This window comes from Nonomuraea sp. NPDC001699, from assembly GCF_053596455.1.
In genome coordinates this window covers 1-54,763 of the sequence record NZ_JBSFGF010000039.1, presented here as the reverse complement: position 1 = coordinate 54,763, position 54,763 = coordinate 1, and the positions used below count along the sequence as shown (strand labels likewise).

Genomic DNA, 54,763 nt, shown 5'->3' with positions numbered 1-54,763 from the left:
CCCGCTCAGACCGACAGATCCCGTTGAAGACCCGAGGTCAGTCAGAGGTTGGGTCAGGACTGGCGGGAGGTGCTCACCTACATCATCTCTGTCAGCGGTTGTCGCCGCCGAGGCCCGCCTTGCGGAGGGCTTCGGCCATCGCGCCCATGGGAGCCGGACGGTCCTGGCGGCGCTGGCCGCCGCGCTGACCGTCGCCGCGGCCCTGACCACGACCGCCGTCGCCACGACCACCCTGACCGCGGCCGCCGTCGCGGCCGCCGTCACGACCACCGTCACGACCGCTGTCACCGCGAGCGCCGTCGCCCCGGCCACCGTCGCGGGCGCCGCCGTTGCGGCCGCCTTCGCCACGGGGGGCGGAGCCGTCACGGTTGCCGTTGCGACCGCCGCCGTCGCCGTTGCGGGCGCCCTCCGGGCGGGTGCCGGACTTGCGGGGCGGGCGGCCCTCCGCGGACGGCTGGGTGACGTCGTCCTCCAGGCGGAGGGTCAGGGAGATGCGCTTGCGCGGGATGTCGACGTCGAGCACCTTGACCCGGACGATGTCGCCGGGCTTGACCACGTCGCGCGGGTCCTTGACGAAGGTGCGGGACAGGGCCGACACGTGCGCCAGACCGTCCTGGTGGACGCCGATGTCGATGAACGCGCCGAAGGCGGCCACGTTGGTGACCACGCCCTCCAGGATCATCCCCGCCACCAGGTCGGAGATCTTCTCCACGCCCTCCTTGAAGGCGGCCGTCTTGAACGCCGGACGCGGGTCGCGACCCGGCTTCTCCAGCTCGCGCAGGATGTCGGTGACGGTCGGCAGGCCGAAGGTGTCGTCGATGAAGTCCTGCGGCCGGATCGTGTGCAGGGCCGAGGTGTTGCCGATCAGCGACTTGAGGTCGGTCTGGACCGAGCTCAGGATGCGCCGGACCACCGGGTACGCCTCGGGGTGCACGCTGGAGGCGTCGAGCGGGTCGTCGCCGTCCGGGATGCGCAGGAAGCCGGCGCACTGCTCGAACGCCTTGGGCCCGAGCCGCGAGACCTCCTTCAGCGCCGTGCGGGTACGGAACGGCCCGTTGGCGTCGCGGTGGCGCACGATGCCCTCGGCCAGCGTCGCGCCGATGCCCGACACCCGCGTGAGCAGGGGCGCGGATGCCGTGTTGACGTCGACCCCGACCGCGTTGACGCAGTCTTCGACGACGGCGTCGAGCGAGCGGGAGAGCTTGGACTCGGCCAGGTCGTGCTGGTACTGGCCGACGCCGATCGACTTGGGGTCGATCTTGACCAGCTCGGCCAGCGGGTCCTGGAGCCGGCGGGCGATGGAGACCGCGCCGCGCAGCGACACGTCGAGGTCGGGCAGCTCCTGGGAGGCGTAGGCCGAGGCCGAGTAGACCGAGGCGCCCGCCTCCGACACCACGATCTTGGTGATCGACGGCATGAGCTTGACCAGGTCGCCGGCCAGCTTGTCGGTCTCGCGCGAGGCGGTGCCGTTGCCGATGGCGATGAGCTCGACGCCGTGCTTCTGGGCCAGCGCGCCGAGCACGGCCAGCGACTGGTCCCACTGGCGCTTGGGCTCGTGGGGGTAGATGGTGGCGGTCTCGACGACCTTGCCCGTGGCGTCGACCACAGCCACCTTCACGCCGGTGCGCAGGCCGGGGTCGAGGCCCATGGTCGCGCGGGTGCCGGCCGGGGCGGCGAGCAGCAGGTCGCGCAGGTTGGCGGCGAAGACCCGCACGGCCTCCTCCTCGGCCGCCTGCCACAGGCGCATCCGCAGGTCGATGCCGAGATGCACGAGGATGCGGGTGCGCCAGGCCCAGCGCACGGTCTCGGCCAGCCACGCGTCGGCCGGACGCCCCTTGTCGGAGATGCCGAACCGGGCGCCGATGCGCAGCTCGTAGTCGGCGGTCTCGCCGGGCTCCAGCACGACGTTGAGGACCTCCTCCTTCTCGCCCCTGAACATCGCCAGGACGCGGTGGGAGGGCAGCTTGGTGAACGGCTCGGTGAACTCGAAGTAGTCGGAGAACTTCGCCCCCGCCTCCTGCTTGCCCTCGCGCACCTTCGACACCAGCCGGCCGCGGCTCCACAGCCGCTCGCGCAGGTCGCCGATGAGGTCGGCGTCTTCGGCGAACCGCTCGATCAGGATCGCCCTGGCCCCTTCGAGGGCCGCGCCGGCGTCGGCCACGCCCTCGGTGACGAACTCCGCGGCGACCGTGGCCGGGTGGAGCGTGGGGTCGCCGAGCAGCTTCTCGGCCAGCGGCTCAAGGCCCAGCTCGCGGGCGATCTGCGCCTTGGTGCGCCGCTTGGGCTTGTAGGGCAGGTAGATGTCTTCGAGCCTGGCCTTGGTCTCGGCCGCCATGATCTGCGCGCGCAGGTCGTCGTCGAGCTTGCCCTGAGACTCGATCGACTCCAGGATCGCCGCCCGGCGCTCGTCGAGCTCGCGAAGGTAGCGCAGCCGTTCTTCGAGCGTGCGGAGCTGCGCGTCGTCGAGGGCGCCGGTGACCTCCTTGCGGTAGCGCGCGATGAACGGCACGGTGGCGCCGCCGTCGAGCAGATCGACCGCCGCCTGCACCTGCCCGTCGCGCACGTCGAGCTCTGCCGCGATCCGCTGGTGTATAGAGAGCACTTGCCTGCCTTTCGATGGTCCCGCCGGTCAATTGTGCAGGACTACGCCGTCCTTCATGACCAGAGTGCGCCGAGGGTGAACGACCACGGCCTCTCCGGGGCCGCTCGCGGGCACCACGACGAGGTCGGCCCGGTCGCCCGGAGCCAGGCCGTAGTCGGGCAGCCCGAGGGCCCGCGCGCCGCCCACGGTGGCCGCCTCCAGAGCGAGCTCGATGTCCTCGTCGCGGCGGAACGCGCTGCGGTAGGCGAGGTGCATCGCGCGCTCCAGCATGTCGCCCGAGCCGTAGGGGCCCCACAGGTCGCGGACGCCGTCGTGGCCGCAGGCGACGGTGACGCCCGCGGCGCGCAGCTTCTTGACCGGCGGCACCGGGTAGCTGTAGACGGCGGCGGTGGCGACGGCCACGCCCGCGTCGAGGAAGCCCTGGATCAGGCGGTCCTGGGCGGCGTCGCCGAGCTCGCCCAGCGCGTACGCGTGGCTGACCGTCACCCGGCCGCCGAGCCCCAGCGCCTTGGTGCGCTCGATGATCAGCTCCAGCTCCCAGCCGCCCAGCGAGCCTCCGTCGTGGAGGTGGATGTCGATGTGCGCGCCGAACCGGTCGGCCAGGCCGAAGATCAGGTCGAGGTGGCGCACCGGATCGCGGTCGACGCCGGCCGGATCGAGGCCGCCGACCGCCTCGACGCCGCTTCTGAGCGCCTCGGCCAGCAGGTCGGCGGTGCCGGGGTTGGTGAGCACGCCGTGTTGCGGGAAGGCGACCTGCCGCACGTCGACGGGGGAGCGGGCGGCGGCCTCGCGCACGGCCTCCACGCCCCGCAGGCCCACGGACGGGTCGATGTCGGTGTGGGTGCGCACGTGGGTGGTGCCGGCCTCGCTCATCCGGGCCAGCAGCGCGCCGGCGCGCTCGGCGCTCGGTACGCCCAGCTCGGCGCGGCGGCCCAGGTCGTTGGCGATGCGGCCGGCCAGCGAGTCGTCGGCGGAGTGAGGGATCCAGGGGCCGCCGTGGAGCGTCTTGTCGAGGTGGCAATGGGCGTCGACGAGACCGGGCAGGACGAGCTGGCCGGTGACGTCGAGGACGAGGGCGCCGGGCGCGTCGAGGGACGCGCCCACCTGGTGGATGCGGCCGTCGCGGACGAGCAGGTCGGCGGGGAACGCGAGCCCCCAGGGCCGCCCGCCGCGGATCAGCACGTCGGTCATGGCAAGCACCCTAGAGGGCGGCACCGACGATTTCCGTGCCCCCGGACGCGAGGGTTGTGAGTCGCCCCGGACCGCGGGCACGGCCTAGTCGGGACGGGTGGCGAAGAGTTCGAGGTGGTGGCAGGAACGGCAGCGGTAGGCGTCGATCTCCCACTTGGGACGGCCCATCAGCCGGGCCCCGCCCAGGATCCCGCGCCGCAAGGCCCCTTCGACCCAGCGGGCGTACCCCCGGGAGTGCTCACCCTGGTCCGCGACGAACCCGGGTTCGAGGCCCTCCTCGCCGCAGTGCGTGCACCGTAAGTTGTCCATGCCACAGAGCCTAGATCTCCGCGAGGTGCGCCACGTTGGCCACGTCGGCCGGATCGGTGCTGGGCCGGCCGCCGAACCAGGCGTCGAGGATCTCGCCGAGCACGACGTCGGAGGTCAGGCGGAGGCTGAGGGCCAGCACGTTGGCGTCGTTCCACTTGCGCGCCCCGTCGGCGGTGTAGGCGTCGACGCAGAGCGCGGCGCGCACGCCCGGCACCTTGTTGGCGGCGATCGAGGCGCCCGTGCCCGTCCAGCAGCAGACCACCGCCTGGTCGGCCCGGCCCTCGGCGACGTCTCTGGCGGCCAGTTCGCAGGCCCAGGCCCAGTCGTCGCGTTCGCCGTCGTCGAGTGCGCCGTGGGTCAGCACCTCGTGACCCCGCCCGCGCAGCTCGGACACCACGCGCCCGGCCACTCCGTCGTCGCTGTCCGCCGCCACCGAGATCCGCATGGGTTCATCTCTACCAGCAACGCGGTGGCGGGTGCGGGGATCGAACCCGCCTGGAGCGGCTTATGAAACCGCCGGGCACACCAGCGCCCCCACCCGCCTGGAACGACACTGTTGGCGAATTGATCAAAGACTGGCTACCAGGGAATCCGCTCACCCTCCGGGCCGGCATCGGACCTCACCCCGGCTGCGACGCCACGGCTCCGCAGCCGGGTGTGCAGAAACTCCATCTCCGCCAATGTCCCGACCACGCCGGCGTGAGTGAGCTCGTCGGCGAGTTCACGAGCCTGGGGAAGTGACACCTCCCAGACCTCCCGCAGAACCTTCAAGACCGAGACCAGGTTCGGCACCGGACCGACCACACGCAGTCGGCTTGGGCCATGCGCCGCCAGCAGGGCACTGCGGACATCTTCCGGCGGCTTGCCTGAATCCGGGTGCTCCCACCAGCCAGCACCGCAGGACGCGCAGGATGCCTCGGCATCCCACCACAGCTGCCCGCAGTCGATGAACTGGTTCACCTGGCGGACCAGGGTGCCCCCGCAACCATCACAACGCGATTCGATCTTTGCTGTCTGCCCAATCATCCCGACACCAACGCTCCCCACGCCGCCACGAGCCGACGGGCCCGGTAACTTAACGTCACACCGTACAGATCGCTAACTGAGGCCAGAGATTTCATTCAGCTGGAGCCAGGACCGTTCGAGACAAAGGCTTCTTTGTTGATCTTCTCGAAGGTTGGTCGTTGGTGTCGCTACGCCGAGTCGAGTCCGAGCTGATCCCCAGTGCCACCGCAGAGGTCGCACGGGCCGCGTTCCCCAAGGGGAGCCTGGCGATCAGGATCCGTGACGAGCTGGGAGTGCTGTTCGCGGATGAGGACTTCGCCGAGGCGTTCTCGACTCGCGGGCAGCCTGCCCTGTCGCCGGCACGGCTCGCACTGGTGTCGATCCTGCAGTTCACCGAGAACCTGTCCGGCCGGAAGGCAGCCGAGGCGGCGCGGGCCCGGATCGACTGGAAGTACGCGCTCGGCCTGGAGCTGACCGATCCCGGGTTTGACCACTCGGTACTGTGCGAGTTCCGCCTCCGGCTGATCGACAATGGGATGGAACAGCGGGTTTTCGATGCCGTTCTGGAACGCGCCCGCGAAGCTGGGCTGGTCCGCAGCGGCGGCCGGCAGCGGACCGATTCCACTCATGTTCTAGCCGCCATCCGGTCGATGAACCGGCTGGAGAAGGTGCACGAAACGTTGCGGGCGGCGCTGAACGCGCTGGCCGTGGTGGCACCCGACTGGCTGGTCACGGTCGCTCAGCCAGAGTGGTGGGATCGCTACGACGCCCGCACCGAAGAGTTCCGGATGCCTAAGCAGACGGCGGCCAAGGTCGAACTCGCCAACCAGATCGGAGTGGACGGAATTCGGCTGCTGCTCGCCGTCTATTCCGAGTTGGCCCCGCCGTGGCTCCGAGAGGTCCCTGCCGTGGAGATGCTGCGGCGGATCTGGATTCAGGAGTTCCGCGACGAGGATGGACAGGTCCGCTGGCGCACCTCTCAGGAGCAGCCGGCCTCGTCCGCGCGTCTGATCTCCCCCTACGACGAGGACGCGCGCGTCGGCGTCAAGCGCGATACCCAGTGGGACGGCTTCAAGGTTTACCTCACCGAGACCTGCGATGACGGCGCACCTCATGTGATTACCCACGTCACAACGACTCCGGCGCCTGGCAACGACTTCGGCGTCCTGTCCCTCGTTCACAAGGGGTTAGCCGAGCGGAGGCTGCTGCCGGTCGAGCACCTGGTCGACACCGGGTACATGAGCGCGGCCATGGTGGTGGCGGCCAAACCCGACCACAACGTAGAGATGATCGGGCCGATGATGCCCAGCACCGCCTGGCAGAAGTCGGCTGAAGGGACCATCCCCGTCAGCGCCTTCACCATCGACTGGGACAACGAGAAGATCACCTGTCCGCAAGGCAAAATCAGCAAGCGATGGGCCTATGAGCTGGACGAAAGCGGCACAGAGATCATCAGGGTCCAGTTCGCCCGGAAAGACTGCACGCCGTGTCCCGTCCGGCCACAATGCACCCGGGCCAGCATTCCCCGCCGCCGGATCACTCTGCGAACCCGAGAGCAATACGAGGTGCTCCAGCAGGCTCGCATCAACAAGGACAGCCCTGAATGGAGGGCTCGCTACCAGGCCCGCCAGGGCATCGAGGGCACCATCGCTCAAGCCGTCAACGGGTTCAGGGCCAGGGGGTCCCGATATCGCGGGACCGCCAAGACCCATCTTCAGCACCTGCTCACCGCCGCGGCGATGAACCTGACGCGGATCGACGCGTGGCTGATGGGCGTGCCCCTCGCTCCGACGAGGACCTCACACTTCGCAGCGCTAGCTGCCTGAGGGCGGCGCCGCTCAGACCATGCGTCGTAGCGCGGTCTCCACGGCATCGACCAGCGGATCGCCTTCGGTCCGCGGGTGTCTGGCCAGGCCGAGTTCGATGTCCGGCAGGCCGGGCAGGGCGTCCGCGTCGTGGCACGCCATGGCCGGTTCGAGATTGCCGGGCAGCACCGCCGTAACGCCGAGCCCGGCCCGCACCGCGGCGAGCACACCGACGAGACTGTTGCTCTCGAACGCCACCCGCCAGCGGCGGTCGGCACCTTCCAGCCCTTCCAGCACGGACGCACGCCATGTGCACGGGCCCGAGAACAGCACCACGGGTAGCGGATCGGCAGCCAAGTCCACACCCTGGCCGACCGCCCAGACCAGCGGTCGGCGCACCGTCCAGCGCGGCCGGCCGGGAACGTCCGCCGCCTCGTCGAGCACGAGTTGGACGCGTCCCGCGTCGTACGCCTCTCGCCTCGCGTCGCCGGAGAGGCTGAGCACCTCAAGCGTCGCGCCTGGATGCAGCCGGGCGAGGTCGGCGAGGGCCTGCGGAAGCTGGGACACGGCGAGGTCTTCGAGCAACCCGACGCCGCAGTGGCCGGTCAGTGCGCGGCCGGTTTCAGTGAGTGCCTGCGTGGAGAGCGAGAGGATGCGCTCGGCGTATGGCAGAAGTTCGTCACCCGCGCGGGTCGGCGAGACGCCGGTCGTGGACCGGAGGAGCAGGGGGCTACCGACGGTGTTCTCAAGCTTGCGCAACTGCTGGCTGAGCGCGGGCTGGCTCTGCCCTAGCGCGCTTGCGGCGCGGCTGATGCTGCCCGCCCGCACAGCGGTGACGAACGACCGCAGCAGCACGATCTCCAGATCTCTTGCCATAAGAATCCATTATATCGGCCCCAATCATATGGCTACTTCCTATCACCAGATGATCGGAGCTAGCGTCACGCCGGTGACTCGATACCGACAGGTGCTCGCCGTGCCCGGGATGGCATCGCTGCTGGGCGTCTCGCTGCTCGCCCGCACCGCGATCACGGCCTCCGGGATGGCGTTGACGATGTACGTCGCTCTGGGCCTGGACATGAGCTACGCGGCAGCGGGAGGAGCCGCGGCGGCCATGACCGCCGGTCTGGCGCTGGGCGGTCCGCTGCTGGGCCGCATGATCGACCGGCGGGGCGCGCGTATCGTGCTGCTGATCACCGTCGTGGTTCAGGTCGCGTGTTGGCTGAGCATGGCGGCACTGCCGTACACGACCCTGCTGGCCGCCGCTTTCGTAGCAGGTCTGCTGATGGTGCCGGCCCCGATGGTGACCAGGCAGGCGATCGCCGCGATGACGAAGGCGGGACAGCGCCGGGCCGCCTTCGCGCTGGAAGCGGTACAGGGCGAGCTGTCCTACGTGGTGGGCCCGCCGATCGTGATCCTCTGCGCGGCACAACTGCCCTCCGGCGTGGTGGCCTGGGGCGTCGGCGCTGCGATCGTGGCGGGCGGAGCGGGGATCGCCCTGCTCAACCCCCCGCTGCGGGCCGAGGGCGAGGCGCCGGCCGACCCAGCCGACCGCCCGCGTCGCCGGGAGTGGCTGGGCCCGAGAATGATCGCGGTGCTGGTGATGGCGTTCGGCACCACGATCGTGCTCAACGGTACCGACCTGGCCATCGTGGCCACTCTCAAGGAAGCCGGCCAGGTTTCCTGGGCCGCCGTCGTGGTGGCCGTGTACGGCGCGGCCTCCATCGCCGGCGGGCTTCTGTACGGCGCGCTCCCGCGACCGCTGCCCACCTGGCTGCTGCTCGGCCTGCTCGGGCTGGTGACCATTCCCGCCGGACTGGCCCACGACTGGCGCTGGTTGTGTGTGGCAGGCTGCGGCGCGGGGCTGCTTGCCGCACCGACTCTTTCCGCGTTGTCCGACGCCGTGAGCCGGCTCGCACCCGCGAGCGTGCGCGGTGAGGCGACAGGCTTGCAGTCCTCGGCGCTGGGCGCGGGCTTCGCCCTCGGCGTCCCGATCGTCGGCGGGGCGATCGACACGTCCGGACCGGCAGGCGGCTTCGCGGCGGCCGGCCTAGCAGGCCTCGCCGCCGCGCTGATGGGATGGCTGCTGTCCCGGCGTCCACCCGTCCGAACGCGGTCGGTGCGCAGCGATCCCAGCTTCATCGGGGCCTCGGACGCGCGATGATCTGCCTGCCGTCCAGTGGCTGAGCCTTCTCAGGCCTTGTTCGGCGTTGTACGCCTCCACAACATGGCCCTCACGGGATAACCCCAACCCCATACGGGACAACCTCTAGGCACGAAACCCGGATTCGCCAACAGTGTCCCTGGAACGGGCCGGGGGCCGCCGATCTCAACGGCGGGAACCCCCGGACGGGTGCGGGACGCGCATTCGCCGGATGACCATGGCACGAGCATGCCGCCGGCCGGCCGGCCCCGCAACGCGTTTTTCAGGTGTACCGGGCGCGCATGCGCTCGCAGAAGTCGTCAGACAGCTTCGTCATCAGCCTGGACAGCTCTTCCCGCTCCGACTCCGGCCAGTCGGCCAGCGCCTCCTCGAACCAGCCGGTGGTGATCCGGCGGCACCTGCCGGCCACCTCGGCCCCCTCCTCGGTGAGCGCGATGCGCCAGGCCCGCCGGTCGTCGGGGTCGCGTACGCGCTCGACCAGCCCGCGCTGCTCCAGAGCGGCGACGTGCCTGGTCACGTGCGGGCTCTCCACCTGCAGGCCCTCGGCGATCATGCCGATCCTGCGCGGCTCGCCCGCGTCCAGCAGGTAGACGATGATCTGCACGTCGGGCCGGTCGAGCCGGATGCCGGCGGCCTCGGTGAGCCACTCGTGGGCCTTGGCGCGGTTGAGCGTGATGACCAGCCGGCGGAAGGCCGACACCGTCTTGTTGAGATCTTCGCCCATCTGTTTGCTTACCTAACTTACGTATGTATCATCGTTGCTCGGTTACTTACCTAAGTTATCTAAAGGAGCCGACATGGCGACAGTCGTCGCATCCGCGGCGCGTGAGACGTCGATGCGCAACCCCTGGCCCACGGTGGTCTCACTGGCGTTCGCGGCCTCCATAGCCGCCCTCCAGAACACCGCGGTGGTCCCGTTGCTTCCCGTGCTGCAGCGCGAGCTGCACGCCTCACTCTCGGCCGTGAGCTGGACGCTCACCATCAGCCTGCTGGTCGCCGCGGTCTCCACGCCGCTGCTGTCGCGCTTCGGCGACATGTACGGCCGGCGCCGGATGATCCTCGGCGCCCTGGCCCTGCTGGTGGTGGGTTCGGTCATGGCGGCGCTGGCCACGTCGCTGGCCTGGCTGATCGTCGCCCGCATCCTCCAGGGAGCAGTGTCCGCGCTGGTCCCGCTGTCGATCGGAGTGGTCCGCGACCTGCTTCCCCGGCAGCAGCTCGCGACCGGCATCGGCGTGCTGAGCGCGACGATGGGGTTCGGCAGCGGCGGCGGCATGATCCTGGCCGGGCTGGCCGCCGGCGACTACCACCTGGTGTTCTGGATCACCGGCGGGATCTCCCTGGTGGCCCTCGTGATCCTGGCCTTCCTCGTGCGTGACGTGGCGCCGGCCGGCAAGGGCCGTCCGGATCTCGCCGGGGCCGCGCTGCTGACCGCCTGGCTGGTCGCGCTGCTGCTGGCGATCAGCGAGGGCGGCTCGTGGGGCTGGACGTCGCCCGGCGTGCTCGGCCTGTTCGCCGCGGCCGCCGCGCTGGCCGTGGTGTGGGTGCTGGTCGAGCGCAGGGTGGCCGAGCCGCTGGTCGAGATGTCGATGCTGGTGCAAAGGGGCACGATCGGCGCGACGGTCTCCTCGATGCTGCTCGGGTTCTCGTTCTTCACGCTGCTGACCGGCATGTCGCAGTTCGCCCAGGTGCCGAAGGCGACCGGCTACGGCTTCGGCGCCTCCACCCTGCAGGTCGGCTTCTTCCTGCTGCCGAGCACCCTGTTCATGCTGGTCATCTCGCTGTTCGCGGGGCGGCTCATGCGCCGGTTCGCCGCCTCGTACATGGTGGCGGCGGGCGCGGGGGTGACCGGGCTCTCGGGGGCGTGGCTGGCGTTCGAGCACGGCAGCCCGGCCACCCTGTACGTGGCCTCCTCCCTCATGGGCGTCGGCCTCGGCGTCGGCTACGCCGCGCTGGGCACGATGGCCGTCGAGCACGTCGAGCCGTCCAGGACCGCGCTGGCCGCGGGCGTGAACGCGCTGGTGCGCATCGTCGGCGGCAGTGTGGCGGGCGCGGCCATCGCCGCGACCCTGGCCGCGCGGCCCGGCGTCCTGGGCTTCCAGTGGGTGTTCGGCACCGCCGCGGTGGCCGGGCTGGTCGCGGCGGCCTTCGCCACGGTCTACGGGAAGCTGAACAGCCGGGCCGTCACAGCGCCTTCAGCCCACTGATCACTTCCAGCAGCACCTTGGCGTCCGGCGCGGGCGGCGGCAGCTCGACCTGGACGAGCTGCCGCGCGTGCAGGTCGCCGACCAGCACCCTGACCACGCCGATGGGCAGGTTCAGCTCGGCGGCCACGTCCACCAGCCGGGTGGGCTTGGTGCACTTCTGCATGATGATCAGGTGCTCGGGCCCGAGCCCCACCGGAGGCGTCAGCCCGCCGGCGGTGACGATGACCGCGATGAGGTCGATGGCCTCGCTCGCGGGCACCGTACGGCCCCTGGTCAGCAGGTAGGCCGGGACGATCGGACCGGCGTCCTCGTCCAGCCAGCGCTCGTCACTCACTTGGCACCACCCGCATCACAGGACGGGCGGGCTCCTTCACGTCGGCCTCCGGTTCCGGGTCGGCCACGTGCTCAGCCGGGATCAACACGATCGCGGTGGTCCCTCCATATGGTGAACCGCGTAGCGTCACGCGGATGTCATGCCTGGCGGCCAGGCGGGAGACGACGAAAAGCCCCAGCTTGTCGCTGTCGGCCAGGTCGAACTCGGGTGGGCTGGCCAGCCGCTCGTTGAGTTCGGCCAGCTCCTGGGTGCTCAGTCCCAGCCCGCGGTCCTCGACCTCGAAGGCGAAGCCGCGGGCCGTCTCCTCGCCGCGCACGATGACCTGCGTGTGCGGGGGCGAGTAGACGGTCGCGTTCTCGATGAGCTCGGCGACCAGGTGGATCACGTCGCCGACCACCGGTCCGGCCAGGCGCTGGCCGGACATCGGCTCGACGGTGACCCTGCGGTAGTCCTCCACCTCGGCCGTCGCGCCGCGGGCCACGTCGAGCAGCGGCACGGGCTTGCTCCAGCCGCGGCCCGGGGTGGCGCCCGACAGGATGATCAGGCCCTCGGCGTGGCGGCGCATGCGGGTGGTCAGGTGGTCGAGGCGGAACAGGTCGTCCAGGGCCTCAGGGTCGGTGGCGCGGTGCTGCATGTCCTCCAGCTGGATGCGCTGGCGGTGCAGCAGGGCCTGGGAACGCCTGGCGAGGTTGCGGAAGACGTGCCCGACGCCCTCGCTGAGCTGCGCCTGGCCGATCGCGGCCTCGACGGCGGTCTGCTGGACGGTGGAGAAGGCCTGGCCGACGTCGCCGATCTCGACCGTGCTGGTCGCCACCGACAACTCCGGCATCTCCACGCGCTCGCCCTTGCGCAGCTTGGCCACCACGTGCGGCAGCCGCTCCTGGGCGACCTCCAGCGCGGCGAGCCTGAGCGCGCCCAGCTCCTTCGACAGCCGGTTGCCCATCCGCAGCGAGAACACGATCGACACGATGACCAGCAGGAAACACGTGCCGGCCAGGATGAACGCCCGCGACAGCACCTGGTCGGCCACCGGGTCGGCGCGCGAGTTGAGCAGCGTGCTGGCCCGCATGAGCGACTCCGCGTACGTCTTGGAGATCGACTCGGTCGTGCTCAGCCAGCCGCGCGGCGGCGTGGCGCCGGCGATGATCCGGTCCTCCATCAGCCGCATGCGCTGGTAGGCGGGGGAGGTGACGAGGGAGACCTGGGTGTCGCGCAGGCTCGGGTCCAGCTCGCCGAGCCCCTGGTCGATCAGGAAGCGCCGGTTGCCGACGATCTGGGTGAACTGCCGGCGTTCGGACGGCGTGACGGGCCCGAGCGCGATGGCCTGCTCCCTGGTCAGCAGCTCCTTGGCATAGCCCAGCTCGATGATCACACGGGACTGCTCGTAGATCGGGATGTCGTTGATGAGCGCGACGCGCCGGTGCAGGCCGTAGAGGGAGTCGACCACGGTGTTGTACGCCTCGCCGACGAGCAGACGGTCGGAATGGCCGTCGTCGATCTCACTGCGGATCGCGTCGATCCTGCCGAGCTGCGTGTACACCGCGTCCACCTGCGTACGGATCTCTTCCGATCGGTCCTTGGAGCTGCTGGAGAGCTTTCTGAACTCGTCCCTGGCGGCGTCGGTGCGGGTGCGCTGGTCGGCCACGTCCTTCGGGGAGGCGGCCCGGCGCAGCAGCTTGGCCGAGGAGAGACGCTCGTGCTGGAGCTCGCTGATCAACTTGTACGCCGGATGGCGGAGGTTCGTCCAGAGTGTCTTGTACTGACGCAGCTCCAGGCTCTCGCCGGCGGTGACGGCGGTGATGACGCCCCACAGCACGACCATGGAGGTCAGGGGCACGAGTAGTAGTCCGATGATCTTCATGCGGATCGTCCGGCTACGACCCATGGCACCTCACTCCGGTCGGTCCCCTGCTGGCAACCCCGGACGGGACAAGCCCAGAGGATAGCAATTCGATCACCCAATTGCCCAATTTTTCTGGACTTTTGGACATGTGTCCGTGATCTTGCAGTAGGTTTCCCCCAAATCGGTTACAGAGGAGAGATGCGTTGCGCCGTCGTCTCGTAGCGGCCGCCGCGCTGGCACTCCTGTCGGCCTGCTCGGCCCCGGCGGAGATCCCCCGGCCCCCCGCCGCAGAGTCCGTCTTCGTGTACGCGCAGAACCTGGACGTCATCTCCGACTGGGACCCGGCGACCTCCGACTCCAACGAGCTCATCGCCTTCCAGAACGTCTACGAGACCCTGACCCTCTGGAACCCCTTCACCAAGAAGTCGGCCCCCCGCCTGGCCACCTCCTGGCGCTCGACCCCCGACGGCCGCACCTGGACGTTCACGCTGCGCCAGGGCGCGACCTTCCACACCGGCAGGCCGGTGGACGCGGCGGCGGTCAAGGCGTCGATCGAGCGCACGATGAAGGCCCGCGCGGGCGCGTCCTACATCTGGGACGCCGTCTCCTCCATCAGGGCCGTGGACGCGAGCACGGTCACCTTCGCCCTGAAGTACGCCGTGCCGCTGGACCTGGTGGCCTCCTCCGGGTACGCGGCCTACATCTACGACACGCAGGCGGCGCCCGACCTGCGCTCATGGCTCGGCGCGGGCCGGGACGCGGGGTCGGGGCCGTACACGGTGGCGGCCTGGCGTCCGGGCCAGGAGGACGAGCTGACGCTGAAGGCGTACCCCAAATACTGGGGCGGATGGGACAAGCCGCACTACAGCGCGGTCAAGTACCGCGTCGTGCCCGACCCCGACCGCGCGTGGCGGATGCTGGCGCGCGGCGAGGTGAGCTTCGTGGACCGGCTCAGCCCCCGGCTGTTCGCCAGGGCCGCGGTCACGCCGGGGGTGCGCACCAGCGAGCGGGACTCGTACCAGACGGCCATGCTGCTGTTCAACACCGCGGCCGGGCCCATGAAGGACGTGCGGGTGCGCCGCGCGGTGCAGAAGGCCGTCGACTACCGCGGCCTGGTCAGGGCGCTCAGGGGAGCGGTCGCGCCGGCCAGCGGCATCGTCCCCGAGGGGCTGACCGGCCACGTCGCGGGCCGCGAGCGCCGGCAGGACCTGGCGGGCGCCGCGCGGCTGCTGGGCCGCGCCGGGTACGGGCCCGCCGGCCGGCCGCTGCGGCTGCGGCTGACCTACGCCCAGGGCGACCACGACCAGCGGCTGCTGGCCACCAGCCTGGCGGCGGAGCTGAAGCCGCTCAACGTCACGCTCGACGCCCGCGCCCTGTCCTGGAACGCCCAGTGGCAGCAGGGCAGGAAACGTGAGCAGGACATCTTCCTCATGTACTGGTGGCCCGAGTACGCCGACGGCTACTCATGGTTCGGCAACGTCTTCCGCAGCGCCGACCCGCCCGTGTTCAACCTCGCCTACCTGCGCGACAGGACCCTGGACGAGCTGCTCGAAGGGCTGCCCGAGCTGAGCGTGACCGACAAGGAGGCGGCGCGGGCGGCGTATGAGCAGGCCACCGGACGCGTGCTCGACGTGCGGGCCGCCGCGGCGCTGCCCTGGGTGGTGCGGTACCAGCGGGCCTACCTGGGCGGTGTGCAGGGCTACGACGACAACCCGGCCTACCCCGACGTGGTGTTCGCCTACGAGCTGCGCCCCTCCGGCTGAACCGCCTCCGCCGAGGACGCCTCGACGCGCTCGCGCAGCCGCGTCCTGATCTCCTCGGGCGTGTACGCCCGCCGCCGTCGCTCGGCGCGCGCGATCACCACCCCTGTCGCCGCGACTCCCGCGATTCCCGCCAGACCGAGCATCTTCCACCAGCGCATGTGCCTAGGCTAGCGATGTGCTGACTCTCGACGAGGCCGTCAAGGTGACCAGGACCGGCGATCTGTGGATCTTCCGCGGGAGGTCCGTGCCCGACCGGGCCATCCAGACCATGACCAACAGCCCGGTCAACCACGTGGGCATGGCGATCGTGATCGAGGACCTGCCGCCCATGATGTGGCACGCCGAGCTGGGCAAGTCGCTGCTCGACCTGTGGGACGGCACCCACCACCGCGGCGTCCAGCTGCACGACCTGCGCGACGCGGTCACCGTCTGGGCCGACCGCTACGGGCAGCGTCCGTGGCTGCGCCAGCTCGAACCGCAGGCCACCCCCGAGATGGAGGACGCGGCGCTGCGCACGGTCGCCCGGCTCGACGGCACCCCGTTCCCGTCCACGGCCCGGCTGGCCGCCCGCTGGGCCAGGGGCCGGGTCCCGCGCCGCGCCAGGAACGACCGCACGCTGGAGAGCGCGTACTGCGCGGAGGTCGTGGCCGTCACCTACGAGGCGATGGGCCTGCTGCCCGGCGGACGCCGTCCCAACTGGTACGACCCCGGCAGGTTCTGGAGCGGCGACGACCTGGAGCTGCTGACCGGCCGCCGCCTCGGCCACGAGATCACCGTGGGAGTGGCGCGTACGCGGGCCTGACCACGGCCAGCGGGACCGTCACCGCGATCAGCGCGGCCACCAGCACGAACCCCAGCCGGTAGCCGGTATGCCCGAGCACCAGCCCGAACCCCGTCGCGCCCACGCCCATCCCGGCGTCGTAGGCCAGGTTCCACAGGGCGCTGACCCGGGCCGCCGGGCCGCGCCGGAGCATCAGCGTCAGCGTCGCGTTCTGCAGCACCCCGAAGCCCGCGCCGAACAGCGCCATCCCGGCCACGACCGGTACCGGCGCGTCCGTCCACGCCTGGAGCGCGGTGCCCGTGGCGGCGGCGAGCAGGCCCGGCACGAGCAGCGTGGCCGGGCCGTGGCGGTCGCCGAACCGGCCCGCCCACCAGCGGGCCGTCGGCGTGGCCAGCGACTGGGCGAGCAGGGCCGCCGAGGCCAGTCCGGGCGAGCCCGCCAGCGGCAGGAACGTCACCAGCACGCCGACGGCGAACGTGACCGAGGCGAAGACCAGCATCGGCGCGGCCAGCCCGCCCGTCCGCCCGCCCTGACCGGCGGTGACCGGCCGGGCGGCGGGCAGGCCGGTCACCGCCGCGAGCCCGGCCAGCGGCAGCAGCCCGCCGACCACCAGGACGGGCGCGAACCCGAGCGCGTCGGCCGCCCACAGGCCCAGCGGCAGACCGGCGACCGAGGGCACCCCGACGGCCAGGCCGTACAGGCCCAGCCCTTCGCCGCGGCGCTCGGCGGGCACCAGGTCGGCGGTGAGCGCGGTGCCGGCGACCACGAGCACGCCGAGGCCCGCGCCGCGCAGCAGCGACACGGCCAGCACCACGGGCAGGTCCGCCGACAGCGGGAGCAGCAGGGCGGGCAGGCCGAGCAGGAGCAGGCCGAGCGCCAGCGCCACCCGGTAGCCGTGCCGGGACAGCAGCCAGGGCACGGCCAGCTCGGCGAGGACCGTGGACGCCATCATCGCGCCGGTGGCCAGGCCCGCGCCGGTCGCGCCGGAGCCGCCGGTCGCGGCATAGAGGGGGACGGCGGAGAACAACAGGAAGAAGCCGAGCATCCCGGACACCGAGGCGGCCATCATCAGACCTAACGAACGCGTCATCACGCCCTCGACGATGACAAATCCCGCCTTGGACGGGATCGGGCATGATGCGTAGCCGCCTCTTCATAATGAGGAGGTGTTCGTGGGACGTGAGGCCGAGCTGACCCGGCTGGCCGCCGCGTGGGCCCGTACCCCGGGTGCGGTGCTGGTCGTGGGCGAGGCGGGGATCGGCAAGTCCAGGCTGGTCGAGCGGTTCGCCGGTGGGGTGGACGCGCTGGTGGCCGAGGGCGGGGCCGATCCGGGCGGGCCGGCGTACGCGCCGTTCGTGCCCGTGCTGCGCCGCCTGGTCAGGGAGTACGGCGCCGGGCTCGTGCCGGGCGGCGGGCGCAAGGGGCTGGCGTGCCTGCTGCCCGAGCTGGGGGAGCTGGACGACACGCCCGACCTGGGCCGGGCCCGGCTGTTCGAGGAGGTGCTGCTGCTGGTCGAGCGGGCCACCGAGCGCCGTCCCCTGCTGATCCTGCTCGAGGATCTGCACTGGGCCGACCAGGCCGCCCGCGACCTGCTGGCGTACCTGCTGCGCAACCTGACGCGGCCCGGCGTGATGGTCGTCGTGACCTCGCGTGAGCCGCTGCGGCTGCCCGGCGCCGAGGTGGTCAGGGTGCCACCGCTCGGCCGGGACGAGGTGGCCCGCCTGCTCGGCCGCGACGACGTGGACACGATCGTGGCGCGCAGCGAGGGCAACCCGCTGTTCGCCGAGGCGCTGGCCGAGGCGGGCGACACGACCCCGGCCTCGCTGCGCGAGCTGCTGCTCGCCGGGGCCGAGAAGCTGCCGGGCCCCGGCCTCGACGTGCTGCGGATCGCCGCCGTGGCCGGGCGCAGGACGCCCCACGAGGTGCTGCGCCAGGTCGCCGGGCTCGACGACCTGGCGCTCGACGAGGCGCTGCGGCCGGTCGTACGGGCGCGGCTGCTGCTCGTGGACGGCGACGACTACGTCTTCCGGCACGCGCTCATCCGCGAGGCCGTCTACGACGACCTGCTCCCCGGCGAACGCCGCCGCCTGCACGCCCGCTGCGCCCCCGCCCAGCCCGAGCTGGCCGCCGACCACTGGCACGCTGCCGGGGACGGCCCGCGCGCCTTCGAGGCGGCCTGGCGGGCCCGCAGATGGGACCTGGTGCTGAAACTGTGGGCGTACGCGGACGGCCAGGACCACGCCGAAGTGCTGGAGAACGCCGCCAGGGACGCCCTGCGCGACGGCGACGCCCACCGCGCCGAGGACCTGGCCACCAGGGCGCTCGCCGAGGTCGTCGACCCGCTGCGCGCGGCCCACCTGCTGGAGCTGCGCGTCGCCGTCCGCGACCTGCACGGCGAGGAGGGCCTGGACGACCTGCGCGAGGCCGTACGCCTGGCCCCCCGCGAGTCCAGGCTGCTCGGCGCCCTGGCGTGCACGCTGGCCTGGCACGGTCAGGACGAAGAGGCCCGCGTCCGCGCCGAGGAGGCGTACGAGCTGGGCGACACCAGGTCCCTGACCACCCTGGCCGCGCTCGCGGCGCTCGACGGCGACCTCGGCACCGCCTCCGCCCTGTACGCCCGCGCCCGGGTCGGCGCGCCCGACGACGACACGCTGCTCGTGTCGTACGCCGGCGAGGCCGACGCGCTGGAGGCCGCCGGCGAGCACGCCAGGGCCGAGGCGGTCGCGCGGCGCGGCATCGCCGAGGCCGCCCGCCTGGGCCTGGCCCGCTCGCGCGGCGCCCATCTGGCAGCGAACCTGGCCGAACCGCTCGCCTCGCTGGGCCGCTGGCGGGAGGCCCGCGAGGTGGCCGCTCCCGCGCTCGCGCTCGACCCGCCGCCGATCCACCGCGCCTGGATCCTGCTGGTGCTCGGCACGGTCGCGGTGCGGGAGGGCTCGGCGTCCGCGGCCGACGCGCTGCTCGCGCAGGCCAGGCCGCTCATGCGCGGGCGGTCGCGCGGCTACGACTCCTGCCTGGAGCCCGACCTGCTCGAACTCCGCCTCGCCGAGGCCGGGGGAGACCTGGACCGGGCGCGGCGGCTGGTCGACCACGTGCTGTCGGAGCACGACCTCACCCGCAGCCGCCGCTACGCCTGGCCGCTGCTGGCCCTCGCGGCCCGCATCGGACGGGTGCGCGCCGCGCCGCCCGGCCTGTCCACCGTCGGGCGGGTGCAGGAGGCGTACCGGGCCACGTTCGAGGCCGAGCTCGGCGGCTCGTGGACGGACGCGGTGGCCGCCTGGCGGGCCGTCGCGCAGCCGTACGGGCTGGGGCAGGCGCTGGTCAGGGCGGCCGAGCAGGACCCGGCGCGGGCCCGCGAGCCGCTGCGCGAGGCCCTGGCCATCGCCGCCGCGCTCGGCGCGGAGCCCCTGCGCCGGCAGGCGGAGGCGGCGGCGGCCACCACGCGGGTGGCCCTGTCCGCGACGCCGGGGTTGTCGGCCCGCGAGCTGGAGGTGCTCGGCCTGGTCTCCGAGGGCCTGAGCAACCGGCAGATCGCCGAGCGGCTGTTCATCTCGGCCAGGACGTCCGGCGTGCACGTGTCGAACATCATGGCCAAGCTCGGCGCCGCCTCCCGCGTCGAGGCCGCCGCGCTGGCCCGCCGGACCGGCCTGATATGAACCCTGATATGAACTCTGAATGACCACCGTGAACGTCGCCCTCGTCGGCGTGGGCAACTGCGTGTCGTCCCTGGTGCAGGGCGTCGAGTACTACCGCGACGGCGAGGCCCCCGGCCTGCTCAACCCCGTGTGCGCCGGATACGCCGTCTCCGACGTGCGCTTCACCGCCGCCTTCGACGTCGGCCGCGCCAAGCTCGGCCTGGACCTGTCGCAGGCCATCTGGGCGCCGCCGAACAACTCGCGCCGCTTCGCCGACGTGCCCCACCTGGACGTGCCGGTGCGCGAGGGCGTCCTGGCCGACGGCGTGGGCGAGGGCTCGGCCGAGCTGGTCGAGCCGACCGGCGGCGCCACGGTCGCCGACGTGGCCGCCCACCTGCGCGAGACCGGCTCCCAGGTCGTGGTGAACTTCCTGCCCACCGGCGCCCAGCGCGCCACCGAGCTGTACGCCGAGGCCGCGATCGAGGCCGGCTGCGCGTTCGTCAACTGCATGCCCGCCGTGCTCGCCCGCTCCGAGCAGTGGCGCGACCGCTTCGCCGCGGCCGGGCTGCCGCTGCTCGGCGACGACCTGAAGAGCTCCTTCGGCGCCACGCTCGTGCACCGCGCGCTGGTCGACGCCCTGACCGCGAGCGGGGTGCGCCTGCACGACGGCTACCAGCTCCTGGCCGGGGGCAACATGGACTTCGTCAACCTCCAGGACCCGGCCAGGATGGCGGGCAAGCGGGCCACCAAGGCGACCGGCGCCGGCACCTCCACCCACGTCGGCGCCCAGTACCTGCCCTTCCTCGACGACCGCAAGATCGCGTTCATCCGGCTGGAGGGTGAGGGGTTCGGCGGCTCCCCGCTGGAGGTGGAGCTGCGCATGGTGGTGGAGGACTCGCCGAGCGCCGCCGGGAACGTCCTCGACGCCGTGCGCCGGGCCAAGGCCGCCCTCGACGCGGGCGAAGGCGGCTTCCTGCGCGAGATCTCGGCCCCTCTCATGAAGGCGGTCTGACACTTTCGCCGAAGGCGGCCGGACACCGGACACCGGACACCGGGCGCCGGGTTCGGCCGTGGCAGGCTGGGAGGATGCGCCTTGCGACTTGGAACGTGAACTCGGTCAAGGCACGGCTGCCGCGCCTGCTCGACTGGCTGGCCGCGACCGAGCCCGACATCGTCTGCCTGCAGGAGACCAAGTGTCCCGCGGAGTCGTTCCCCGTGGCGGAGGTGGGCGAGCTCGGCTACGCCGCCGCCGCCCACGGCGACGGCCGGTGGAACGGCGTCGCGGTGCTGTCGCGGGTGGGGCTGGAGGAGGTGACGCGGAGCTTCCCCGGCGAACCCGGCCTCGCCGAGCTCGACGGGGTGGGCGCCGCCCGTCCCGAGGCCCGCGCGATCGGCGCGACCTGCGGCGGCCTGCGGGTCTGGTCCCTGTACGCGCCGAACGGCCGCGCGCTCGACTCGCCGCACTACGCGTACAAGCTGGAGTGGTTCGCCGCGCTGCGGGACGCGCTGGCCGAGGAGCTGGGCTCGCCGCTGGTGGCCTGCGGTGACTACAACGTGGCGCCGACCGACGCCGACGTCTGGGACCCCGCGCTGTTCGTCGGCTCCACCCACGTCACCCCCGCCGAGCGCCGCGCGCTCGCCGAATTGCTCGACCTCGGGCTGCGCGACGTGGTGCCGACGCCGATGAAGGGGCCGCACCCGTACACGTACTGGGACTACCGGGCCGGGATGTTCCACCAGAACAAGGGCATGCGGATCGATTTGGTGTACGCCAGCGCCGACGTCGCCGAACGGGTGCGGTCGGCGTACGTCGACCGCGAGGCGCGCAAGGGGAAAGGCCCCTCGGATCACGCGCCCATCGTGGTGGATCTCGACGCGATAATTCAATCAACAAACAGCAGCAAGACGAGTATCGTGAGTGACCAAATGTGCGGGGGCACACCTTCTTCACGCTGAAAAAGGGGGCCGTGTCGTGGAACCTGCCGATGGTCGGGTCATCCTGTTCGTCCTCATCGGGCTGGCCCTGTTCGCGCTGGGACGCCGCTTCCAGAACATGATCATGCTCAGGCAGGCCTGGAAGCAAACGCAGAGGCAGGTGACGGTGCGACGGGAGACCGCGCACCACGCGGTGAAGGGTCTCGTCGCCGTCACCGCGGTCGCCGCATTCGTCATCTGGCTCGCGATCAATCTCAATCGGATAATGAGCTGACCGCCATTCAGCCGATTACCGCGATTATCCGGAACGGCGGCGGTGGCGCAGGCCCCAAGCGGTGACCACGGCCAGCCCCGCCGCCGCCAGTCCGACCGCGCGGGTGAGCCGGGCGGCGCGCCTGATGTCCTTGACGTCCGGCTTGGGGCCGTCGCCCATCGTGGGACGGTGTTCCGTCCGCCCGCCGTACACGTTCGTGCCGCCGAGGGTGACGCCCAGCGCGCCGGCGAAGGCGGCCTCGCACCTGCCCGCGTTCGGGCTGGGGTGGCGGTGGCCGTCCCGCCGCAGCACCCGCAGCGCCTGGACGGGGTCGGCCGCCAGCGCCGCCGTCAGCAGGCCCGTCACGCGTGCCGGTACGTAGTTGGCCACGTCGTCGAGCCTGGCCGCGGCCCAGCCGAACCGTTCGTAGCGGGGGGAGTGGTGGCCGATCATGGCGTCCAGCGTGTTGACCGCCCGGTAGGCCAGCAGCCCCGGGACGCCGGCCACCGCGCCCCAGAACAGCGGGGCCACCACGGCGTCGGAGGTGTTCTCGGCCAGCGACTCCACCGTCGCCCTGGCCAGCTCGGACGCCTCCAGCCGCGACGGGTCGCGCCCGCACAGGTGGGGCAGCCGGTCCCGGGCCCGCTGGAGATCGTCCGCCTCCAGGGCCTCGGCCATGTGCACGCCTTCGCGGGCGAGGGTCGTGCCGCCGAGCACGGCCCACGTGGCGAACGCCGTCACCGCCGTACGGACGGCCCGGTCGCCGCTGCGCTGAGCCAGCACGCCCAGGGCGGTCACGCCTCCGACGCAGATCCCGACATGAACCACCCCACGCCACCTCGTGTCGCCGTACGACGACTCCTCCAGCTTCGCCGCCGCCCGTCCGAACAGGGCGACCGGGTGGGCTGAGCTGCGCGGATCACCGAGAACCTGGTCGAGTGCGACACCGAGCGCGAGACCTAGCGGGTCATACCAAATGGGCATGAAGCTCATCTTCGTGCACATCCAGCCAGGCTGCCGCCCGGCGGATGCGTTGCCCCGCGCCGCCGGCCCACATCTTGGCCCAGTTGCCGCCGGCCGTGGCGCGGGTGTGCATGACGTCGTAGGAGCGGTGGAAGCGGAGCCTGGACAGTTCGAGCAGCCGTCGTCGTTCGCGGGGCGGCAGGCCGTACGCGTCGCAGAACAGGCGGATCCTGGCCCCCACGTCGACGTTGCGCTGGAGCGGGGGACGGTCGACCGGGTCGGCGATCGGGGCCCAGTGGCGCAGGGTGGTCACGATGTCGAACAGGCGGGTGGTGGGCCGGGCCAGGTCGAAGTCGATCAGCGCGACGGGGGCCGCGGTGGTGTCGCCGTCCTGATGGAAGACCACGTTGTCGGGCGTCAGGTCGCAGTGGCCGATGATCTCCGGCGCGCGGTCGTCGTTCGAGCCGCCTTCCCATCGTCCGGCGTCGAGCGGGAAGCCCGCGGTCGCGTCGTGGAACTCCCTTACCAGCATCGCCAGCTCGACCAGGAACCCGTCGGTCGAACTCGCCAGGCACAACCCACTCCGCCCCGGGACGTACGTGAGCATCTCGCGGCCTAAACCGTCCGTCCCCAGGACCCGCGGCGCACCCCCGAACCCGGCTGCCTCAAGGTGTCTGAGCAGGGCGTGCACGGCGGGCGTGGCCGGACAGACCGGCCTGCGCACCGTGTCACCGACGCGCACCACCCCGTCTGTCACGTCCCCGCCCTGCAGGGGAATCTCATGCAGGAGCGTCGCGACCATGCCACAACAGCTTAGCCCCATTTGCCCCACCGCCGCCTGCCCTTTCCCCCACCCCACCGGCCCCTTCCCCGCCTCCCTCCCTCGTTTCCACCTCCTTTTCCTCCCTCGCCTCCGAATCGGCCCGGCCCGGCGATGCCTGCCCCTGCAAGCTCGCCACCTCCATGCCGTCCCCACCCCCGACGCCACAACCACGAGGGCACATCCGCGCCGAACCGGCACCTCAACCGCGGGCACCTCCGTGACGAACAGCCCCGGCGACAGTGGGAGCCGTCCGCGACGCACCGGCCCTTCCGACCACGGGGGCATCCGAGACGAACCGGCCCTTTGACCTCGACCGGCATTTGGCACCCCAACCCCGACCGGCCCCTTCGCCTCGACCGGCACCCAGCAGCTCCAACCCCGACCGGCACCCGGCACCCCAACCGCGATCGGCACCTTGGCCACGACCGGCGCCCCGACCGCGGGAGGCATGCGTGACGCACGGCCACCGTGCCCCGCTTGCCCCTGCCCAGCCCTGCCCCTCGGCGCGTGGCCTGGAACGCAGGCCGAGTGTCGCACCAGCCCCCGCCCCCACCCACCCCCTAGCCTGAGGAACCGTGCCCATCCTGCTCTCCTTGGCGGCCTTCCTCATGACGCTGCTGGGCGGGCTGGTCGCCGACCGCGTCAAGAACAACCGCCACCTCGTACTCGGCGCCGCCGCAGGCGTGATGCTGGGCGTCGTGGCCTTCGACCTCCTCCCGGAAGCCCTCACCCGGGACGCCGTCGAAGTCCTCGGCGTGCCGCTCCCGATGCTCATGTTCGCCCTGGCGTTCCTCGGCATCCACATCGTCGAACGCTCCATGGGCATGCACGACGCCCACGAAGGCGACTACGCCGCCCACCGCCACGCCCGAGCCGGCGTAGGCGTCACAGCGGGATCCGCCCTGGTCATCCACAGCCTCCTGGACGGCGCCGCCATCGGCGCCTCCTACCAGACGGACGCCTCCCTCGCCGTGGCCGTCGCCATTGGCGTCATCGCCCACGACTTCACCGACGGCTTCAACACGTACACGATCACCTCTCTGTACGGAAACGCCCGCCGCCGCGCCTTCACCCTCCTGGCCCTGGACGCACTCGCCCCCGTGATCGGCGCCACCCTGACCTTCCTCATCACCATCCCGGCCCACATCCTGACCGCCTACCTGGGCCTTTTCTCCGGTTTCCTCCTCTACTTGGCCATCTCCGACATCCTCCCCGAGGCCCACACAACGAGACGCGCCACCGGCTGGACCCTGGCCGCCACGGTCTCCGGAACCCTCTTCATGTGGCTGGTGATCGCCCTGTCTGCCTGACACGACCAAAACGTGTGCGTGACAAGTCGCCGGATCATGCACAATAAGGCAGGAGCGCCCTTAGCTCAGCTGGATAGAGCACCGGACTTCTAATCCGACGGTCGCAGGTTCGAATCCTGCAGGGCGCGCTTTGATCATGGTCTGACCTGCGGCTATGTGGGATCGGATGCGTTCTAGAATTTTCGTCTAGCGGTTGCGTGCTCCGTGCGTGCTCGGTTGCACCAACCCTGCACACCCCATGATCATCCGCCATTCCCGTCCTGGTCGGCAAGAGCAGTGGCCCCGCCTCGCCGCGAGCAGGTGGCGAATGCGGGGCCGGACGCTTAATCCGACTGTCAGCTCCTCAACGAGACGACTCTCCCCGCCTCTGTCTGGTCTTCCTTGCCGAACAGCAGGGCGGCGGTCTTCTCGGCGGCGGCGGTGGCCACCTGCGGGTAGACGGAGGTGTAGGTGTCGGCGGTGAACGCGCTGGAGGTGTGGCCCAGCGTTTCCTGCACCACTTTCATGTCCACTCCGGCGGCCAGCATGAGCGAGGCGGCGCCATGGCGGAGGTCGTGCAGCCGGATGGGTGGCAGGCCGGCCAGGTAGGCCAGCCACAGGAACTGGTCGGAGACGTGCTGGGGGTGCAGGCGGTTGCCGTCGGGCTGGGTGAACACGAACCCGGTGTCGACCCACGCCTGGCCCATGGCCAGCCGTTCCTGCAGTTGCTGCTGCCGGTGGGCGCGCAGCACTTGGACGGTGTCGGTGTCCAGGGCGATGGTGCGGACCGAGGCGTCGGTCTTCGGTGTGCCCTCGTGAACTTGCCAGGCCAGCTGCACCAGCTGCCAGTTCACCGTCAGGCGGTGGCCGTTGAGATCGACTTCTTTCCACCGTAGCCCGCATGCCTCGCCGCGGCGTAGCCCGCGCAGCGCGATCAGCTGATACAGGGCGAACAGCCGATGCTGTCGGGCGTCTTCGAGGAACAGGCGGGTCTGGGCGGGTGTCCAGACCATGACCGGGGAGGGGCGCGGCACGCTGGTGTAGGCGTCGATGGGATCGACCCGCCGTCCGCCCCGGCGCTGCTTCTCCGCCCGGCGGTAGGCGGAGAAGTCCTCCTGCCAGGCGTGGACCCGGTCTTCGGTCCACACCAATGGCTTGGGTCGGACATGGGCGGGCATCTCCAGCACGGCGGCGGGGTTGAAGTCGACCAGCCGGTCCTGTCGCATGGCCATGTTGAGCGCGTGGCGGAGGGTCGCGCGGATGCGGTGCATGGTGGCGATGCTGACGGGCCGCCGGAACTTGACGCTCTGGCGCAGGTGCGGGTCGGGGTCGGTGCGGCGTTCGGTGATGGTGTCGTTGAACTCCTCGATCTGCTCGAACATCAACGCGATGTCGCTGACCTTGAGCTGATCCAGCCGCAGCCGCCCCAGGTATGGGGTGAGGTAGAGGCGGATGTGGCTTTCGTAGGAGCGGCGGGTGGTCTCCTCGATCCTCCGCTTGCGGTGGAGGAACTCGGTCAGCCACTGCTCGACGGTGATCTCCTGGGTCAGGTGCTGCCCGGTCTTGATCTTGCGGCGGACCGCATCGAGGGTCGGGAGGGTGTGGGTCTCGGCCAGCGTCCGCTTGATCAGGTCGGCGATCTGGGTACGGGTGGCGGGCTCGCGGGGATCGGCCAGCGCCAGCAGGTCACGTACCTGGCCGAGTTCAGCTTCGGCTGCGTCTTGGGAGGCGAAGCCGCTGCGGCGCAGCGGCCCACGCCGCTTGCCGTCCGCGGTTGGCGGGAGTTCGATCTGGTAGTTCCAGATGCCGTGTCGGTAGCTCCACCCGCCACCGGGACGGCGCAGCTTGGGGCATTTCTGCCCGAGCGCTTTGCCGTCCTTATCGCAGCAGGAGCAGCGTTTGAACGTGCGTCCCTCAGCCATCGTGTGTCGTGTCTCCTTCTCTTCGGGTGCTGTTTGATTGAGCCGACGTCGTGGTGAGCTGGACTCGGTGGGGCGGCGGTCGGCACGGTGCCGCTACCTGAGCGCAGGCCGGATCCAGGCGGGTGTCCCCTAGCGAGCTCTGGCTCCCGGGGGCGGCCCGGTAGGCCACGGTCGGTGCTGGCTGGATGGGGCGCGGCGAACCCGGTCATGGCCGTGTGGCGTAGCCCGGGGGTTGCTGGTGCCATCCGGCCCGGCATGATGCGGTGGGGATGATCACGCGAGCACGCCCGTGAGGATCGCACCATCGCGTTCATGACCGTGTCGGACAGGGCGTATCGACGCCCACCTGGGTGGCCATGGTCAAGCCGAATCCGACGGTCACCGCCGAGCCGCGACGCTGCCAGCCTCCGCCTTGCCGCGCGCCATCGAGCTACGCATCACCCCTCGCATGCACCCCAGAGCAGAGCCTGCTCTGGGGTGCATGCGCGCTCGTCCGCATAGGGAGATAAGGCAGCCGTGTACCGAGTGCCGGCATGGGATGGCCGATCGGCCGGTACTGATGGTGTCATCGGGCGGCAGTCGCGCGCCGTCCGGGTGCTGAACGGCGTGGACGAGGGCGGCTGCGTTGCGTGGCGGGGTGACGTGGTTCGGTTGTGTTGCCCTGCGGTGAGCTGGTGTCATGCTGGTGCGGCCGATCAGCCGGGCCACCTGATCCCTGTCACCTCTCCAAATACCTGTGGTCGGCTCCGAACTCGGACAGCAGGCGAAGCAAAGGTCCGGCCATGATTACCGGACAAGGCGTGCTATCAGAGGGTGCTCATGCGCCTTGATTAGTGGCAAGGCGCCGGCCGGGTGGCCAACGGTCTTGTTGGCATGCCGGGGTGCCTACGGCAACACGCGGTCAAGCTGGCGCCTGCGGATTAAAGGTCAAGAGCTGCGATGGACAGCAAGGGGGCCTCCGCAGGGTGGCGGATGTGCAGCTCGACAGCGGCCAGGAGTTCAAGCTGTTCGGGGGATGCGACGTCCGTTCCACGTCGTGCACGGGCCAGCCAGGTCGTGGATCTCGGAGCCCCTGCGGCTCATGGCAGCTGACCTTAGTGGGACGGAGAGCGCGCAGGACGGAGAGCTTGGCGGCGGCGCGGCGTGGGTTGGGCCGTGGGGGCGACACGGAGGTGGCTCATAGAGCATCGCGTTCGGTAAGGCTATGCCTGGGCCGTGGCGGCAGTGCTTGATGTGAGGAGTTTGAGTCATGGTCGCCAGTCCAGCTGGTTGCTCGCAATCTGCAGGTGTTCGGCCAACGAGGCGCAGACACGATCGTTCTGTCATTTGAATGTAGTCGGCTCCATGGCGGGCTTCAGCTCTTGTAGCGGCGCAGGCGGTTGAGTTGGTCTGCCGACTCGATCTCCTCAAGGGGGCCGTGCGCCGCATCTGGTCGTTGCGTTCCGGGTATGCATGATGACTCTTCGTGACATCATGAGCTGCGTGCTCACGGGAAGGGGAACGATGTCACGGTGGGCGAGGGTAGTGCCAGGAGTGTTGGTGGGCGGGTTGTTGGTGACGGGGCCGGTGTGGGCGTCCGCACGCCCGTGGACCGATGGGTATGGGCGGCTTGGGACCGTTGAGATCAGTGCCGACCGAAAGCGCGTGATGCTGTGTGATGCGCTCGACGACGAGGACAAGGTGGCCGTGGAGTACAAGACCACGATCGGCCGGACGATCCTGCTGCAGGCAGGGCCCAAGTCGGGGTGTGTCGAGGATTCGGTGTTCTTCGGCTCCATCAAGCGGGCCAAGTTCTGCCACGGCCCGGACGTCGATCCCGATGGCGGCACATGGCGCTGGTGCAACCCGGCACGCAACATCTAGCAACTTCTAGGACGACCGCGAATGGCTGAAGGAGCGGGTGTGCTGACCGGGGTTGCTTCCCGTGGGTTACCGCAGCAGGCGCGTCAACGCAGGCCGGCCCTCGCCGCCCTCGCTGTGCTGCTCGTGCTTGGTGGCGCCCTGGCCACGACCCTCCTGGTGATGCGCGCCGACGAACGCATCTCCGTCATCCGTGTCACCAAGAAGATCGGTGCCGGCCAGCGCTTCGACCGCGGAGCGCTGCAGGAGGCACGCATCGCCGATGGGGGAGTCACCTACTGGTCGTGGGCCCAGCGCGACCAGGTGGCCGCCACCGTCGCCACCGTCACCGTGCTGCCCGGCACGCTACTCACTCAGCCGATGGCCGCGGCGAACGGGACCGGAGCGATCAGCGGGAAATCCGTCAGGATGGGGCTAGCGCTCAAGCCTGGCCAAGCGCCTTATGACCTGCAGCGCGGTGAACGGGTCCAGCTCATCCACGTCCCCGCCCGCAGGGCCGACTCCGAACCGCCCACGCTTCTCGCGGAGGAGGCTGTGGTGGAGAGCGTGAGCTACACGTCCGGATCGGCCAGTCAGGCTACGGTCGTCGTGGACAGTGCCGTTGCGCCTGCGGTCGCGGCCCACGCCCTCAACGGGGAGATCTCCATCGCTGTCGTGCGCGGCACAACCTTGACATCGCGCTGAACGCGCAGGATCAATCCAAGAATTGATGGCATGCCATGTTGCGCAGACGAAAATCTCGTTCGTGAGAGGGGAACAACTCGTCGCACTTCACCCCGATCAATGATGGGATTCCAGCGTGCTCAGAGCTGCGGGATGAGGCTGGGCGGGGACGGCTCGGCGCTCGCTTTGCTCGATGGCTCGACTGTGGCGTGTGATGGTCAATCGCGGGCCCGTCCGGCGTTTGTGGGTGGACGGTCGGGAGGCGGTCACGCGCCACATCGACGCGTGCGTGACTCCTGGGTGCGATGACGGCCTTTGCGTTGCCGCTGATGCCATCTCGTTTTCCGGTCGTTTCGTTTGGAGTGCCGGTGGTGCCCCTGGATGAGGTGGCCGACTTCCTCTTGTGGTGGGGAGATGTGACGATCCCCGTGTTGTTGGCGCCTTGCGGAATCTCCGTGGCTGCCTGTGAGGAGGTCTGCTGGTTCCCTGACGTTGCTGTCCCGGCTCCGCTGACGGCCATGGCGATGGCTGCGGCGGTAGTGGCCCCGCCTGCGAGCAACAGAGCCATGGCGCGGATCCGCCCGCGTCGTCGCTCACTCATTCCGGGCATAACCTGCTCCCGATTCTCCTGATCGCTAAGGTGTCGCAGCCTAATTGCGGGACGGTCCCCGTCGGACAGGCTTTGATCTTCCCTGAAAGATTCGTGGCACTGAGATATGAGGTGGCGGTCTGCATCTACGTGCCATCCGCGCGACGCAGCAGCTTGTCGCTTGGCCCATGAAGATGCTGATCAATACAGGGACCCACTAGATCTACGCGAAAGAGGAGACGTGATGCGATCCGCTCGCGCAGCCTCGGTGCGCGAACCGGGCTGTTACCCAGCGGCTATAGCTAACCGTGGTTATCATGTGACTCTCTGTTTACCGTATGGCTGCAGGGGCAGTCAGAACACAGGGAGGCTTCGCGTGGGATTGTTCGCTGCCAGGTTCTTTGCCCTCGCCGCAGTAGGGATGCTGGTGACAGCTGCCCTTCCCGCTGCACCGGTACGTGCTGCGACTGGAGCGCTGATCATCAACGGTGAGGTGTACTACAAACCTCATGGCTGTTACCCCATCCGAGATCTGCCGGCGTACGTTCTCAACGAGACCAACGGGGTCGCCTTTATCCATGAGGGCCCAAGCTGTGACGTCGACATCAACGCCGTACTACTCTCCGGTCGGCTGGAAATCGCCAGAACGGGCAAGAGTGTCTTCATCGGCTGACCCGATTCTTGGCGGATGGGGGATACGCCTTATATGGTCGTATCTACCGTGTCCGCAAGTGGCTCTTGGGTCAAGCTTTGGCGATTGGAATCGTGTTTCCCAGATCAATTCCGCTGAAGGGGCTGGTAAATCTGAAGTGACGTGATCGGCTCCTGTGGAGGTGCCTGCTGATTCGGGATGATCCTCACGCAAGGGGAAAATGGCTGGGGTTCTGGCTGGCGGCCTGTTCCCTCGCCCTGGCCGCAGCTGCGCTCGGTGCAGTCTTGGGCGGACCATCCTTGGCGCATGCACTGGGCACGGATTACTGCCCGCCAGTATCTGAGGAAGCGTACAAAATGTTCGACATCGAAAAGTGGTGCGCTTCCGTCAACAATGAGTTTGAAAGCGGTCACTACCCGGACTTGTTGGGGCTTTTGAAGGAGGCGCGGCGTCAGCCGGCCTCTGTAGCACCTCCAGAACGCGACATGGCAGAAAGGCCACGGGCCAGGCCGCAACCGTCACCCAGCAGAACGGTAACCCCGGACGCTCCACATCCGATCAGAACGCAGCGACCAGCAGCCGAGCCGGCACTGAACGCTCGCGGTCATCATCCGGCCGAAGTAGAGGTGTCGCCTGGGCGGGTTGTGCGACCACATCCGATGAGTTCCCTGAACGCCCAGAAGGCACGACACAAGCACTCGCACGCGCCCCGTAGGCGCCGGCACGCTCATCCAAGACCCAAGCCTTCTGCTTCCGGCGTGCCGGCTCCTGCTCCGGCCAGCACGCGTGGCGCACCCATGCCCGCCCTGCCTTCCCGATCTGCTCAAAGCAGCGAGTCGGTGAATATCGCCTCGACCGACTCCTGGCCGGTCTTGAGCGGTGCTGCCGCATTCGCCTTGTTGGTGATGCTGCTGACCGGGCTTCTGGTCCATTGGGCCCGAAGGAGGGGCAGGCCGAACGTCCCGCTGATCGCGGTCCCTGGAGTAGACATACGCCGCGAGGACGGCCTCGTCCTTGGGCGCGAACTCATTACTGCAACTGTCGGTGCCGCCACGGTCAGTACGGGTACTCAGGAAGAGGCCAGTGCACAGGAACTGCCCTCCCGGCGCGAAACGGCGGAGGCAGCCTCGCCGATCTCGGAGCCCGCATCGGGGGCAATAGGACCTCCGACAGTCGCGGGCTCGGCAGCCCTGGCCCAGGTGTACGTACTTGGACCGGCGCGCGTGATGGTGGCTGGACGGGAGGTGTCGTTCGGCCGTGCGGAAGGCCGCGCGTTGTTCGCCCTACTCGCGACGATCAAGGATGGCGCATCGTCGGAGTTGGTGGTCGAGCGGTTGTGGCCAGGGGACGAAGAGCGAGGTGCCCGCCGCCTGGACACAGCGGTGCGCGACATCAATGCGACGATGCGGCAGGCGACGGGACTTGCAGCCCATGTGAAGTTCGTGGTGAAGACAGGACAGAGGCGCCGGCTGCCTGCGGCGTACTTCGACGTGGACTGGTGGCAGTTCGAGGAGGCGTACGTTCAAGCCAATTCCGCGTCCGACGAGCACGCTCGCCGGGAGGCGTTGCGACGGATGCTGGACCTGTACCAGGGACCCCTCCTGGCGGATCGTGATGACACCTGGTGCATTTCTCCACGCCAGGCTGCTGCGACACAGGCAGTTCGAGGAGCTCTGCGACTGGTCGACCTCGAGCGGCCGGAGAACCCGGACCGTGCGCTGGATGTGCTGACGTTGGCGGTTGACCGCATCGATCCCTACAACGAGGTGTTGTGGCGCCAGATCCTCATGATTCAGGGGGATCTCGGTCGATTGTCCGCCTTCGAGGTGACTTTCCAGCAGCTGACGGAACGGCTGGCGGAAATCGACGCGCGGCCGAGTGCACAAGCCCGGCAGATCTACCAGCGCTTCATCGGGTGATTGGCAGCTCCCAGCCTTGGTGTCCAAGAATCTGCCGGTCACGCAGGGGGTATGCGGCCCAAGCCTCGCCCGTGAGCAGATGGGCGGGGTGTGTGCCGTAGATGCGGGCCAGTAGGCGCAGGGGGGTAACAAATGGGCGTCGGCATCCCTGGGGCCAGTTCTCATAGTCATACAGGCGGGTACTCGCGCAGTCCGGCGCCGTTGGTGCCTGCGAGACGGTGGAAGTCGTCGACCGTTTGCGCTGCGGTGAGCCCGACGGTGTACCGGCAGAGGCGCAGTGGGGTGGCAAGGGTGGTCCAGGCCGAGGATGACGGCGATCTGGTCAGTGGTGAAGCTGTACTGACGTAGATATCGGCTGCGGCGACGGCAATCGAGCAGGGGTGGGTTCGCCTCGTGTAGGGGACGAGGCGAACCAACGCCGGCGTCTTTGGTTCAGACCGGTTCAGGCCGTCAGCTGATACGCGAATGGGGGCAGATTTCCGCACTGGAAATTGGGGTAGCGTTCGCCTGCGCGATTAAGACCGCTAGGCCTTGGAGAATTCATTCTTGCAGGTCAAGCCGTTTTCGGCTGCGGCGGTGGACGGCCCGACTCGTCTAAGGACGACTCCTGGGAATATGTGTGCATGCGCCTCGTGGCTGGCCATGCTGCTCGCGCCCTGCTCTGCCGCTTCTGGTGTATCTCTCCATCACTTCTCTTCATCAGCAACTTGTAGTCGGCCTCGCCGAAGGCCGGCCGCTGCGGTGACCTCGCCGTGAGCGGCGAGCAGCTCCTGCGCCTTAGGGGGCCACCCGGGGTCCGGTCGTCCGCCTCGACTCAGTACGGCGGTACTGCCGTGGACTGACGGTCGTGAACGTGTACGGGCCCACGTGCCGCCCATGTGCGGCACGTACTCGGGCCGTTGGGTTGTCCGCTGTGGGTATGCGGTGGCGGGCGTGTCGGCGTTTCTCAGACGTACCCGTGGTGTCTGTAGCGGGGGATGGCGATGTGAGCGGCGATCAGCTCGGCAACATCAGTGGGTGTCGCGGGTGGTGGCGTGGGCGGGTAGCAGAGGGAATGATCCCTTTTCGTTTTCCTGACGTGTTGGCGCGCGCGTTTGCTGGCGACGTTCTCCACCTAGTTCCATTGACGCTCGATACTGCGTCGATGTCAACCGAATGCGCACACGGCTCGCAGATTATTTTCGAGCCCAATTTGGACAACGGGGGTGCTGTTTGCCGCTGTCCGGTGAAATGCGTGAAGAGTCGGGCGGATCATCGGTGTCAAGTCGATCCGGCCGCCTTCTCGGAAGTTGTCTCGGCGGGTCAGCCATTGTTTCATTGGGTTAGCCTCTCCAGCCGTTGGGGTGACGGAATTTATTGGCCGGTCGACTTGCTGCCTGGGTGATGTGCGAGGGATGGTCGTGATGCAAACAAAAACACCGGCCGCACCGGGCCGGGAATGCGACCGGAAAGGGCATCGCGCAATGGCTATTCACATCCCGGAAACGACTGTCACCGAATATGTTTCCGATGACACGGAAACCGCCATCACTGCCCACACCGACGCTGCGCCCCTGACGGCCCCTGAACGGGCCGACGCTGACGCCCCGAACGCCGTCCCCGCGCCGGATACCGATGTGCGCGTAGCGGCGGTGTGGGCGGCGCTGAGCGCCGAGTCGGGCGGGTCGGCCACGATGATCGGGGCGGCGGCCGGTCTGAGCCGGATGGCGGCGGGCAAGATCCTCAACGAGTTCGAGGCCGATGGTCGCGCCCGCCGTGAGCCGGGCGTGAGCGACGGCACCACGCGCGGCCGGGCGGCGGACCGGTGGTTTCCGATCACCACCGACACCGAGCTGACCGGCACCGCCGACACGTCCGCCCCGGCCCCGGAAACGCCGGATGTCACGCCTGAGGCAGCCCCCGCCCTGGATACGGACACTCCGGACGCTGACACGGTGCCCGCATCCGAGGAGGAGGCGCTCCCGGCCGCCATCGATTCGGATGATGCCGCCCCGGCGGAACACCCGGCCGATGGCGAGGAGAACCTGATCGCCGACGGCGCAGCCGATCAGGGTTCCGACGGGCCGAACGGCGAACTCGACTCGATCCCCGACATGGACGCATTCGAGCCAGTGTCCGAGCCGGTGGTGGACGATCCGATGTGGGCACTCGTGAAAGCTGAGCTTACCGAGATCGGAAGCCTCCTCGGCGGGGTCATTCTGGCGAAGGATGAGGGTAACGCCGTGATGGCGTTGGGGTGCCTGGAAATGGCGATGACGAAGGTCGCCTCGGTGCACCGTAACGCGCGGGCGGTGCTGACCGGCACCGCCGTCACGCCGACCCGCGCGGTGTCGGCCGCCCGGCCGGGTAGCGCCAGCGGCGCGGGTACGGGGAATGGGGTGCGGCCGGGGGCCTTGCGGGATCGGGTGCACGCCCACCTGATCGAGTTCCCGGACAAGGACTTCACCCCCTACGAGATCGGCAGGGTTCTGGACGCCTCCTCCGGCGCGGTGGCCAACGCCCTGGACCGCCTCGTGAACCTCGGGGATGCGTTGCTGACCTGTGAACGGCCCCGACGGTTCGCCCTCGCCCCCACGGCCCGGCCCGCCGTCAACACCGACGAGGGGGCCGACACCTACGGCGACTGAGCCGGGCGTGCGGGCGGGCCCCCACCGGCCCGCCCGCCCCGGTCCCATGGCCCCGACCCAAGGGCTCTCCGAGCCCACCACAACGCCGCCGCATGTGCGGCACAACCCCGGCCCGTGCCGGACGGTAATACCGCCTGCCCCCCTGATCACCGGCGCACCAGCCCCCAGTACGGCGGAACCCCACCCCACCCATGCCCCATTCGGTCATCACTTCTGTTTCGCATGCTCAAAGAGAGGAACTGTCATGGCTCACGAGATCGAGATCTTCGCCAACGGTTCGGCCGGGTTCGCCGCCGCCGGGAAGCCCGGCTGGCACGGGCTCGGCTACACCGCGCCCGGCCCGATGACCGCTGAGGAACTCCTGTCCAACGCCCAGCTGGCCGGGTGGAACGTGCGTAAGGTGCCGGTCGGTCAGGTCACCGATCCGGTCACCGGCCAGCCGGCCGTCACCGATGAGGACTTCCTCGTGGTGCGTACCAACCCCGTCACCGGCCAACCTGAGCGCCTCGGCCGTGTCGGCAGGGACTATCAGGTCCTGCAGAACGAGGATGTGACCGGCTTCCTGCAGACGCTGGTGGACGAGTCGGGGGCGATCTTCGACACGGGCGGCTCGCTGAACGGCGGACGCCGGGTGTTCGTCACCATGCGCCTGCCCGAGCCCCTCATGGTCGGCGGATTCGATCAGATCGACCTGTACCTCGCCGCGTTCTCCCGGCATGACGGATGGGGTTCGTTCGTCACGGTCGCCACCCCGGTCCGGGTGGTGTGCGCGAACACCGAACGAGCCGCGCTCGCCAACCACGCCTCGAAGTTCACTGTCCGGCACACCGGCAACGTTGCCGGGCGCATCGCCGAGGCGCGGGAGGCCCTGAAACTGACCTGGAAGCACGGGGAAGCCTTCGCGGCCGAGGCCGAGAAGTTGCTCGCGGTCCCGATGGGTGTGAAGGAGTTCCGTCAGTTCGCCAACCGGCTCCACCCGCTTCCCTCGGACGCAAAGGACCTGGCCAAGCGCAATCACGACCTAACGATGCGGGAGCTCGAGTACCTGTTCGCGCAGGCCCCGACTCAGGAACCGATCCGGAACACGCGATGGGCCGCGTACAACGCGGTGACCGAGCGGCTGGACCACAGGAGCCCGGTATTCGGCAACCGCGACGTGGCGGCGGTGCGGGCCGAGCGGGCCCTGCTGGATGACCACGACAACGCCAAGATCAAGGCGCGCGCCTTCCGGCTCTTGGTTTCCGCGTAGCCCGCAACGTCGCTGTCCGGTTCGGCTCCGACTTGGGCCGTACCGGACCCACACGGACTAACCCGACAACCGATCACAGAGGGCCGCCCGCCCCATCATCACGGGACGCGGCAGGCGACGAGTGGCCGGTTGGGGCCGGGGCACCCCGACCGGCCGGTACCCCGCCCCACGTACGTCATCCACCACTACTGAAGGAGATCGTCATGGGACGACTCGAAGACCTGGTCAGCCACTACGCCACCGCCGCCCGCTGGGAACTCAGTGAGGCCCTCAGCCGCATCGTCTCCCTCGATGATGAAGGCACGTTGGGTGACAAGGACCTGGGCCGCATCGCTTACGCCTACCAGCGGTTGTCGTGGTGGCAGCAGGTCACCGACCTCACGCACGGCTGCGAGGAGACGCTCGACGGCGGGACCGCGCTGTTGACCGTGCGGCAACAGGCACGTGAGTCGCTGATCAACGCCCGCCCTGTGAACAACGGCGGCTTGTTCGCCCAGGCGATGGCCGAGTCCCGCAGAGGCGGCGCGCGTGCCTTTCTGGACGCGACCGAGAAGCTCGCCGAGGCGATTGCCCTCCCCATCGATCACGGCGTTCGTCCGGCCGACACCGATATCCCGGCGATCGAGCGAGCCTCGGTCGAGGGCGACCGTTCGTGACGCCGTGGGCGAGCGGTTCCCGGATCGAGCGGACGGGCTGGGAAGGGGCCCACGTGATCGCGAGGTCCCAGGCCGCTACCAAGCAGTCTGCCCGTCTCGCTGGGCACGGTGGGCGGTGTTGGGCTCCCTCAACCGCGACTCGAACGGACCAGAAGCACGAGGCCGAGGCGGTAGCGCGGGCGGCGCGGACGACCAGGATTTCACGGGCGCGGGTTCGCGCAGAGCCGGGTGGCCGTTGATCGCGCTTCCATTCCCGCGCGGCGTCTCTCGTCATCGACGAGCGCGTGTGCCGTATCCGACGCGGCGCTTTCCCACCGCCCACCGTCCACTTGCCCGGCCTGCGCCTCTTTGGCGCGCGGCTGGCGAACCCGAGCCGCTAGTCCGGCGGCCACTCCATGAGCCCCCACCCCTCACCGATCACCCGACGAAAGGAAGACACGCGATGGATCATCACCGCCAGTCCGGCCCTCTGCCCCCGATTGGGGAAGCGGACAGTAGTACCCCCGCCTGGCACATCGGCGCGAACCAAGCCGGGCAGGAGCGGCACCCGTTCGATCGGCTGATCGGCGAGAAGATCATCGCTGCCCGCCACGCCTTCTACACGGCGGCAGCAAAGGCGATCTTCACCTTGCAGAACGGGCGACGGCTTTCCAGCGAGAAGTTGTTCGCCGCCGCTTACGCCCAAGCGTCGCGAGCCTGGTGGGATCTGGTGGATGAGGAGATCGCCGGCAAGAAGCTGGCCTCTGATCACGCGCTGCGGCGGGTGCGCTCCTGGGCCCGCCACTACCTCACCGGAGAACCTCCGGCCGCCCTGCCAGGCACATTGTTCGATCACGCCCTCGCCCACGCCTCACGCATCGCCGCCCGCGACTTCCTCACCGCCAGCGGCCAGCTCCTGATCCAGCACCTCGCCGAGTCCGGTGATGGAGCCGATGTTCCGGCTTCAAGTATGTCCGTGGACAACCACCACCCCGCCAGCACGCCCCCGAACCCGGTAGTACTCCCGGCGGTTCCCTCAGCGACGGCGGAGGCGCTGTGAATCTGCAACCAGCCGTGTCAGCACGTCCCGGCGCTGGCGCCATCACCCGACGAAGGGACAACCTCATGTGTTACCCACAGCACCCCGGTGCCTCGATCCCCGTACCAGACACCGGTACCGCCGCCACTTCCAGCTCCGATCCGAGTGAAGCGCCGTCGGTGGAGGCGGTCATCGAGGAGGCCCGCCAGATGCGGCAGCACAACGCCGACACCATCGGACGGCGGCTCAGCCAGGGCCAGCGGCTGAGCGCCGAGGTGCTCTACGACATCCTGCACGCGCAAACGCTCGCCGGTTGGTGGCTGCTCGTCGATCGGCAGATCCAGCACGCCCGAGGCGGCCCGGGCCTGGCCCCGGCTCAGGCAACGGCCAGGTTCGTCACCTGGGTCAGTCCTTACCTGGACGACGACACCACCACCCCCGACGCTGCTGGGACCGTGCGTGTCCTCGGACTGCACTGCGAACACGAACTCGCCCTGGCCCACTTCGACCGGGCCTTGGCCCTCATCCGGCAGGACGCGGCTCGAACCTTCCTGGCGCAAGTCAAGACACTCGTGCCGGCCTCCTCCTCAGAGCAGGCTCCCAGCAGCTCGCCCGGGCCGGAGGCGAAGGCATGAGCAACAGCGCCGCCACCGGCGAACCCATCCCCACTGTGCCGGAGGCCTCCTCGACGCACCCGCTCGCATCGGGCTGTGGGGGCAGCTCGCGGAGGGAGTCCTTCCAGATGATGGCCTGGCGATGGGACATCACCACAGCCAAGAAGCTCACCCGGAACCGTGCAGCCGAGGGCCGGATCGAACCCAAGGAATGGGCGGGCATGCTCCGGTTGGTTGCGATCAACCGCGAGCACGCCGCTCAGGTGGACCTGTCCGTGCCGTTGATCATGGCCACGGTCCCGAACGGCGGGATGCTGATCATCGACGGCTGGCACCGCCTGTTCAAGGCTCTGGCCACCGAAGTGTCCGAGCTGTACGCCGTGGTGCTCACGGCCGAGGAGGAACTCGCCTGCAGGATGCACGGCGGGGAGAAGGGACAGGGCTGCATCGCGTAGTGCCTGACCCGGTGGCGTAGGAGGCATGCCCCGCCCAGCACATCCGTAGTGCGCTGGGCGGGGCATACCTCCTGCACCACCGGCTCACATCGGCCTGGTGGAGTCCGCTTCAACAACTCGAGGATGCTTCCCTGCTTTGATTAGCTCGAACCGCTCCAGTAGCGCTTGAGGCGTTGGGTTTTGCAGGAGATACGGGTTGGGCCCATACCCGAAAACGCTCACGTAGGGTTCGGGCTTCTCCGGCACAGGCTTGGTCATTTCGACGAGGGGTCCGCCGCCGTCCGGGGCGTTGGGGTTGCGAGGGTGGAGGGTGTGGCCGATGAGGCGGAGCACTGATTCGATGGGGAGCAGGTAGTCGAGGAGACTGGTTTCGTCATCGTCGGTCAAGGTGGGGTCGTGAGGCCGGTTGCGGTTGTGCAGGTCGACTTGCCCGGCGTTGGCCAGGTGGTCGTAGAGGCGGCCTTCCAGCCAACCGGCTTCGCTGCTGTTGAGCGTCTCGTCCTCGTTGGATTCGTAGCGTATGAGCAGGGCCCGATACCAGTGGTTCCGGCCTTTGAGCTGCTGGAGGACTCGCTGGCGTAGTCCAGGGGTGGTGGCCTTGCCGACGTAGGCTCCCCATCGGCCCTCGGTGTCTGGGCGGTCGAGGAGGATATAGGCGCCGGGGACGTTCCAGCCCCGTTCAAGGCGGTTGGCGTGGTCTCGGTCGAGCAGAAGCATGCCAGCGACCTTGTGCTTGGCTCGGATCTTGATCGGGTTGTTGAGGTCGTAGGAGAGGCTGACGATGAGCGGGGACGGGGCGAGCCGGACTGCGCACATGGAGGTGTCTCCTTCACCTGGTCCTGCTGGAGACCTTCCCGGACAGTATCGGTCACATCGCTATCTGTGACTATGTGTTTAGGGAAGAAACGAGCAGCTCACGCTGCCCGGCAGGGGCACGCCCGGCCAGGCAGCATGTCAAGGCAGGGCGGGGGCGGTGAAGGGCAACCATGGCCGCGTTAGGGCTGTACGTGGTGGTGGGTCATGCAGTCAGCGTGGGTCGGGTTGGCCAGTGACAGGGTGGGCGGCCGGGCGGGTGAACCCGATCAGGTCCCCGCGCTGGTAGGTGCCGATTTGGACGACGGTGTGCTGGTGGGGTGCGTGGATCATCTGGCCGTTGCCGAAGACGATGCCAACGTGTCCGGGGCCGTCTGCTTCCATCCGGAAGAAGGCGAGATCGCCGGGCTGTTCCTGGCCGAGCGGGATGGCCGGGCTGTGCCGCCACTGGTCGGCGGCAACACGGGGGATCGAGATCCCGGCGGCTTGAAAGGCGCGCATGGTCAGGCCGCTGCAGTCGAAGGATGCAGGTCCCTCGGCTCCCCACAAGTACGGCTTGCCGAGCTGGGCGTGGGCGTAGGCGAGTACAGCGGCGATCTGCTCGCCAGGGATGAGCGGGACGCAAGTCCCGGCCAGGGCGTCGACGGTGCGCTGGGCGAGCGGCTCCCACTGGGCATAGGCGTCAGGGCGGGCAGAGCGCTGGACGGCTTGGGCGGCTCTGGTGAGCGGCATCTGCTCCCAGCGGGGCACTCCGACCAGGCGGTCGTAGAAGATGCCAGTGGCGTAGCGGGGAGTGAGGATCTGCTCGGGTGTTCCCCAGCCTTGCGACGGGCGTTGCTGAAACAGGCCGAGGCTGTCGAGATGGCCGTAGCGCAGGTTACGGAGTTGGGATTCCTGCAAGGCGGTGGCGACCGCGATGACGGCTGCTCGTACGGGCAGACCCCGCTCCATCGCGGTCTCGACGATGAGCGAGGCGTTGGCCCGCTGATCGGCGTCCAGGTCGAGAGGCGTAGGCGCCGGAGCTGAGGCCGCGACCGGGCTGCTTTCCGGCCTGCTCGTCGTCGCGGGTATGGTCGCGCAGACGACGCCGGGCGTCCCGGAGGTGCTCAGGAGGCTGGTGGCGGCTGCGATGAGGGCCAAGACGACGAGCAGCAGGAGGGCGGCGCCGGCCGCGGCGGCCTTCACCTCGGTTCGTCTCCGACGCGGACGGCAGGCATGGTGGCGAGTTCAGGGTGCGGCTGGTCCGTGCCGGACGGGTCGTGGATCCGGCCGAGGGGTAGGTGTGGCCAAGCGCCCGCAAGGTCGGCGAGCCGCATCCGGGACGGATGCGCATCGGCTCCGAGGGGGAGCCAGATCGGCCCGGCGGGGCCGTCCCCGTCGTTGGTGTGGACGGCGGTGGCTAGCGGAATGCCCGATTCGGTGAGGAGTTTGCGCAGGTTTGCTTCGCGAGCGGCGCTGGGCAGCCAGAACAGCACAGGGGTGTTGATACCGGTGGCGTCGGCGAGGTTGCGGTAGTCGTGCAGCTTGTCGGCGACACGCTTGAGGGTTTCGGTGCCGGTGTCGTGTTCGAGGAAGAAGTTGATCTCGTTTCTGTTCTCTCGCCACTGGCCCCAGGCGTCGGGACGGGCCAGGTCGCCCCAGAGCTTGGCGCATTGCTGCTCGGACCACCAAGCCCTTACCTCGGCTGTGGCTTCGGGCTCTGCCGAGGCATGGCGGGCCTGGTGGTGGAGGCGGGAGAAGAAGTCGTTGACGCCGACCTGGTGGTTCAGGCGGGAGGAGACGGCGATGGGAATGTCAGGGTTGTAGCCGAGTTCCTTGACGCTGATACCCCAGCGTTCGGCCAGAACGGCGGCTCCGGCCTTGCCGAGTACCCAGTGGATGGGGGCTGAGCCTGCGCCGTATCCGGCCCAGGGCCGGAAGCGGGTGACGGCGTTGAGCAGGTGCAGGGTGTTCATGCGCTTGCGCGTGGACTGGGGGATGCCGAAGAAGATGCGCTGGATCTGGTGAGTGGTCAGGACGCGGTGCCGGTGCAGGTAGGTGAGGATGTCCTGGTCGCGGGGGGTCAGCCGCGCCGACAGGGCGGGCAATGTGGCGCGGTCGAGGCGGGGCTGTCCGGCCGGGATCGGGAGCATGTTCATGGGCGTCTCCTTGCGGGTTGATCGGATGGTGGACTGGCTGGAGCAGACGCACGGCTGTTGTGGCACGCCGGCCCCTTTCGGAGCTGCGGGGCGAGCGTGTGGCTGGTCAGCAGAGGCGGGTGCGGTTCAGCGGGTGGATGGTGCGCCGTAGCGCGGGTCGCGGCTGGAGGCGCGGCGGCCTTCGCGGTCTGTGCGCGAATGAGAAGGAGCGACGTTCTTCGAGGCAGTGAATCCTTCGCGGGATGCCTGCCGGATCTCCGTCTCCCGGCCTTCGACCGCAGCGGGCAAGGGGCGGGTGCGCAGGGTGAACGCGGAGGTTTGCTGGCCGTCGATGATGAGGCGGGCGGCGGCTTGGTAGGCGCCGAGGTGGGTGAGGTCGTGCGGGCTGATCAACGGTGCGGTGTGGTGCTTGAGGTCACCTGCGTCTTTCGGTGAGGCGTTGAAATAGATCTTGTTGCGGGCGTCGGCGGACAGGGCCTCGCGCAGGTCGGCCGGGAGCTGGTCGAGGTGCTGATGGGCCAGGACGAGGGAGAGACGGTAGCCCCGCGCCTCGGCTAGAACGTCGTTGATGTGGCCGGGCAGGTTCAAGAAGTTGTGGCACTCGTCAATGACGAGCGAGGCGTCGGGCCGGTCAGTTTCGGGAAGCTCGGAGCGGCGGGTGGCGGCTTGCCAGGTGTGGGCGAGCAGGATGGAGCCGAACAGCCGGGCGGCATCGTCGCCGAGGATGCCCTTGGGGAGCCGGGCCAGGATCAGTCCGCCTCGGTCAAGGAGCCTGCCGATGGGGACTGTGGTGTCCGGGCTGGCCAGCGCCTGCCGGACGAACGGACGTAGCAGGACGGCGCGGAGCTTATTCATCACCGGGCCGATGACGGTGGCCTGTCCTGCGGGGGTGAGGGCTTCGTAGGAGTCCCAGAACCCTGCCAGCAGCTCATCACTGAGCTTGGATATGGTCCGGGCTCGGAAGGCCGAGTCGGTCAGCAGCCGGGGCACATCGGCCAAGGTCGCCTTGCGGCCCAGGACATGGGTGAGAGTGAGACAGGTGGAGCGGAGCAGGTCATCCACCCGCGGTCCCCAGGCTGTGGAGAAGCAACGGTGGAAGATGGTGACGACGGAGTCGACGGCAAAGGCGGGGTCGTGTCCGGCGAGGATATTGATCGAGGGCGGCGGCGCGGGGTCTTGCGGGTCGAACACCACAGTCTTGCCGACTGCTCGCTTCGGGAGCCGGTTGAGGATGTCGGTGACCAGGTCGCCTTTCGGGTCGATGACCAGGGCGCCTCGCCCGGCGTGGGCGTCGGCGAGCACGACGTTGGCCAGGAGAGTCGATTTGCCGACGCCGGTGCCGCCGAGCACGTGGGTGTGATGGCGTGCGTCGGCCACGGGCAACGCAACGGGCCGCTGGGGGCCGCTGTCGGCGTCGCCCAGGACGCGGGCCGTCCCTCCGGCCGTGGCGCGGGGTATAGCCGGGGACGGGGCGATGGGGCGGGCTCCGGCGCGGGTGACGCCGGGAGCGTCGATGTCCCATGGCAGGTGCGCCAGTGCTGCCAGCTCGTCGACGGACAGCAGGTAGCCGCTGTCGAGGCGGCGCGAGCTGACCGCGCGACGGGGGAGCCAGAGGCGGGCTCGGCGGAGGTACTGGTGGCCGCCGCTGAAGAGGGCGAAGACGCCGGCCAGGGTGTGTGCTTGACCTCGTAGCCATCCGCGAACCAGATCAGAGGAGCCCATGCCGTCGTGGCGGGTGCTCATCGGACTGTTTGCCGGAAGGCCGGTGGAGGCTGGTTCGCGGCTGGTGGCGACGGCGTAGCGGATGGCGACCGTGTAGCGCGGTTGACCGGCTTTAGCGAGGATGGCGCGGACTTGTTCGGCGCGTTCGGGGAATTCGCGGGCCAGCTCGCTCGCGCGGTGGTGGCCTCGCGTATCTGACGGTAGGGGAAGGATCTCGTCGAAGACGCGGCCGAGGCTGTTGCGGCTGCCTCCTCCACGCAGGCGGGCGGCTGCCCGGTAGGCGTGGCGCAGGCGTTTGCCGGTGGTGGGCCGGGCCAGGATCTGTACGACAGCGTGTTCGCCTTCGCGCAGTCCGCTCATGGCTTCCAGCAACGAGCGAACCGGGTCGTGGCTGTGGTCGGTCTTGAGCGGGAAGTGTTCAGGTGCGGCTGGCACGAGCCGCCCGCCCGTGGCCTTGGTGCCCTCAGAGAAGGGAGGGGTGGCGGGTCTAGTGGTGGTGGTCGCGCCTGGCCATGCGGCGTGAATGGCCTTCTCCACGATGCCGGGCAGGATTGAGCCTGGCACCCACAGGCGGACGCGGATTCCGGCGTCGCTGCCGTGGTACTCCCACACCAGGTGCGGCTGACCGGTGAAGGCGCGTTTCCATGCCGGCCGGAGCAGGCCGACGAGTTGCCGCCACAGCACTACGGCCCCTTCGGGGTCGCTGCGGGGCGGGCTGGCGATCTCGATGAGCCGGGCCTCGGGCGCCATATCGATGTGGTGGAGCCAGCCCAGCACGTAGCGCGCGGCGGCGGCCATGGACCAAATGACGGCGAGGGCCGCAGCGAGACGGGGCCCGTAGGCGAGGGCAAGTTCAGGCAGGTGGGCGGGGAGTTCGGCCAGGAAGTCGAGCGTGGTCTGGACATCGCGGTCGTCGATCCCGCACAGCAGGCACGACCCGTCCAGGTGAGGCGACGGAGCGGTGATCACAGCGGGTCGCTCTCCTCGTCGTGGTCTTCGTCCGGGAAGCTGGAAGCGGTCTGGGCCGGTGAGTGACCGACACGGTCTGGAGGTGGGTCGTGTTGGTCGAGTTCGGCCAGGTGGGCGGGATCGGTAGTGATCAGCTGGACCTCACGGGCGGAGGCGATGACGTGGAAGGCGGCTCGGCTGGCGGGGCCGGCGACCAGGAGCGCCTCGCCGCGCTCGGCGGTGAGCAGGAACTGGCGTTCTCCGTCGGTCAGGTCGAAGGCGTCTCCGACCGTGCCGATGGCCTGCGGTGCCTGGCGCAGGAGGATCTGGTTGGCGGCGTTGGCCACGATCGCCTGCCCAAGCTCGGAGCCGAGCAGGTCGGCTGCATCTTGGGTGACGACGGCGAGCCCGGCCCAGTGCTTGCGCGCAGCCTTGGCCATTTGGAACAGGAACCGGGCCCCCTCGGGCTCCTTCATCAGCAGCCAGGCTTCGTCCACGACGACGAGGCGCTTCTTGCGGTTGCGCGGGTTGGCCACTCGCCGCCAGATGGCGTCCAGCGCCAGTAGCGTGCCGACCGCCTTCATCTCCTCAGGCAGGTCACGCAAGGAGAAGACGGTCAGGTGTCCGGCCGGCTGGGTGGTGGTCGGGCCGTCGAACAGTTCGCGGTAGGAGCCGGAGACATAGGGGGCGAGCTCCGCCGCCAGCTCCGTCTCCACGGAACCGGCTGCTTTGGTGTTTTTGGTAAGGGTTGTGGCCAGATCGGCGAGCAGCGGCGCAGGCCGAGTCCAAGTGGCGGGGTCGCGGGTGATCCCGGCCGCCTGGTAGGTCGCGATGATCGCCGAGTCGAGCACAGCCCGCATCTGCGCGGTGAGCTGCCCGCCGAGCATGGTGGCGATGAGAGTCTGCAGGAACATTGCTCGACGCGACAGCACGTTGTCACGAGGGCCCTGGCTGACGGGCAGGTCGAAGGGGTTCCATCGCACTCCGGCCGCGCCGAGGTGCAGGCAGGTGCCGCCGACCGCTCGTGCCAGGCGGGCGTATTCGTCTTCGGGGTCAACGACGGCGACCTCGACCCCTTGGTAGAGCAGGCGCAGGGTTTCGAGTTTGGTGAAGAAGCTCTTGCCCGCGCCGGAGCGGGCCAGGACGACGGAGTTATGGTTGTCCTGGGCGTAGCGGTCCCACAGGACGATGCCGGAGCTGGTGGCGCTCAGCCCATACAGGACCCCTGTCCCTCCGACTTCGGTCGTCAGGTCAGGGGAAGTGAAGGGGAAGGCAGCGGCCAGCGCGGTCGTGTCGAACGTCCGCGTCGCGTTGAGCGAGTCAACACCCAAGGGAAGGGTCGTGGTCCAGCCCTGCAGGGCGCGAAACGTCGCTGGTTGGGCATCGAGCAACAGCGAGGACGCGAGTGCCCGGACGCATTCGACCTCGGCGGCCAGTTCCGGTTCCGAGGGTGCGTGGATGGTGAGGTAGAGACCGACTTTGAACAGGCGGCCGTGGCCTCGGGCAAGGTTGTCGGCCAGGTCGGTGGCGTCGTCGGCGGCGGCCTCGGCCGCGAAGTCGGCAAGCCTGCCTTGTTGGGCGTCGGAGCGGCTGGCTGATTCCAGGCGGGCGAGCTGGCGGCGCAGCCGCATCGCGGCGACCTGCTGCGGGATGGGTTCCACGTGCAGGGACACGTCCAGGTGGCCCGGGTAGGTAAGCAGGGGTTCCAGCCAGCCCGCGCCGACCTCGCGCGGGTATCCGGCGACGGCGAATGACGCGCAGACGGCGTTGGGCAAGGCGACGGACCGTACACCGACCTGCACAGCAGTCGGGTGGAGCAGCGTCCCAGAGTCTTGACCGTGGAGATGACGGTGAAATCTCACGTGTTCCTCACGAGGTGGTGTGGGTCTGCGCCGTCGCGGAGATCGGCTCATCGAGGAGGGCCTGACCGAGCGGATGCCAGCTGCCGGGGTCGAGACACTCAGTGAGTGCTTGGGCGGCTTGTTCGGCGTCCAGGACGCGGGTGGCGATGCCGAGTGCGGCCAGGCTGCGTTCGGCTTCTGCGGCCCTGCGCAACACGACCGCGGCCGAGGCGTCGCGTCGTACCGGGCGCCGTCCCCGATTGGTGGCGGGATGGTCACGGAGCACGACGAGCACTTGCCGGGTCAGTAGCTCACGCGAGGTGTTCAGCTCGGCCAGGTAGCCGGCGTGCTCGCGGGCGGCCTGGGCCAGCGCCGGATGCGGCAGCTCGTCTGCCTGATGCTCGATGGTCTGGATCAGGTCGGACAGATCCGCAGGCCGGGCGCGGGCCAGAAGTTGCACGGGAGACTCAAGTGAGTTCAGCCATCGGCCGAACGCGCCTACCAGCGCGCCCTGCTCGCTGGTAGTGCGCAGGTGGAAGGACAGGGTGCTGGTCTCCACCAGCACGGCGACGCCTCCGTCTGCGAGTTCGAGTGCACCGTCGGTGCGGATCGCCCGTACCGGCAACCGCAGCGGTGCGGGCAGCTTGCCCCGCAGGCGGCACCACCGGGGCGGCCCGGTTGTCCCCTCAGGTGCGGCGACCAGTTCTTTCGGAGTCCGGGCGAATGACAGCGCGGTCCAGGCGAACCGGTCCAGGCTCAAGCCATCGCGTCGTCCGAGGGCGACGGTGATGCCGAGGGCGATGAGTGGGAGCAGGATGGCGGCCAGGATGACGACGGGCAGCAGCTGGTGGAACAGGTAGTAGATGCCGGCGGAGATGCCACCGGTGAGGGTGATGATGAGGATCTGGCGGAAGGTGAGCCCGTAGGCGATCTTGTCCGGCTGGTTAATGTCGGAGGGGATGCGGGCCAGGAGTGGCGGCGGTTCGGCCTCGTGCTTCATCAGCCCTCCCATCGTGGCTGACGACCAGCGCCCGGGATGCGGCGAGGTGGCGGATCGAGTCGCAGGCGGAGTTGGCCCGGGCGGGGGGCGCGGGTGGGCATGCCGGGAAGCCGGTCCTGAACCCAGGGCGAGCGGGGCCGTATCCAGGGCCGCGCGGTCGTCGCGGTGGCCGCGGAGGGTGGTGTGGGTGGGCGTGGTACGCGGGTGACAGGGAAGGGCAATGTGAGCTGTTTGCCCTGCCTGGTTCGCCTGCTGGGGGTAGATGCGGCTCCAGGTGTCGGCGTCGCTGCTGCATGGGGTGGCAGATTGAGCGGCAGTGCAAGCTGCTGCCAGGTGGGCGTGCTGCCGGGCATGGCGGCTCCCGATGATGAGCTGGGTGGAATGCGTGGGCCGGGGCGGCGGGGCCCGCGCGCTCGTGGATCTTGGGGGCCGCTGGGGCGGCCACGACCTGATGGCCTGCCGCGCCGGTGCGCGGCACGCGCAGCACCCTTGGAGGTGGCTGTGCGCCCGGCCTTGCCCAGGGCGCGGGCGGCGCCGAGCGTCTTGTAGACGATTACGGCCTTGAGTAGCCGCTTCAGCATGTTGGGTTGCCCCTGCTGCCAGATCGTCCTGGCCACCCAGCTAGGAATCTTGATCAGCACGAACAGGACGCCGATCACGATGAGCGCGTCCAGAGCCCGGTTTGCGGTGGGCTTCACCAGCGCCTCTACCGCATCGCCTGGGCCTGGGGCTGCGGGTCTGAGCGGGTAAGCGGCGGCGGAGTCGGTGAGGAACAACTTGAACGCCAGGATCAGGCCGAGGGCCTGCAGGATCTGGATGGCCAGCAGACCGGACAAGGACCGCCACCACAGCTTCGCGATTCCCTCGGTCTGCGGGAGCGCGTGACACAGCAGAGCGAGTGGTGCGGCGATGATCAGAAACAGCAGCAGCGTGACCCGGACGATGCCGATGAAGGCGAGCAGGAAACCCATCAATGCCGCCACGCCGACCAGCAGCACGAGAAAGAGCAGGGTGCCTCTGGGGTCTTTGATGAGGCCGTCGACCTTGGCGGCGATCAGGTTCCCGGCCCGCTGCCCGTCGACCCCGTCGCCGAGCAGCGCGGTGACCATGGCGTTGGCCAGTTCGATCGCGTACTGGCAGATGGTCAGTGAGGTGTTCAACGCGATTACCGCGACCACCAGGCGTGGGATGACCTCGCCGGGTGTGGTGGAGGTCTGGGCGCTGCCGTAAGCCATCACGATCACACCGCTTGCCAGCACCATAAGCACTAGGAGCGCGTTGGCGACCAGCCGTACGTGGCCGAACAGCTCCTGAACCCGTTCCAGCAGCATGGGCGGCGGGGCGGCGAGCAGGACGCTGCCTACCAGGACGAAGGCCGGGTTGATCGCGTCGGTCACCAGGCTGGTGAACCAGCCGTTCATCGCCTGATTGATCTTGCATCCGATGTCCATCCACCCGCACTCCTGCACGCCGGTGGGCGGCGAGGACGGCGGCGACTGCTGGGCTGGCGGGATCCAGGTCACCTGCGGCGAGAGGGCCGGGCTGGCGGAAGGCGACGGCGCTGGAGTTAGTGTGGGGGTCGGGGCTGCGTGTACTGGCGCGGTGGCGGCGAGCCCGGTCAGGAGAGTGACCAGAACCAGGGCCATGGCCGGCCAGGGCAGCCTCCGGAGCGGCCGGAGACGTGCGAGCTGCGGCATCGTCAGGCTCCGACGATGCCCTTGAGGATGGTCACCAGAAGGGGTGCCAGGACGGCGATGCCGTAGCCGAGGGCGGCGTAGCGCAGGGTCTTCTTGGCGGCCTCGACCTCGCCGGGGTCGCCGCCGGCCAGGATGTAGCGGACTCCGCCGACGGTGAGGAAGAGAGTGGCCAGAGCCACGAGCAGGCCGACGATGACGTTGCGCAGATTGTCGATCACCGCGTTCAGTGAGGACGGGGCGGCTGCCGTGCCGGCCAGAGTCACGCTGGTGGCGTTGGCGTAGGCGGCGGCATGGGCGATGGCGTATTCGAGCAGGGTGCCTACGACAAGGCCGCCCAGAACGACCAGGACGACGAGGAAGATCTTGAAGCTGTGGGTCTGGGATGAGGTGGTGCGGCGCGGGCGGATCATGTACTACCTCCCAGTGCGGTGGTGCGGTCGAGCTGCGGTTGCGGGTGGTTGTCCAGGGCGAGGGCAGTGCGGAGGTGCCGGTCGGCTGCGGGGCCGGATGGGCGTCCTCCTTCAAGAGCGGAAGCGTTGGGCTGGGCCGGGTGACAGGGACCGGTGACCAGGTGGCCCGCTGCCGAGGGCCGACGCCCTCCGCGCTGCCTTCTCAACTGGCTAAAGACCAGACCGAAGAGTTGAGTTAGGACATCGGAGCCAGCGGATTTTGCGCACGCTTTGCTGCTCGTCTCACGTCGACGCCGATGCCGTTGCTACCGGTTGTGCTTGAGAAGGGCTTGGTAGAGGGCGTTTTCGGCGCGCTGACGGCGCTTGAGCGCGGTGCAGTAGAGCAGGCCGCGGCGCCGGCAGTAGGAGCTGAGCGAGACGCCCTCCAGCCGCGTGAACCCGATGAGTTCCGCCTCCAGTTCAGTGATGACCCCGTCGGCGACCGCCTGAGCCAGGAGCAGATCGGGGTGACCCGCCGGATAGGCGAGCGGATGCTGCCGCTCGTCGGGGCGGTCGATGAGATCGGGATCGGCCAGCAGGCCGGGCCGCTTCGAAACGTAGGCGCGCAGGACTGTGGACTGGGCGAGCCGCGACAGCCGCAGTACCGGGTGCGACCAGGCCAGCTTCACCCGAGTCAGGGCCTCGATGTAGGCGGCCAGCACTTCGGCTTCCAGATCCTCCCGATCGGCGCGGGCAAGGCGGCCAGACTGCCCGGGGTGGATCTTGTTGGTGAGCGTGGTGGCGAGGCGGCGCAGCATTGGGATGGCGAGTGCGACGGCGGCGACCATCCATGCTCCTCGGTGGGTGCGGGCCTGGTCGATGAGGTGCCGCCAGACGTGGTCGCGGGTGGTACGCGAGCAGGACGGGTGCAGCAGGATCGCCCGCAGTTCGTTCATCGGGATCGGCCGGGCGGGGAGCCCTTGCCCGAGTGCGGCGCCGTCGACTGACAGTGGGTCCGGGCCGCGCATGAGCAGGTTGAAGGCGTGCTCGGCCACGTCCAGCGCCAGCGAACTGGCCAGGCCGGAGACGGGAAGGTCTGTGATGGACCGGCAGGAGGTGCCGGACAGGTCGCCGACATCGGAGGGTGACAGCTGGGGGGCATTGTTGTCGGCGGTCGAGCTGGCGATGTCCGAAGACAGGCGGATCGAAGAAGGCTGAGACATGGCGACGCTCCCGGAAGACGAGATCGGTTCGGACGTCGCCATCCCGCCAAAGGCCCTGGGCAAGAACCGGGCAGGAAATGATCAGACTTCGGGCACAGCAAAGATCAAGTCTGTTTTGGATCATGTCGCCGAACTAAGGATGACCTGCGAAGACGTAAGGAAGTGGCGCATACGCGCGCTGGCTGGCACGAGGTCGCACTCCGCGCCTCTTGCGTCCGAAAAGCTGCGTGACCTGCGATAACGGGATGGGGGCGAAACTCCTAGGTCAAGCTTGAGTCAAGCGGGCAGCCCCGAGCCTGGTCCCGTAGCTCGGCGGTAAGCGCCGTTGAGGACATGGCAGGCCATCGGCTGCTCAGAGATCCACGCCTGCGCTGTCTGGACGGTTGGGGAGAGCGATGGGCGCGCTGGTGCGGAGCATGCGAGCCTCGGCCATGGCGCTGGAGATGACGGCAGAGACGGCGTCAGCGGCGCGGCGTCCCGCCAGCTCCTGGATCTCCCGGGGAGGGTCACGGTCATCGATGATGAAGAGGGTTCCGTTGTGGGCGGCATGGGTGCGCACATGCCAACCGAGCTGACGTCCGGCCGCTCGCGCTGCTCGCCGAACGTCGGCAAGCTCTCCCAGTTCGGCGACCGCCTCTTGGTCGAGTATGAGCTGGCCGTAGAAGCCGCGGTACTCCGGCTTGAGACCGGCAGCCATCATCGCCTTGATCTGGTCGACGAGCTTCACGAAGCGGCGCTGGGCCAGTTCGTCCTTCCGGCTCGACACGCGAACCACCTCCCGCTGAAACGGCCTGGGCCGATGTGTTTCAGCGTAGGCCGACGCTGCCCAGCAACGATGGTCAACCCAGGTGGAAGCTGAGGACAGGCAGTGTCCGAGATATGTACAGGGCCTGGACGGAAACGCTGTGAACTGCGAAAACGTATCTGGGTAGGGGTGTGCTTGTCGGCCACGGCAGGACATAAAGATGCTGGCCCGGCAAGGAAGGGGGCCAGGCCGGCACACCCCCGAGCGGGCCAGAGCTACCTCAGTGTCCGACCCACATGCCGCGTCATTATCTGCATGATCGAATGAACGCAGAAGGTGAGCTGCCTCATTGGCGTGCGGCACATGCGCCTCCGGATCCGTGGCTGCCTCGATGGCTGGCAAGTGCCTCCGATGAGGAAACATCGCCCGCAAGCTGTGGACGGATCCGCAGGGGAGACCGAGCCGAGGAGGCCGCGAGTGCTGGACGGTAGCGGCCGACATTGCCGGACCTTTGCTTGACGGCCCGTCCTAACTCCGGCCATCAGTCCGGTATTTGGTTCAGTGACAGGGACCGCTGACCCGGTACTCGGGCCACACCCAGATGACTGAACCGGCCATCACCACCACCTCCACCACCGCCAACTCTTCGTCCACGTCCACAACGACCATCAATCCCTTCCGCGAACTCTGTATGAGCCGCGAGGCCCAGGCCCCTTCACGGGGACATCTGCCGCTGACCGTTTGGCTGGCGGCAGCCGCCACAGAATCCATCGCCGCCTGCGCGGCGGGCTGCTGCCATCCGGTCAGCGGCCCGCTGGCCCGTCACCTCATAGCCACCTGCGCTCGATTGGGCGAGACGGTGGTCCATCTCGGCGCTGGCGATCACCGGCTGGTCTCGGCCGCGTTGACGGCGGGCTGTCTGCCGGTGGCCGTCTTCACCGACGCGGCTCGTGCGGACGCGACCTGGACTCGTCTCGCGCGCACCCACACCGCCCACGACCTGGAGGTCACCGATCTACGCATCGCTGAACACAAGGACGACGAGGCGCCGCTGACCGATCTCATCAGGAGCGCAGGGCTGGTGGTGACGGAGCAGATCTGCGACCAGTCGGGCCGATGCCTGGGCCAGGCAAGCTCGCACGATGAGGCCAGGGCGCACGGCATCGCGGCGGCGGCGAGACTGGTGAAGCCGGACGGGCATCTGGCTGTGGTGACCGGCCTGCATCGCCAAGGCGATGTAGCCGACCCGATGCCGGAGATCATCACCCAGGCCCGGAGCGTGGGGCTGGTGTATCTGCAGCACATCGTCGCCCTGCGGCACTCTGCTCGCGGTGAGTGCCTCGAACCTGACCTCTTGGGCCGTGGCCTGGCCGCGTTGCAGGAGCTGCCGCAGTGCGCCGGATTGCCGGCCAGCGTCCGGGTGCACTCGGACGTGCTGCTGTTCACGCGGCCAAGGGAGCTTCGCGAGCCGCACGGACCGCAGGCGCCATCCGCGGGCAGCGCCGGCTCGCAGGCCGCCACCGGTTCCATCGCGCAGGCTGGGAGTGAGCGCTGATGGTCGAGGTGACAACGTCGGTGTGGGCCACTGGGCAGCAACCCTCGCGGGTGCAGCGGCGGGGCCGGTACGTGCCGGAGTCGATGCGGCATCCGGGCAAGATGCTGCCCTCCATCGCCGCCCGCGTGATCTCCACCTACACCCGGCCGGGTGAACTGGTCGTCGACCCGATGTGCGGGATCGGCACCACTTTGGTCGAAGCCGCCCATCTCGGCAGGCACGCCGCGGGCGTGGAGTACGAGGAACAATGGGCGCGCCTGGCCGTCGCGAACCTCGGCTTCGCCAAGAAGCACGGGGCGTCCGGCTTCGGGCGAGTGGTGGTCGGGGACTCTCGCAACATCGCCCGGCTGCTACCGGATCTGGCCGGGCGGGCGGCGCTGGTGCTGACCTCCCCGCCGTACGGAGCGGTGACGCACGGGCACATCCGCTCCACCCGCGACACTGGAGAGCCAGGCGTGCGCAAGTGGAACCACCACTACTCGACCGACCGCCGCAACCTCGCCCACCAGCAGCTCCCGGCATTGCTGGACGGGTTCGGCCACATCCTGGCCGGCTGCGTGGAACTACTGCGTCCGGGCGGAGTTGCGGCGATCACCGTGCGGCCATACCGGGTGCGCGGCGAGCTGATCGACCTGCCCGGTCACGTCCACCAGGTCGCCGAGGACGCGGGTCTGGTGTTCGCCGATCGGATCGTGTGCCTGCTGTGTGGCCTCGGCGATGGCCACCTTCTGAACCGGGTGTCGTTCTTCCAGCTATATGAAGCACGCAAGGCATGGGCGCGCGGCCTCCCCATCCACGCCGTCGCGCACGAGGACCTGCTGGTGTTCCGGAGAGTCGCGAAGCCCGTGAGTTCGCAGAAGCTGCAGAGTCTTCAGCAGGAATCGACTCCGGCATCAGCTCAGTCGGATTCCAGCCTTCGAGACGGCCGCGAGCTGAAGTAGCCCGGATCATCCCGCGTCCCGGTCCTGATCCTGGCCATGGGCGTAGACCTGCGGATATCGCTTGTGCGTGCCATGAAGGTAACCGTCGATAGCGCCACGATCAGCCCGTCCCGCGCCAGACCCACATGCCTAGGGCTGTAGCCGCCCGTCCATGAACGGCGGTCCCCAGCAGGGGCCGGTCGGGGCCGGGCCGGTGGCGTAGCGCTCACCGCAGCCCGCCACGGTCACAGCGGCTGCGCATCTCGCGTGGCCCACCACGGCTCCTGTTCATCAATGTCACGGAGGTCATGCATGACTAGCACGATCCCAGCCCAGCCCCAGGCGACCGAGGCCCTTGAACGGCCGGAGGTAGTCAGCCTGCTGACGGCCGGACGGCTACTCGGGATGGGCCGCACCAAGGCATATCGCCTGGCCAAAGCAGGCGAGTTCCCGTGCCGGGTGCTGCGCATCGGCGGCCGGTACGCGGTGCCGGTGCGCGGGCTGCGGGCGCTTCTTGAACCCACTACCCGAGGCGGCAACGACAGCCGCCCGGCAGGCTAGTACTACAGCCAGGCTTTGTGATCTGTAGTCTGTGGTCATGCCTGATGAGTTAACCGCTGATGATCTTCAATCATGGGTGTCAGGGCTGGAT

At 69.3% G+C, this 54,763-nt stretch carries 47 protein-coding genes and 2 tRNA genes; 24 read left to right on the top strand and 25 right to left on the bottom strand.

All coding sequences use genetic code 11. The features are described 5' to 3' along the window. Window positions 1-91 precede the first annotated feature (91 nt). From ACWCSU_RS49900 to ACWCSU_RS49875, 6 genes are all read right to left on the bottom strand, one after another. Complete coding sequence (locus ACWCSU_RS49900; protein WP_449944041.1) at window positions 92-2,602, bottom strand: Tex family protein; 2,511 nt, start codon at window positions 2,600-2,602, stop codon at window positions 92-94. Window positions 2,603-2,629: 27 nt separating this feature from the next. Further along, window positions 2,630-3,793, bottom strand: a complete 1,164-nt coding sequence (locus tag ACWCSU_RS49895) for an amidohydrolase (protein ID WP_449944038.1) — start codon at window positions 3,791-3,793, stop codon at window positions 2,630-2,632. Window positions 3,794-3,877: 84 nt separating this feature from the next. Next, complete coding sequence (locus tag ACWCSU_RS49890) at window positions 3,878-4,102, bottom strand: hypothetical protein (RefSeq protein ID WP_357699355.1); 225 nt, start codon at window positions 4,100-4,102, stop codon at window positions 3,878-3,880. A 10-nt stretch (window positions 4,103-4,112) separates the two neighbouring features. Next, entirely contained in the window at window positions 4,113-4,547 is a 435-nt protein-coding gene (locus tag ACWCSU_RS49885) for an RpiB/LacA/LacB family sugar-phosphate isomerase (RefSeq protein ID WP_357699356.1), read from the bottom strand. Between the two features lie 25 nt (window positions 4,548-4,572). Further along, window positions 4,573-4,645, bottom strand: a tRNA-Met gene (locus tag ACWCSU_RS49880). Window positions 4,646-4,681: 36 nt separating this feature from the next. Further along, window positions 4,682-5,062: a hypothetical protein gene (locus ACWCSU_RS49875; protein WP_449944034.1), complete on the bottom strand. Its 381-nt coding sequence runs from the start codon at window positions 5,060-5,062 to the stop codon at window positions 4,682-4,684. A gap of 227 nt (window positions 5,063-5,289) precedes the next feature. Between ACWCSU_RS49875 and ACWCSU_RS49870 the strand changes: the two genes are divergently transcribed. Then, window positions 5,290-6,933, top strand: coding sequence for an IS1182 family transposase (locus ACWCSU_RS49870; protein WP_449944044.1), 1,644 nt, complete (start codon window positions 5,290-5,292; stop codon window positions 6,931-6,933). A gap of 12 nt (window positions 6,934-6,945) precedes the next feature. Here the strand turns inward: ACWCSU_RS49870 and ACWCSU_RS49865 are convergent, their stop codons facing one another. Continuing rightward, window positions 6,946-7,788, bottom strand: coding sequence for a LysR family transcriptional regulator (locus ACWCSU_RS49865; RefSeq protein WP_449944032.1), 843 nt, complete (start codon window positions 7,786-7,788; stop codon window positions 6,946-6,948). Window positions 7,789-7,861: 73 nt separating this feature from the next. Between ACWCSU_RS49865 and ACWCSU_RS49860 the strand changes: the two genes are divergently transcribed. After that, window positions 7,862-9,076 carry an MFS transporter gene (locus ACWCSU_RS49860; RefSeq protein ID WP_449944030.1) on the top strand — a complete coding sequence of 405 codons (1,215 nt, stop codon included), beginning with the start codon at window positions 7,862-7,864 and terminating at the stop codon, window positions 9,074-9,076. Between the two features lie 262 nt (window positions 9,077-9,338). On the opposite strand, the gene ACWCSU_RS49855 is transcribed toward ACWCSU_RS49860, so the two are convergent. Beyond that, window positions 9,339-9,800, bottom strand: coding sequence for a MarR family winged helix-turn-helix transcriptional regulator (locus ACWCSU_RS49855; RefSeq protein ID WP_357699360.1), 462 nt, complete (start codon window positions 9,798-9,800; stop codon window positions 9,339-9,341). A gap of 73 nt (window positions 9,801-9,873) precedes the next feature. Between ACWCSU_RS49855 and ACWCSU_RS49850 the strand changes: the two genes are divergently transcribed. Next, entirely contained in the window at window positions 9,874-11,280 is a 1,407-nt protein-coding gene (locus tag ACWCSU_RS49850) for an MFS transporter (RefSeq protein WP_449944026.1), read from the top strand. Here the strand turns inward: ACWCSU_RS49850 and ACWCSU_RS49845 are convergent. Continuing rightward, window positions 11,258-11,614, bottom strand: a complete 357-nt coding sequence (locus ACWCSU_RS49845; protein WP_352328721.1) for a DUF742 domain-containing protein — start codon at window positions 11,612-11,614, stop codon at window positions 11,258-11,260. The genes ACWCSU_RS49850 and ACWCSU_RS49845 overlap by 23 nt on opposite strands. After that, window positions 11,607-13,499, bottom strand: coding sequence for a sensor histidine kinase (locus ACWCSU_RS49840; protein ID WP_364084442.1), 1,893 nt, complete (start codon window positions 13,497-13,499; stop codon window positions 11,607-11,609). The genes ACWCSU_RS49845 and ACWCSU_RS49840 overlap by 8 nt, the downstream gene beginning before the upstream one ends. Before the next feature lie 161 nt (window positions 13,500-13,660). Between ACWCSU_RS49840 and ACWCSU_RS49835 the strand changes: the two genes are divergently transcribed. After that, complete coding sequence (locus ACWCSU_RS49835; protein WP_449944022.1) at window positions 13,661-15,220, top strand: ABC transporter substrate-binding protein; 1,560 nt, start codon at window positions 13,661-13,663, stop codon at window positions 15,218-15,220. Here ACWCSU_RS49835 and ACWCSU_RS49830 read toward each other — a convergent pair. Next, the gene (locus ACWCSU_RS49830) at window positions 15,196-15,378 is read right to left on the bottom strand and encodes a hypothetical protein (RefSeq protein WP_357699477.1); all 183 of its coding nucleotides are present in this window, start codon (window positions 15,376-15,378) and stop codon (window positions 15,196-15,198) included. The two genes, ACWCSU_RS49835 and ACWCSU_RS49830, sit on opposite strands and share 25 nt — an antisense overlap. 17 nt (window positions 15,379-15,395) lie before the next feature. On the opposite strand from ACWCSU_RS49830, the gene ACWCSU_RS49825 reads away from it, so the two are divergent. Further along, complete coding sequence (locus ACWCSU_RS49825) at window positions 15,396-16,022, top strand: hypothetical protein (RefSeq protein ID WP_357699368.1); 627 nt, start codon at window positions 15,396-15,398, stop codon at window positions 16,020-16,022. On the opposite strand, the gene ACWCSU_RS49820 is transcribed toward ACWCSU_RS49825, so the two are convergent. Continuing rightward, window positions 15,991-17,091 (bottom strand): MFS transporter, encoded by a 1,101-nt coding sequence (locus ACWCSU_RS49820; RefSeq protein ID WP_449944018.1) that lies wholly within the window; start codon window positions 17,089-17,091, stop codon window positions 15,991-15,993. The genes ACWCSU_RS49825 and ACWCSU_RS49820 overlap by 32 nt on opposite strands. Before the next feature lie 82 nt (window positions 17,092-17,173). Between ACWCSU_RS49820 and ACWCSU_RS49815 the strand changes: the two genes are divergently transcribed. The 4 genes from ACWCSU_RS49815 to ACWCSU_RS49800 all read left to right on the top strand — a co-directional run bounded on the left by ACWCSU_RS49815 (window position 17,174) and on the right by ACWCSU_RS49800 (window position 21,842). Further along, the gene (locus ACWCSU_RS49815) at window positions 17,174-19,654 is read left to right on the top strand and encodes an ATP-binding protein (protein WP_449944015.1); all 2,481 of its coding nucleotides are present in this window, start codon (window positions 17,174-17,176) and stop codon (window positions 19,652-19,654) included. Between the two features lie 19 nt (window positions 19,655-19,673). Next, window positions 19,674-20,645 (top strand): inositol-3-phosphate synthase, encoded by a 972-nt coding sequence (locus ACWCSU_RS49810; RefSeq protein ID WP_357699374.1) that lies wholly within the window; start codon window positions 19,674-19,676, stop codon window positions 20,643-20,645. Window positions 20,646-20,719: 74 nt separating this feature from the next. After that, window positions 20,720-21,589: an exodeoxyribonuclease III gene (locus ACWCSU_RS49805; RefSeq protein ID WP_449944013.1), complete on the top strand. Its 870-nt coding sequence runs from the start codon at window positions 20,720-20,722 to the stop codon at window positions 21,587-21,589. Window positions 21,590-21,605: 16 nt separating this feature from the next. Further along, on the top strand, window positions 21,606-21,842 hold the full coding sequence (locus tag ACWCSU_RS49800; protein WP_387655850.1) for a hypothetical protein: 237 nt from the start codon (window positions 21,606-21,608) through the stop codon (window positions 21,840-21,842). A gap of 24 nt (window positions 21,843-21,866) precedes the next feature. On the opposite strand, the gene ACWCSU_RS49795 is transcribed toward ACWCSU_RS49800, so the two are convergent. Both ACWCSU_RS49795 and ACWCSU_RS49790 read right to left on the bottom strand, forming a co-directional pair. Next, window positions 21,867-22,805 carry a cobalamin biosynthesis protein gene (locus tag ACWCSU_RS49795; protein ID WP_357699380.1) on the bottom strand — a complete coding sequence of 313 codons (939 nt, stop codon included), beginning with the start codon at window positions 22,803-22,805 and terminating at the stop codon, window positions 21,867-21,869. Then, window positions 22,789-23,586, bottom strand: coding sequence for a phosphotransferase (locus ACWCSU_RS49790; RefSeq protein WP_449944008.1), 798 nt, complete (start codon window positions 23,584-23,586; stop codon window positions 22,789-22,791). Before ACWCSU_RS49790 ends, ACWCSU_RS49795 begins: the two co-directional genes overlap by 17 nt. A 596-nt stretch (window positions 23,587-24,182) precedes the next feature. On the opposite strand from ACWCSU_RS49790, the gene ACWCSU_RS49785 reads away from it, so the two are divergent. Together ACWCSU_RS49785 and ACWCSU_RS49780 are read left to right on the top strand one after the other, a co-directional pair. After that, a complete protein-coding gene (locus ACWCSU_RS49785; protein WP_357699384.1) occupies window positions 24,183-24,917 on the top strand; it encodes a ZIP family metal transporter in 735 nt (244 codons plus the stop codon). Window positions 24,918-24,971: 54 nt separating this feature from the next. Beyond that, a tRNA-Arg gene (locus ACWCSU_RS49780) sits at window positions 24,972-25,045 on the top strand. 207 nt (window positions 25,046-25,252) lie between these two features. Here ACWCSU_RS49780 and ACWCSU_RS49775 read toward each other — a convergent pair. Then, the gene (locus tag ACWCSU_RS49775; RefSeq protein WP_449944005.1) at window positions 25,253-26,818 is read right to left on the bottom strand and encodes a tyrosine-type recombinase/integrase; all 1,566 of its coding nucleotides are present in this window, start codon (window positions 26,816-26,818) and stop codon (window positions 25,253-25,255) included. 1,539 nt (window positions 26,819-28,357) lie between these two features. Here ACWCSU_RS49775 and ACWCSU_RS49770 point away from each other — a divergent pair. From ACWCSU_RS49770 to ACWCSU_RS49725, 10 genes are all read left to right on the top strand, one after another. Further along, the gene (locus ACWCSU_RS49770; protein ID WP_449944003.1) at window positions 28,358-28,681 is read left to right on the top strand and encodes a hypothetical protein; all 324 of its coding nucleotides are present in this window, start codon (window positions 28,358-28,360) and stop codon (window positions 28,679-28,681) included. Window positions 28,682-28,720: 39 nt separating this feature from the next. Next, window positions 28,721-29,362 carry a hypothetical protein gene (locus ACWCSU_RS49765; RefSeq protein ID WP_449944000.1) on the top strand — a complete coding sequence of 214 codons (642 nt, stop codon included), beginning with the start codon at window positions 28,721-28,723 and terminating at the stop codon, window positions 29,360-29,362. 944 nt (window positions 29,363-30,306) lie between these two features. After that, window positions 30,307-30,603, top strand: coding sequence for a hypothetical protein (locus tag ACWCSU_RS49760; protein ID WP_364084408.1), 297 nt, complete (start codon window positions 30,307-30,309; stop codon window positions 30,601-30,603). 818 nt (window positions 30,604-31,421) lie between these two features. Next, window positions 31,422-32,501: an AfsR/SARP family transcriptional regulator gene (locus ACWCSU_RS49755; RefSeq protein WP_449943998.1), complete on the top strand. Its 1,080-nt coding sequence runs from the start codon at window positions 31,422-31,424 to the stop codon at window positions 32,499-32,501. 1,394 nt (window positions 32,502-33,895) lie between these two features. Further along, on the top strand, window positions 33,896-35,128 hold the full coding sequence (locus ACWCSU_RS49750) for a hypothetical protein (protein WP_449943996.1): 1,233 nt from the start codon (window positions 33,896-33,898) through the stop codon (window positions 35,126-35,128). A 244-nt stretch (window positions 35,129-35,372) separates the two neighbouring features. Further along, the gene (locus tag ACWCSU_RS49745) at window positions 35,373-36,377 is read left to right on the top strand and encodes a DUF932 domain-containing protein (protein ID WP_449943993.1); all 1,005 of its coding nucleotides are present in this window, start codon (window positions 35,373-35,375) and stop codon (window positions 36,375-36,377) included. A 203-nt stretch (window positions 36,378-36,580) separates the two neighbouring features. Beyond that, on the top strand, window positions 36,581-37,033 hold the full coding sequence (locus ACWCSU_RS49740) for a hypothetical protein (protein WP_449943990.1): 453 nt from the start codon (window positions 36,581-36,583) through the stop codon (window positions 37,031-37,033). 442 nt (window positions 37,034-37,475) lie between these two features. Further along, entirely contained in the window at window positions 37,476-38,072 is a 597-nt protein-coding gene (locus ACWCSU_RS49735; RefSeq protein ID WP_449943988.1) for a hypothetical protein, read from the top strand. Window positions 38,073-38,230: 158 nt separating this feature from the next. After that, on the top strand, window positions 38,231-38,686 hold the full coding sequence (locus ACWCSU_RS49730; protein ID WP_449943985.1) for a hypothetical protein: 456 nt from the start codon (window positions 38,231-38,233) through the stop codon (window positions 38,684-38,686). Next, entirely contained in the window at window positions 38,683-39,120 is a 438-nt protein-coding gene (locus ACWCSU_RS49725) for a hypothetical protein (RefSeq protein WP_449943983.1), read from the top strand. Before ACWCSU_RS49730 ends, ACWCSU_RS49725 begins: the two co-directional genes overlap by 4 nt. An 84-nt stretch (window positions 39,121-39,204) precedes the next feature. Here the strand turns inward: ACWCSU_RS49725 and ACWCSU_RS49720 are convergent, their stop codons facing one another. The 10 genes from ACWCSU_RS49720 to ACWCSU_RS49675 form a co-directional block, all read right to left on the bottom strand. Beyond that, window positions 39,205-39,936, bottom strand: coding sequence for a hypothetical protein (locus ACWCSU_RS49720; RefSeq protein WP_397165898.1), 732 nt, complete (start codon window positions 39,934-39,936; stop codon window positions 39,205-39,207). Window positions 39,937-40,146: 210 nt separating this feature from the next. Continuing rightward, window positions 40,147-41,118 (bottom strand): C40 family peptidase, encoded by a 972-nt coding sequence (locus ACWCSU_RS49715; RefSeq protein ID WP_449943980.1) that lies wholly within the window; start codon window positions 41,116-41,118, stop codon window positions 40,147-40,149. Beyond that, the gene (locus ACWCSU_RS49710; RefSeq protein ID WP_449943978.1) at window positions 41,115-42,071 is read right to left on the bottom strand and encodes a replication-relaxation family protein; all 957 of its coding nucleotides are present in this window, start codon (window positions 42,069-42,071) and stop codon (window positions 41,115-41,117) included. Before ACWCSU_RS49710 ends, ACWCSU_RS49715 begins: the two co-directional genes overlap by 4 nt. Window positions 42,072-42,197: 126 nt before the next feature. Continuing rightward, window positions 42,198-44,762, bottom strand: coding sequence for a type IV secretory system conjugative DNA transfer family protein (locus tag ACWCSU_RS49705; RefSeq protein WP_449943975.1), 2,565 nt, complete (start codon window positions 44,760-44,762; stop codon window positions 42,198-42,200). Beyond that, on the bottom strand, window positions 44,759-46,516 hold the full coding sequence (locus ACWCSU_RS49700) for a VirB4 family type IV secretion system protein (protein ID WP_449943972.1): 1,758 nt from the start codon (window positions 46,514-46,516) through the stop codon (window positions 44,759-44,761). The genes ACWCSU_RS49705 and ACWCSU_RS49700 overlap by 4 nt, the downstream gene beginning before the upstream one ends. Window positions 46,517-46,610: 94 nt before the next feature. Then, window positions 46,611-47,582, bottom strand: a complete 972-nt coding sequence (locus ACWCSU_RS49695) for a PrgI family mobile element protein (RefSeq protein ID WP_449943969.1) — start codon at window positions 47,580-47,582, stop codon at window positions 46,611-46,613. Continuing rightward, a complete protein-coding gene (locus tag ACWCSU_RS49690) occupies window positions 47,582-49,033 on the bottom strand; it encodes a hypothetical protein (RefSeq protein WP_449943966.1) in 1,452 nt (483 codons plus the stop codon). Before ACWCSU_RS49690 ends, ACWCSU_RS49695 begins: the two co-directional genes overlap by 1 nt. 248 nt (window positions 49,034-49,281) lie before the next feature. Continuing rightward, on the bottom strand, window positions 49,282-49,689 hold the full coding sequence (locus ACWCSU_RS49685; protein WP_449943963.1) for a pilin: 408 nt from the start codon (window positions 49,687-49,689) through the stop codon (window positions 49,282-49,284). Window positions 49,690-49,994: 305 nt separating this feature from the next. Next, window positions 49,995-50,933 (bottom strand): hypothetical protein, encoded by a 939-nt coding sequence (locus ACWCSU_RS49680; RefSeq protein ID WP_449943962.1) that lies wholly within the window; start codon window positions 50,931-50,933, stop codon window positions 49,995-49,997. A 310-nt stretch (window positions 50,934-51,243) separates the two neighbouring features. Continuing rightward, complete coding sequence (locus ACWCSU_RS49675; RefSeq protein ID WP_449943960.1) at window positions 51,244-51,657, bottom strand: hypothetical protein; 414 nt, start codon at window positions 51,655-51,657, stop codon at window positions 51,244-51,246. Between the two features lie 580 nt (window positions 51,658-52,237). Here ACWCSU_RS49675 and ACWCSU_RS49670 point away from each other — a divergent pair. The 3 genes from ACWCSU_RS49670 (at window position 52,238) to ACWCSU_RS49660 (ending at window position 54,672) form a co-directional block, all read left to right on the top strand. Then, entirely contained in the window at window positions 52,238-53,191 is a 954-nt protein-coding gene (locus ACWCSU_RS49670) for a hypothetical protein (RefSeq protein ID WP_449943958.1), read from the top strand. Continuing rightward, the gene (locus tag ACWCSU_RS49665) at window positions 53,191-54,132 is read left to right on the top strand and encodes a TRM11 family SAM-dependent methyltransferase (RefSeq protein WP_449943955.1); all 942 of its coding nucleotides are present in this window, start codon (window positions 53,191-53,193) and stop codon (window positions 54,130-54,132) included. The genes ACWCSU_RS49670 and ACWCSU_RS49665 overlap by 1 nt, the downstream gene beginning before the upstream one ends. Before the next feature lie 291 nt (window positions 54,133-54,423). Next, window positions 54,424-54,672 (top strand): helix-turn-helix transcriptional regulator, encoded by a 249-nt coding sequence (locus ACWCSU_RS49660; RefSeq protein ID WP_397361407.1) that lies wholly within the window; start codon window positions 54,424-54,426, stop codon window positions 54,670-54,672. Window positions 54,673-54,763: the final 91 nt, after the last annotated feature.

Bases quoted from the DNA above. Each gene is read 5' to 3' on its own strand.
- ACWCSU_RS49660 (WP_397361407.1), top strand. From the start codon at position 54,424: ATGACTAGCACGATCCCAGCCCAGCCCCAGGCGACCGAGGCCCTTGAA.
- ACWCSU_RS49695 (WP_449943969.1), bottom strand. From the start codon at position 47,582: ATGAAGCACGAGGCCGAACCGCCGCCACTCCTGGCCCGCATCCCCTCC.
- ACWCSU_RS49665 (WP_449943955.1), top strand. From the start codon at position 53,191: ATGGTCGAGGTGACAACGTCGGTGTGGGCCACTGGGCAGCAACCCTCG.
- ACWCSU_RS49710 (WP_449943978.1), bottom strand. From the start codon at position 42,071: ATGAACATGCTCCCGATCCCGGCCGGACAGCCCCGCCTCGACCGCGCC.
- ACWCSU_RS49775 (WP_449944005.1), bottom strand. From the start codon at position 26,818: ATGGCTGAGGGACGCACGTTCAAACGCTGCTCCTGCTGCGATAAGGAC.
- ACWCSU_RS49685 (WP_449943963.1), bottom strand. From the start codon at position 49,689: ATGATCCGCCCGCGCCGCACCACCTCATCCCAGACCCACAGCTTCAAG.
- ACWCSU_RS49745 (WP_449943993.1), top strand. From the start codon at position 35,373: ATGGCTCACGAGATCGAGATCTTCGCCAACGGTTCGGCCGGGTTCGCC.
- ACWCSU_RS49820 (WP_449944018.1), bottom strand. From the start codon at position 17,091: ATGACGCGTTCGTTAGGTCTGATGATGGCCGCCTCGGTGTCCGGGATG.
- ACWCSU_RS49840 (WP_364084442.1), bottom strand. From the start codon at position 13,499: ATGGGTCGTAGCCGGACGATCCGCATGAAGATCATCGGACTACTACTC.
- ACWCSU_RS49680 (WP_449943962.1), bottom strand. From the start codon at position 50,933: ATGGCGACGTCCGAACCGATCTCGTCTTCCGGGAGCGTCGCCATGTCT.
- ACWCSU_RS49690 (WP_449943966.1), bottom strand. From the start codon at position 49,033: ATGGACATCGGATGCAAGATCAATCAGGCGATGAACGGCTGGTTCACC.
- ACWCSU_RS49750 (WP_449943996.1), top strand. From the start codon at position 33,896: ATGGTCGTGATGCAAACAAAAACACCGGCCGCACCGGGCCGGGAATGC.
- ACWCSU_RS49725 (WP_449943983.1), top strand. From the start codon at position 38,683: ATGAGCAACAGCGCCGCCACCGGCGAACCCATCCCCACTGTGCCGGAG.
- ACWCSU_RS49865 (WP_449944032.1), bottom strand. From the start codon at position 7,788: ATGGCAAGAGATCTGGAGATCGTGCTGCTGCGGTCGTTCGTCACCGCT.
- ACWCSU_RS49795 (WP_357699380.1), bottom strand. From the start codon at position 22,805: ATGCCCATTTGGTATGACCCGCTAGGTCTCGCGCTCGGTGTCGCACTC.
- ACWCSU_RS49890 (WP_357699355.1), bottom strand. From the start codon at position 4,102: ATGGACAACTTACGGTGCACGCACTGCGGCGAGGAGGGCCTCGAACCC.
- ACWCSU_RS49805 (WP_449944013.1), top strand. From the start codon at position 20,720: ATGCGCCTTGCGACTTGGAACGTGAACTCGGTCAAGGCACGGCTGCCG.
- ACWCSU_RS49740 (WP_449943990.1), top strand. From the start codon at position 36,581: ATGGGACGACTCGAAGACCTGGTCAGCCACTACGCCACCGCCGCCCGC.
- ACWCSU_RS49790 (WP_449944008.1), bottom strand. From the start codon at position 23,586: ATGGTCGCGACGCTCCTGCATGAGATTCCCCTGCAGGGCGGGGACGTG.
- ACWCSU_RS49670 (WP_449943958.1), top strand. From the start codon at position 52,238: ATGACTGAACCGGCCATCACCACCACCTCCACCACCGCCAACTCTTCG.
- ACWCSU_RS49735 (WP_449943988.1), top strand. From the start codon at position 37,476: ATGGATCATCACCGCCAGTCCGGCCCTCTGCCCCCGATTGGGGAAGCG.
- ACWCSU_RS49885 (WP_357699356.1), bottom strand. From the start codon at position 4,547: ATGCGGATCTCGGTGGCGGCGGACAGCGACGACGGAGTGGCCGGGCGC.
- ACWCSU_RS49810 (WP_357699374.1), top strand. From the start codon at position 19,674: ATGACCACCGTGAACGTCGCCCTCGTCGGCGTGGGCAACTGCGTGTCG.
- ACWCSU_RS49830 (WP_357699477.1), bottom strand. From the start codon at position 15,378: ATGCGCTGGTGGAAGATGCTCGGTCTGGCGGGAATCGCGGGAGTCGCG.
- ACWCSU_RS49720 (WP_397165898.1), bottom strand. From the start codon at position 39,936: ATGTGCGCAGTCCGGCTCGCCCCGTCCCCGCTCATCGTCAGCCTCTCC.
- ACWCSU_RS49895 (WP_449944038.1), bottom strand. From the start codon at position 3,793: ATGACCGACGTGCTGATCCGCGGCGGGCGGCCCTGGGGGCTCGCGTTC.
- ACWCSU_RS49855 (WP_357699360.1), bottom strand. From the start codon at position 9,800: ATGGGCGAAGATCTCAACAAGACGGTGTCGGCCTTCCGCCGGCTGGTC.
- ACWCSU_RS49850 (WP_449944026.1), top strand. From the start codon at position 9,874: ATGGCGACAGTCGTCGCATCCGCGGCGCGTGAGACGTCGATGCGCAAC.